This window comes from Lentibacillus kapialis (assembly GCF_014646635.1).
Lineage (GTDB): Bacteria > Bacillota > Bacilli > Bacillales > Amphibacillaceae > Lentibacillus > Lentibacillus kapialis.
In genome coordinates this window covers 1-57,671 of sequence record NZ_BMNQ01000003.1, presented here as the reverse complement: position 1 = coordinate 57,671, position 57,671 = coordinate 1, and the positions used below count along the sequence as shown (strand labels likewise).

Annotated in this window: 56 protein-coding genes (1 of these 56 running past the window's edge); 10 read left to right on the top strand and 46 right to left on the bottom strand. The window is 40.5% G+C overall.

Translation table 11 applies throughout. From position 1 onward, the window contains the following. From IEW67_RS02280 to IEW67_RS02225, 12 genes are all read right to left on the bottom strand, one after another. Nucleotides 1–3,283, bottom strand: partial view of a dynamin family protein gene (locus IEW67_RS02280; RefSeq protein WP_188631435.1) — the 5' portion only. 353 nt of this gene lie to the left of the window's left edge; only the first 3,283 of its 3,636 coding nucleotides appear in the window; its start codon is at nt 3,281–3,283; its stop codon lies beyond the left edge, outside the window. A gap of 218 nt (nt 3,284–3,501) precedes the next feature. Beyond that, the gene (locus tag IEW67_RS02275; protein ID WP_188631434.1) at nt 3,502–3,969 is read right to left on the bottom strand and encodes a CBS domain-containing protein; all 468 of its coding nucleotides are present in this window, start codon (nt 3,967–3,969) and stop codon (nt 3,502–3,504) included. 414 nt (nt 3,970–4,383) lie between these two features. Then, nucleotides 4,384–5,913 carry an acyl-CoA carboxylase subunit beta gene (locus tag IEW67_RS02270; protein WP_188631433.1) on the bottom strand — a complete coding sequence of 510 codons (1,530 nt, stop codon included), beginning with the start codon at nt 5,911–5,913 and terminating at the stop codon, nt 4,384–4,386. A 20-nt stretch (nt 5,914–5,933) separates the two neighbouring features. Beyond that, the gene (locus IEW67_RS02265) at nt 5,934–6,716 is read right to left on the bottom strand and encodes an enoyl-CoA hydratase (protein WP_188631432.1); all 783 of its coding nucleotides are present in this window, start codon (nt 6,714–6,716) and stop codon (nt 5,934–5,936) included. 94 nt (nt 6,717–6,810) lie between these two features. Further along, on the bottom strand, nt 6,811–7,023 hold the full coding sequence (locus tag IEW67_RS02260; RefSeq protein WP_188631431.1) for an acetyl-CoA carboxylase biotin carboxyl carrier protein subunit: 213 nt from the start codon (nt 7,021–7,023) through the stop codon (nt 6,811–6,813). 13 nt (nt 7,024–7,036) lie between these two features. Then, nucleotides 7,037–8,392 carry an acetyl-CoA carboxylase biotin carboxylase subunit gene (locus IEW67_RS02255; protein WP_188631430.1) on the bottom strand — a complete coding sequence of 452 codons (1,356 nt, stop codon included), beginning with the start codon at nt 8,390–8,392 and terminating at the stop codon, nt 7,037–7,039. A gap of 12 nt (nt 8,393–8,404) precedes the next feature. After that, nucleotides 8,405–9,547, bottom strand: coding sequence for an acyl-CoA dehydrogenase family protein (locus IEW67_RS02250; protein ID WP_188631429.1), 1,143 nt, complete (start codon nt 9,545–9,547; stop codon nt 8,405–8,407). A 59-nt stretch (nt 9,548–9,606) separates the two neighbouring features. Then, entirely contained in the window at nt 9,607–10,245 is a 639-nt protein-coding gene (locus IEW67_RS02245) for a TetR/AcrR family transcriptional regulator (RefSeq protein ID WP_188631524.1), read from the bottom strand. A gap of 114 nt (nt 10,246–10,359) precedes the next feature. Further along, on the bottom strand, nt 10,360–12,801 hold the full coding sequence (gene parC / locus IEW67_RS02240; protein ID WP_188631428.1) for a DNA topoisomerase IV subunit A: 2,442 nt from the start codon (nt 12,799–12,801) through the stop codon (nt 10,360–10,362). Nucleotides 12,802–12,831: 30 nt separating this feature from the next. Beyond that, nucleotides 12,832–14,793 carry a DNA topoisomerase IV subunit B gene (gene parE / locus IEW67_RS02235; protein ID WP_188631427.1) on the bottom strand — a complete coding sequence of 654 codons (1,962 nt, stop codon included), beginning with the start codon at nt 14,791–14,793 and terminating at the stop codon, nt 12,832–12,834. Nucleotides 14,794–15,146: 353 nt separating this feature from the next. Next, nucleotides 15,147–16,673 carry an ABC transporter permease/substrate-binding protein gene (locus IEW67_RS02230; protein ID WP_188631426.1) on the bottom strand — a complete coding sequence of 509 codons (1,527 nt, stop codon included), beginning with the start codon at nt 16,671–16,673 and terminating at the stop codon, nt 15,147–15,149. After that, the gene (locus IEW67_RS02225) at nt 16,673–17,740 is read right to left on the bottom strand and encodes an ABC transporter ATP-binding protein (protein WP_188631425.1); all 1,068 of its coding nucleotides are present in this window, start codon (nt 17,738–17,740) and stop codon (nt 16,673–16,675) included. The genes IEW67_RS02230 and IEW67_RS02225 overlap by 1 nt, the downstream gene beginning before the upstream one ends. 167 nt (nt 17,741–17,907) lie before the next feature. Here IEW67_RS02225 and plsY point away from each other — a divergent pair, with 167 nt between their 5' ends. The 3 genes from plsY (at nt 17,908) to yidD (ending at nt 19,758) form a co-directional block, all read left to right on the top strand. After that, nucleotides 17,908–18,489 (top strand): glycerol-3-phosphate 1-O-acyltransferase PlsY, encoded by a 582-nt coding sequence (gene plsY, locus IEW67_RS02220; RefSeq protein ID WP_188631424.1) that lies wholly within the window; start codon nt 17,908–17,910, stop codon nt 18,487–18,489. Nucleotides 18,490–18,583: 94 nt separating this feature from the next. After that, complete coding sequence (gene folE2 / locus IEW67_RS02215) at nt 18,584–19,525, top strand: GTP cyclohydrolase FolE2 (RefSeq protein WP_188631423.1); 942 nt, start codon at nt 18,584–18,586, stop codon at nt 19,523–19,525. An 8-nt stretch (nt 19,526–19,533) separates the two neighbouring features. Then, nucleotides 19,534–19,758 carry a membrane protein insertion efficiency factor YidD gene (gene yidD / locus IEW67_RS02210; protein ID WP_188631422.1) on the top strand — a complete coding sequence of 75 codons (225 nt, stop codon included), beginning with the start codon at nt 19,534–19,536 and terminating at the stop codon, nt 19,756–19,758. Nucleotides 19,759–20,210: 452 nt separating this feature from the next. Here the strand turns inward: yidD and IEW67_RS02205 are convergent, their stop codons facing one another. From IEW67_RS02205 to IEW67_RS02180, 6 genes are all read right to left on the bottom strand, one after another. Then, nucleotides 20,211–20,510: a hypothetical protein gene (locus tag IEW67_RS02205; protein WP_188631421.1), complete on the bottom strand. Its 300-nt coding sequence runs from the start codon at nt 20,508–20,510 to the stop codon at nt 20,211–20,213. Continuing rightward, nucleotides 20,510–20,935, bottom strand: coding sequence for an acyl-CoA thioesterase (locus IEW67_RS02200; protein ID WP_188631420.1), 426 nt, complete (start codon nt 20,933–20,935; stop codon nt 20,510–20,512). Before IEW67_RS02200 ends, IEW67_RS02205 begins: the two co-directional genes overlap by 1 nt. A 169-nt stretch (nt 20,936–21,104) precedes the next feature. Beyond that, nucleotides 21,105–21,323, bottom strand: coding sequence for a small acid-soluble spore protein Tlp (gene tlp / locus IEW67_RS02195; RefSeq protein ID WP_188631419.1), 219 nt, complete (start codon nt 21,321–21,323; stop codon nt 21,105–21,107). Between the two features lie 146 nt (nt 21,324–21,469). Then, nucleotides 21,470–21,622, bottom strand: a complete 153-nt coding sequence (locus IEW67_RS02190; RefSeq protein WP_188631418.1) for an FbpB family small basic protein — start codon at nt 21,620–21,622, stop codon at nt 21,470–21,472. Between the two features lie 391 nt (nt 21,623–22,013). Next, entirely contained in the window at nt 22,014–24,731 is a 2,718-nt protein-coding gene (gene acnA, locus IEW67_RS02185) for an aconitate hydratase AcnA (RefSeq protein ID WP_188631417.1), read from the bottom strand. Nucleotides 24,732–25,133: 402 nt separating this feature from the next. Further along, the gene (locus tag IEW67_RS02180; RefSeq protein WP_229671647.1) at nt 25,134–26,258 is read right to left on the bottom strand and encodes an ATP-binding protein; all 1,125 of its coding nucleotides are present in this window, start codon (nt 26,256–26,258) and stop codon (nt 25,134–25,136) included. 269 nt (nt 26,259–26,527) lie between these two features. On the opposite strand from IEW67_RS02180, the gene IEW67_RS02175 reads away from it, so the two are divergent. Then, complete coding sequence (locus IEW67_RS02175) at nt 26,528–27,034, top strand: DUF2621 family protein (RefSeq protein WP_188631416.1); 507 nt, start codon at nt 26,528–26,530, stop codon at nt 27,032–27,034. A gap of 94 nt (nt 27,035–27,128) precedes the next feature. On the opposite strand, the gene IEW67_RS02170 is transcribed toward IEW67_RS02175, so the two are convergent. The 8 genes from IEW67_RS02170 to IEW67_RS02135 form a co-directional block, all read right to left on the bottom strand. Then, nucleotides 27,129–27,593: a CcdC family protein gene (locus IEW67_RS02170; protein WP_188631415.1), complete on the bottom strand. Its 465-nt coding sequence runs from the start codon at nt 27,591–27,593 to the stop codon at nt 27,129–27,131. A 64-nt stretch (nt 27,594–27,657) separates the two neighbouring features. After that, nucleotides 27,658–28,083: a Na(+)/H(+) antiporter subunit B gene (locus IEW67_RS02165; protein WP_188631414.1), complete on the bottom strand. Its 426-nt coding sequence runs from the start codon at nt 28,081–28,083 to the stop codon at nt 27,658–27,660. 98 nt (nt 28,084–28,181) lie between these two features. After that, entirely contained in the window at nt 28,182–28,889 is a 708-nt protein-coding gene (locus IEW67_RS02160; protein WP_188631413.1) for a cytochrome c biogenesis CcdA family protein, read from the bottom strand. Nucleotides 28,890–29,140: 251 nt separating this feature from the next. Further along, a complete protein-coding gene (locus tag IEW67_RS02155; RefSeq protein WP_188631412.1) occupies nt 29,141–29,365 on the bottom strand; it encodes a YneF family protein in 225 nt (74 codons plus the stop codon). Nucleotides 29,366–29,409: 44 nt separating this feature from the next. Then, on the bottom strand, nt 29,410–29,871 hold the full coding sequence (sirA, locus tag IEW67_RS02150) for a sporulation inhibitor of replication protein SirA (protein ID WP_188631411.1): 462 nt from the start codon (nt 29,869–29,871) through the stop codon (nt 29,410–29,412). Nucleotides 29,872–30,092: 221 nt separating this feature from the next. Next, on the bottom strand, nt 30,093–32,096 hold the full coding sequence (gene tkt, locus IEW67_RS02145; RefSeq protein WP_188631410.1) for a transketolase: 2,004 nt from the start codon (nt 32,094–32,096) through the stop codon (nt 30,093–30,095). A gap of 87 nt (nt 32,097–32,183) precedes the next feature. Then, a complete protein-coding gene (locus tag IEW67_RS02140) occupies nt 32,184–32,417 on the bottom strand; it encodes a DUF896 domain-containing protein (protein ID WP_188631409.1) in 234 nt (77 codons plus the stop codon). An 84-nt stretch (nt 32,418–32,501) separates the two neighbouring features. Continuing rightward, nucleotides 32,502–33,140, bottom strand: a complete 639-nt coding sequence (locus IEW67_RS02135) for a YneB family resolvase-like protein (RefSeq protein ID WP_188631408.1) — start codon at nt 33,138–33,140, stop codon at nt 32,502–32,504. Nucleotides 33,141–33,421: 281 nt separating this feature from the next. Between IEW67_RS02135 and lexA the strand changes: the two genes are divergently transcribed. Then, nucleotides 33,422–34,045: a transcriptional repressor LexA gene (lexA, locus tag IEW67_RS02130; protein WP_188631407.1), complete on the top strand. Its 624-nt coding sequence runs from the start codon at nt 33,422–33,424 to the stop codon at nt 34,043–34,045. Between the two features lie 268 nt (nt 34,046–34,313). On the opposite strand, the gene glnA is transcribed toward lexA, so the two are convergent. The 14 genes from glnA to IEW67_RS02060 all read right to left on the bottom strand — a co-directional run bounded on the left by glnA (nt 34,314) and on the right by IEW67_RS02060 (nt 50,861). Next, on the bottom strand, nt 34,314–35,651 hold the full coding sequence (gene glnA, locus IEW67_RS02125) for a type I glutamate--ammonia ligase (protein ID WP_188631406.1): 1,338 nt from the start codon (nt 35,649–35,651) through the stop codon (nt 34,314–34,316). A 120-nt stretch (nt 35,652–35,771) separates the two neighbouring features. Then, nucleotides 35,772–37,019, bottom strand: coding sequence for a methionine gamma-lyase family protein (locus IEW67_RS02120; protein WP_188631405.1), 1,248 nt, complete (start codon nt 37,017–37,019; stop codon nt 35,772–35,774). Nucleotides 37,020–37,026: 7 nt separating this feature from the next. Further along, nucleotides 37,027–38,268 (bottom strand): GTPase HflX, encoded by a 1,242-nt coding sequence (gene hflX / locus IEW67_RS02115; protein ID WP_188631404.1) that lies wholly within the window; start codon nt 38,266–38,268, stop codon nt 37,027–37,029. A 178-nt stretch (nt 38,269–38,446) separates the two neighbouring features. Then, nucleotides 38,447–39,370 (bottom strand): stage V sporulation protein K, encoded by a 924-nt coding sequence (spoVK, locus tag IEW67_RS02110; protein ID WP_188631403.1) that lies wholly within the window; start codon nt 39,368–39,370, stop codon nt 38,447–38,449. Nucleotides 39,371–39,581: 211 nt separating this feature from the next. Further along, the gene (gene hfq, locus IEW67_RS02105; protein ID WP_188631402.1) at nt 39,582–39,806 is read right to left on the bottom strand and encodes an RNA chaperone Hfq; all 225 of its coding nucleotides are present in this window, start codon (nt 39,804–39,806) and stop codon (nt 39,582–39,584) included. 47 nt (nt 39,807–39,853) lie between these two features. Continuing rightward, nucleotides 39,854–40,780: a tRNA (adenosine(37)-N6)-dimethylallyltransferase MiaA gene (gene miaA, locus IEW67_RS02100; RefSeq protein WP_308430699.1), complete on the bottom strand. Its 927-nt coding sequence runs from the start codon at nt 40,778–40,780 to the stop codon at nt 39,854–39,856. A 20-nt stretch (nt 40,781–40,800) separates the two neighbouring features. Continuing rightward, nucleotides 40,801–41,250: a Dps family protein gene (locus IEW67_RS02095; RefSeq protein WP_188631401.1), complete on the bottom strand. Its 450-nt coding sequence runs from the start codon at nt 41,248–41,250 to the stop codon at nt 40,801–40,803. Nucleotides 41,251–42,153: 903 nt separating this feature from the next. Beyond that, on the bottom strand, nt 42,154–43,269 hold the full coding sequence (locus tag IEW67_RS02090; RefSeq protein WP_188631400.1) for a glycosyltransferase family 2 protein: 1,116 nt from the start codon (nt 43,267–43,269) through the stop codon (nt 42,154–42,156). 148 nt (nt 43,270–43,417) lie between these two features. Beyond that, complete coding sequence (locus IEW67_RS02085; RefSeq protein ID WP_188631399.1) at nt 43,418–44,944, bottom strand: phytoene desaturase family protein; 1,527 nt, start codon at nt 44,942–44,944, stop codon at nt 43,418–43,420. Between the two features lie 123 nt (nt 44,945–45,067). Next, nucleotides 45,068–45,541 (bottom strand): glycosyl-4,4'-diaponeurosporenoate acyltransferase CrtO family protein, encoded by a 474-nt coding sequence (locus IEW67_RS02080; protein ID WP_188631398.1) that lies wholly within the window; start codon nt 45,539–45,541, stop codon nt 45,068–45,070. 27 nt (nt 45,542–45,568) lie between these two features. Further along, nucleotides 45,569–46,966: an aldehyde dehydrogenase family protein gene (locus IEW67_RS02075; protein ID WP_188631397.1), complete on the bottom strand. Its 1,398-nt coding sequence runs from the start codon at nt 46,964–46,966 to the stop codon at nt 45,569–45,571. Beyond that, nucleotides 46,959–48,449, bottom strand: a complete 1,491-nt coding sequence (locus IEW67_RS02070; protein ID WP_188631396.1) for a phytoene desaturase family protein — start codon at nt 48,447–48,449, stop codon at nt 46,959–46,961. Before IEW67_RS02070 ends, IEW67_RS02075 begins: the two co-directional genes overlap by 8 nt. A 20-nt stretch (nt 48,450–48,469) precedes the next feature. Further along, a complete protein-coding gene (locus IEW67_RS02065) occupies nt 48,470–49,330 on the bottom strand; it encodes a phytoene/squalene synthase family protein (protein ID WP_188631395.1) in 861 nt (286 codons plus the stop codon). Between the two features lie 16 nt (nt 49,331–49,346). Continuing rightward, nucleotides 49,347–50,861 carry a phytoene desaturase family protein gene (locus IEW67_RS02060; RefSeq protein WP_188631394.1) on the bottom strand — a complete coding sequence of 505 codons (1,515 nt, stop codon included), beginning with the start codon at nt 50,859–50,861 and terminating at the stop codon, nt 49,347–49,349. A gap of 167 nt (nt 50,862–51,028) precedes the next feature. On the opposite strand from IEW67_RS02060, the gene IEW67_RS02055 reads away from it, so the two are divergent. Beyond that, nucleotides 51,029–51,916, top strand: coding sequence for a MerR family transcriptional regulator (locus tag IEW67_RS02055; RefSeq protein ID WP_188631393.1), 888 nt, complete (start codon nt 51,029–51,031; stop codon nt 51,914–51,916). Nucleotides 51,917–51,918: 2 nt separating this feature from the next. Here IEW67_RS02055 and IEW67_RS02050 read toward each other — a convergent pair whose 3' ends face one another. After that, the gene (locus IEW67_RS02050) at nt 51,919–52,431 is read right to left on the bottom strand and encodes a DUF1722 domain-containing protein (RefSeq protein ID WP_188631392.1); all 513 of its coding nucleotides are present in this window, start codon (nt 52,429–52,431) and stop codon (nt 51,919–51,921) included. Nucleotides 52,432–52,593: 162 nt separating this feature from the next. Here IEW67_RS02050 and IEW67_RS02045 point away from each other — a divergent pair, with 162 nt between their 5' ends. The 3 genes from IEW67_RS02045 (at nt 52,594) to IEW67_RS02035 (ending at nt 54,188) form a co-directional block, all read left to right on the top strand. Then, entirely contained in the window at nt 52,594–53,070 is a 477-nt protein-coding gene (locus tag IEW67_RS02045; RefSeq protein ID WP_188631391.1) for an SRPBCC family protein, read from the top strand. A gap of 1 nt (nt 53,071) precedes the next feature. Then, nucleotides 53,072–53,692, top strand: a complete 621-nt coding sequence (locus IEW67_RS02040; protein WP_188631390.1) for an NAD(P)-dependent oxidoreductase — start codon at nt 53,072–53,074, stop codon at nt 53,690–53,692. A gap of 121 nt (nt 53,693–53,813) precedes the next feature. Beyond that, entirely contained in the window at nt 53,814–54,188 is a 375-nt protein-coding gene (locus IEW67_RS02035) for a TIGR02328 family protein (RefSeq protein ID WP_188631389.1), read from the top strand. 50 nt (nt 54,189–54,238) lie between these two features. Here the strand turns inward: IEW67_RS02035 and IEW67_RS02030 are convergent, their stop codons facing one another. From IEW67_RS02030 to IEW67_RS02010, 5 genes are all read right to left on the bottom strand, one after another. Continuing rightward, complete coding sequence (locus IEW67_RS02030; RefSeq protein ID WP_308430698.1) at nt 54,239–54,670, bottom strand: pyridoxamine 5'-phosphate oxidase family protein; 432 nt, start codon at nt 54,668–54,670, stop codon at nt 54,239–54,241. Between the two features lie 12 nt (nt 54,671–54,682). Further along, entirely contained in the window at nt 54,683–55,036 is a 354-nt protein-coding gene (locus IEW67_RS02025; protein ID WP_188631387.1) for a YugN family protein, read from the bottom strand. Between the two features lie 219 nt (nt 55,037–55,255). Next, complete coding sequence (locus IEW67_RS02020) at nt 55,256–55,633, bottom strand: carboxymuconolactone decarboxylase family protein (RefSeq protein WP_188631386.1); 378 nt, start codon at nt 55,631–55,633, stop codon at nt 55,256–55,258. Between the two features lie 57 nt (nt 55,634–55,690). After that, the gene (gene splB / locus IEW67_RS02015) at nt 55,691–56,719 is read right to left on the bottom strand and encodes a spore photoproduct lyase (RefSeq protein ID WP_188631521.1); all 1,029 of its coding nucleotides are present in this window, start codon (nt 56,717–56,719) and stop codon (nt 55,691–55,693) included. Continuing rightward, nucleotides 56,712–56,969, bottom strand: coding sequence for a transcriptional regulator SplA domain-containing protein (locus IEW67_RS02010; protein WP_188631385.1), 258 nt, complete (start codon nt 56,967–56,969; stop codon nt 56,712–56,714). The genes splB and IEW67_RS02010 overlap by 8 nt, the downstream gene beginning before the upstream one ends. Before the next feature lie 179 nt (nt 56,970–57,148). Between IEW67_RS02010 and IEW67_RS02005 the strand changes: the two genes are divergently transcribed. Further along, nucleotides 57,149–57,409, top strand: a complete 261-nt coding sequence (locus IEW67_RS02005) for a DUF378 domain-containing protein (protein ID WP_188631384.1) — start codon at nt 57,149–57,151, stop codon at nt 57,407–57,409. Nucleotides 57,410–57,671 lie beyond the last annotated feature (262 nt).

Below are 57,671 nucleotides of genomic sequence, written 5' to 3'. Positions count from 1 at the left end.
CAAATGCCTGATCATAATCAGGTGTCGACAGCTCCGATTGTTCAAAATCAGGTAGTAAAAAGCCATTGTCGATTGCACCGCTTCTACTGGTATAATCAAGATGAACTTCCCGTTTCAAATCATAAATAAATGATTCGATACGCAGCGAAACCGCACGCAGTTCCTGTAACAATTCATAACCGGCGTAATCAAGGAGGTTCCATAAACTGTTTTCCAATTGCTGTTTAGCTTCTTTACCTGAGCCGGTAATGGTTGCCGGATTAAACGTTTCCTTGAATAAATCATGAAACCGGATCGACAGGCGCTCAAGCACATAATATAATTGTTTCTCAAGTTTTTGGCTGATTTTCTGCTCATATAAACCCGAATCGATGTCGTCAACAAGCTTGATCAACGATGTTTGTTTTTCCATTAAATCCGTTCGGGCCTGTTCCTTTTCCGAAGCGTTCATCTGCAAAGAATCCAGGTATTGCTCTACTGCCTGCTTTGCTCGTTGTATATCCCGGACAGCCGAATAAAGTGTAATAGCGGCCAATTCGTGATGGATAAACTGAGTGAATGCAGCTTCAAAATCTGCCATTTGATCATTTAATACTTTATCAGCTTGTTTCTCCATAATTGATTGCTTACTTGAAACGGCAAACAGTCTTGGAAAACGGATACCTAAAACAGTCAGTTGCTCTTTAATATATTGCTGTACCATTTGCAGTTCTGATTTGTCCTCTGCAAGGTCGGAAGCATTCATGATAAAAAACATTTTATCCAGATGGAAAGTATCCTTCACCCTTCCCAGCTGCATCAAAAAATCTTTATCAGCGCGTGAAAAAGCGTGATTATAATACGTAACATAAAGAATGGCATCCGCATATTTAATATAATCAAATGCGACATTGGTATGTCTGGCGTTGATAGAGTCAGCACCCGGCGTATCAACGAGCGTAATCCCATTCCGTGTCAATGAACAATCGTAATAAAGATCAACTGACTCGAGAAAACAAGCAATTGTTTCATCTGTCACATAGGCGGCAAAATCTGCTAATTGTATGGTCTGCTTTTGTCCGATGGCACTTTTATTGTCATAATACCCTTTTAACATGTTTTTTAGATATGCCTGATGTGTTTTTTTCAATTGATCACTTTGATGGATATGGTGCTTGGTTATCCATTCCAGTAATTCATCAAGGTGACTTGCTTTGGGCGAAAATTGATCGATCAGGGCTGTCAGTTCTTTAACAAGCGTCTTCTCATTCTTCATTTTAACAATTACTGTTCCGTGCGGATGTGGTTTCGTAACCGGATGGATACGATTAATGACAGCAGTCGTCGGATTAGGCGCTGATGGCAAAATATATTCCCCAATTAAAGCATTAGCCAAAGATGATTTCCCGGCACTGAATGCTCCAAATAAAGCGATGGTGTACGTCCGTTTATTCAGCCTGTTGTATTTTCGCTTTAAGTCATCTATAATCGATTCGAATCCCGGCATGTCCGAAATTGTATCCATTGTTTTTTCCAAATCGGCCAAGATATCCTGATCCGGGTACACTGATTTATCTGTAGACTGCTTAGTCCTCTCCGCGATAGTGTGTTTATTTGTTTCCGGAATAGGAATTGCTTCTGCCTCGGTGACCGCTATTTGGTTTGCTGTCAGATAGTCTTCCATCAGTTCAAACACGTAAGCGTCCGGATTGGGATCTGTCAGAGCAGCATCAATTTTATGAACTTTTTCCTGCCATTTATGTTTTAATCTCTCTTGCATTTCCTGTTGCGTCTTAATTTGCTCGAGTTCACTATACTCGGTCTCCATTGCTTCCAATTCATTGGCTGTATTTTGTGATATTTCATCGCGAATGGAACCTATAAATTGCATGGCCTTCTGCTTATATGATTGTTTTATATCATGGCTGATATCATCGGTATAATGCAGAACATAGTTGCTGTTCACAGTTGCACCAGGTTTAATCAACGCTTTTAGTGAGTCTGAATCATAGGTGATTGAAATATTTTGAATGTGCTGCGTCAGTGCCTGATTATAGATGCCGTATTGATGCAGCAGATTCAGCAATTTGTCACGAAGTCTCCATTGAACAGATGTCTCAATATTCTGCTGTAACCCTTTCAAAAACGCCTTTTCTCGTTCTTTCCGCTCTTCCACCGTCTTTTTCTTTGACCCCAATAACCCGACTTTAAAATCACTCTGCTGAGATTCTAAAAATAATTGGGCTGTTTCGCGCAGCTTTGCCGGCATCAGGTAAGCATTTTTCAAAGTTATATTTAATTCATCGCGATAATCTTTCTCTATCTGATCCGGTAATCCGTTCAAATGGTCTATTTCGGTTTGCAATTCGTCCAAACGCCCTGAGATGTCTGTCAGATTATCCCCGTCTGTCAGTTCCCGTTCTGCCGTTTGGTTTTCAAAAAACTCACGTAAATAATCTTTATGCTCTTGAATTACCTGATCAACAGACCGTTTGATATGAATTAAATCTTCTCTCTGTGTACCAAGCATATACCACAGTTTCATTTTAATACTATCTAACTGGTTATGGGGTATACTGGCCTTGGACAAAGACGTGTAATAGATTGCTTCCGGATGAATGCTCCATTGATCAAACGTTTGTTTAATTTTTTCGACGAAATCCTCAAATGCTAGCTCTTGTTCATTATGTTTGTCGATCTGGTTCACAATCATGTACACAGGTATCCTATAATTCTGCACTTTTTTCAGGAAACGTAAATTGACCTCCGATTGGACATGGTTGTAATCCATGACATAAAACAGAACATCAACGAGATGTAAAGAAGATTCTGTGATCAAGCGGTCAGCATCGTCTGCAGCATCTATGCCGGGAGTATCGATAATCATACAACCATCAGGCAAAATAGCTTCTTTTGTACTTATTTCAATCTCCTTGATATCGCCCTTGTTTTTTGCATATTCTTTTATGAGATCGATATCATATGGTTCTTCATATTCTATTGTCGTCCCCCGGTCCGTATAAACGCGTGCCAAGCCCTTACCGGATGTTATTTTAACGATGTTCGCACTTGTCGGTATTGGACTTTTGGGCAGGATTGATTTTCCAAGGAGACTATTAATCATAGAGGATTTGCCAGCAGAAAAATGACCAGTAAAACTGATCATAGTCTCTTGATTATTCCATTTTTCGTAGATTTGGAGCAGTTTATCGGCACTTTTCATATCACCATTTTCAGACATCGCCTGGTAAAGCGCCGCTAAATGTTGCTGGGTGATTTGAGTTTGATTATCTGTTGTTATCATTAGGCTATCCGTTTCCCTTCCATCGAAACACTGCTTAAGGTATTATAGCAAAGTAACATCTGTCGCGTCGATAAGTTTTCATAAAGTGTGTGAGTCGATTTCTTGCAGGAAGCTATCTCAACTCTAAGTTTTTATGCTGTGGAAATAGTCGTGCCTATGTCCACTGCTGGTAGCCATTTTTCACCGTCACATACGATGGCAGTACATGCAATCCTCGATCAATCATCTGTATTTGAAATCACTTTATTATACACCGACCGGATAATATCCCCGCGGCTTATAACACCGATAACCTTGTTCGATTCATCAACAACCGGAACTTTTTTGAAGTGGTAGCGGGATAATATTGACAGTGCCCTTTCAATTTCATCATCCGGAAGTACCGTATAGACACTTTTTTTCATAATTTCCGAGGAAAGATGTTCGATGCTGGTTTCTATTTTATGTGCCAACCCTTCTTTTTGGCTTATAAATACCATGGAAAACGCATCGTAAATTGTCCGTCCATCAGGCTCCAGGTAACGGATGATATCCCCGTCACTGATCATCCCAATCAAACGGGAATTTTCATCAACGACCGGGACCCCGCCAATTTTATGATCGACAAATGTTTTCAAAAGATCTTTAATTTTCACATCTTCCCGCACAGAAATTACATCGGTAATCATGAAGTCCTTAATCTTCATTGTTTTGTCACCTCTTTGATTATTATAATACCCCTCATTTACACAACAGGTTGGTTAAACCATTGCCACTAAATTAATGGTATCATATTTCAGCTTTTCAAGCGTGAAATTCATATTCATTGACATAACCATATTTGGGATAGGCATAGGTAAGATCCCGCAGTGCGGAGTACAAGGAGGCTCACCGAGGTCTTTCCTCCCGCAGGAGCTAAGTATATTTCCTCCGCTAAGCGGAGAAACAAGCCAACGAAGAAATTCGAAGTGTCATTTTTACCGGACTTTTTGAACACGCACCTTTAGTATTGTATATTTTAATTCTGTCCAAGGCTCCTAGTGTTATAACACAAACCAAAGCACTTACAAAAATAAAGCCAACCCTCCCGGCATGATAATGATTACCAGGAGAGTTAGGTATTACACAGGATATACACCATGTTTACGTTCAGTGAATGTTATGTTTTTTGCTTCATATATCTTATATCGTTTAATAAGATCCTCCCGTAAGTCCTGTGGATCAACAATGGCATCTACAACCATTTCCGAAGCTAAACGATAAATATCGATGTTGTCTTTATATTCTTCTTGCTTTTCTTTTATAAAAGCTGATCGCTCTTCTTCAGGGAGTTCTGCAATTTTATTGGCATATACAGCGTTGACAGCTGCTTCCGGTCCCATGACAGCAATTTGAGCGGTTGGAAGTGCCAGAGAGGCATCCGGTTCAAATGCAGGTCCAGCCATGGCATAAAGACCTGCGCCGTAAGCCTTGCGCACAACAACTGAGATTTTCGGTACCGTCGCCTCACTCATCATTGCCAGCATTTTAGCCCCATGACGAATAATGCCTGCTTGCTCAACTTTTGTTCCAATCATGAAACCCGGAACATCCATTAAAAAGAGTAATGGAATATTAAACGAATCACACAATTGAATGAACTTCGCCCCCTTATCGGCAGAATCCGGAAACAACACACCGCCCTTCATTCGTGGTTGATTAGCAATAATTCCGACAGACTTACCGTTTATTCGGGCGAGACCGGTAATTAGTTCCGGAGCGAATGTCTTCTTGACCTCACAAAAGCTGTCCTCATCAATAATCCGTTTGATAAAATCATACATATTAAATGGTGCATTCTGATTTTCCGGAATAAGGTCCGATATGGATTTTTCAAATTCCTTAACATGTTTCAGCTCAGAAGCTTCAGGCTTATTTCTGAAATTCGCAGGAAAATAGCCAAGGTAACTGCGTGTGTATGAGATGGCTTCTTCTTCAGATTTCACCAGCACATCACCAACACCGGATACAGAGCAATGCATATTAGCACCGCCCATTTCCTCAAGGCTGACTCTCTCTCCGATAACTTTTTCAGCCATTCTTGGAGACCCAAGGTACATGGACGCATTGCCATCAACCATGACCACTATATCACAGAATGCCGGTATGTATGCGCCTCCTGCCGCCGATGGGCCGAAAAGCAGGCATACTTGCGGTACCCGGCCTGACAGTTTAATCTGATTATGAAAAATACGACCTGCTCCGCGGCGTCCAGGGAACATTTCGACTTGATCTGTAATACGCGCACCCGCTGAATCCACCAGGTAGAGCATGGGAATTTCCAGTTTTGCTGCTGTTTCTTGTATACGGATAATTTTTTCCACTGTCCGTTTGCCCCAGGAGCCTGCTTTTACCGTGGAATCATTAGCCATGATACAGACATCCTGACCATTCACCTTGCCTATTCCCGTCACAACGCCATCTGAAGGTAAACCTTCATCCATACAATTTGCAAAAAAAGCATCTTCTATGTCCATGTCTTCATCGAATAATAATTCAAGCCTTTTCCGGACAAACAACTTTCCTTTTTCTTCATTTTTTTGATGGTATTTGCTATGGCCGCCTTTTTTGATTGTTCCAACGCGTTTTTGTAAATCTTCAATATAATTCATTTTCATCCTCCTTGCTTCGATTATTTGCCCTGGTACACCGGATTGCGTTTTTCTTTAAAGGCGTGCAATCCTTCGAGCTGATCATCCGTCGTTATTGTTTCTTTATAGCATAGATGTTCAATCGAGAGGCCTGTTGTAATATTAGTCTGAAGGCCCTGATTAATAGCTGTTTTTGCCTGACGGAGTGCAATAGGACCATTTTTAATAATCGACTGCGCCATATTAACGGCTTCCTGCAGCAAATTTTCTGTTGATACAACTTGTTCGGCAATACCCAATTGAAATGCTTCTTCAGCGGTGATGGGCTGTGCTGTGAAAATAAGGCGTTTAGCCTGGCCTGAACCGATTAACCGTGGCAGACGCTGGGTCCCACCTGCTCCAGGAATAATGGCCAAGGATGTTTCAGTGAGTCCCAATTTGGCATAATTGGTGGCAATTCTGATGTCACAGGACAATGCCAGTTCCAGCCCACCTCCGAAAGCCGCTCCATTAATAGCTGCTATAACGGGCATTCTCATACTTTCAATGTTTACCGCGGTGCTTCCGATATATTGAACCGCCTCAATTACTTGTTCGTCGTTCATTCCTTTTCGTTCCTTAAGATCTGCACCAGCGCAAAAGGCTTTTTCACCCGAAGCAGTAATGATTGTGCACCGGATGGAATCGTCAGCATTAATTTTTTGAATTCGATCATTTAATTCCTTAAGCAGCCCTTTTGACAGTGCATTCATCGCTTCCGGCCGATTAAGTGTTAAAATGGCGATATGATTATCTTTTATCTCATAATCTATAAAAGATGCCATAATAGATTTATACTCCTTTCAAATCGAATCTAAAGATCTGACTAAACAACTGTTCCAGACCCTTAGAAGGGACTGGAACAACAATAGTCCTGAATCATTCAATGATCGCTATGACGTCCCCTTCATTGACAAAATCACCTTCTGCAACTTTCAATTCCTTGACAGTGCCATCCGTTTCAGCTGCAATCGGTATCTCCATCTTCATAGACTCCAGGATAACAACGTCCTGATCAGATTCTACTTTATCACCTCCCGCTACTGTAATCTTCCATACACTGCCTGCCATTGAGGCTTTGATTTCTGTCATGTATACAACCTCCCTAGTTTGGTTTAGTCATGGGTAAATAATATGTTTCTATAAATGCTGTTGTCGTATTGCCGCTTTTGAATTGATCGTGCTCAACCACTGCCTTCAACATGGCAATATTGGTTTTAATACCTTCGATTTTATAGGTTGATAATGCCTCTTTTAAAAAGGTAATAGCTTCACTTCGGTCAGTTCCTTTTGCAATCAGCTTGCCAATCATTGGATCGTAATATGGGGTAACATCATAATCATCTGTTACAGCATATTCATTACGGATATGCTCGCCCTCCGGCAATTCAAATGCTGAAATGTGCCCCGGAGATGGAAAAAAAGTTACCGGGTCTTCTGCATAGATGCGCACTTCAATGGCATGACCATCCATTTTCACATCTGATTGACTGATCGAGAGCTCCCTTCCCTCTGCAATGCGGATTTGCGCCTCGACAATATCCAGCCCGGTTATTTCTTCTGTCACCGGGTGTTCCACTTGAATGCGTGTGTTCATCTCCAGAAAATAGAAATTTTCCTCTTTGTCCACGAGAAATTCAATTGTTCCGGCATTGACATATTCGAGTGCTTTAGCCGCTTTGACAGCTGTCTCCCCCATTTTCTGCCTGATTTCATTCGATATAAATGACGACGGCGCTTCCTCCACTACTTTTTGATTGCGACGTTGGATCGAACATTCCCGTTCGAACAAATGAATGGCATTCCCATGACTGTCTGCCAGAAGCTGTATTTCGATATGGCGGGCATGATCTAATTTTTTCTCCATAAACATGGCACCATCACCAAAAAATGTCCGAGCCCGTTTGGAATTGCTTTCAAATGCTTTTGTCAATTCTTGTTCAGTATTGACGACTTGCATGCCAATTCCACCACCGCCTGCAGACGCTTTGAGCATAATCGGATACCCGATGTCACGGGCAATTTCAATAGCCTCATCTGACGATGCAACAGCACCATCTGTCCCTGGAACGACAGGAACTCCTGCATTTTCCATAGCTTCTCGTGCAGCAATTTTACTTCCCATTTCCTCTATAACTTCAGCAGAAGGGCCGATAAACCGGATACCCGCCTGCTCGCATTTTTCAGCAAACACACCGTTTTCACTCAAAAAGCCGTAGCCTGGATGAATCGCATCCACCTTGGCTTCTTTCGCAATTGAAATGATCTTCTCCACATTCAGGTAGCTATCCTGTACACGCGGAGGCCCCAGTAAGAAGCTTTCATCAGCCATTGATACAAAAGGCGCTTTCTGATCAGCTTCTGAATAAACAGCAACAGTATCAATATTCAGCTCTTTACATGTACGGATGACCCGCGCTGCAATTTCACCGCGATTGGCAATCAATATTTTGTTTATCATCGAATCCCCCTATCAGCATCCCAACTGTCTTGCTATAACCATCCGCTGTACTTCGGATGTGCCCTCTCCAATCTCAAGCAGTTTTGCATCACGTAAATACCGCTCCACTTCATATTCACGCATATAACCATAGCCCCCATGAACCTGAATAGCCTGGTTGGCTGCGCGGAAGGCGGTTTCCGTTGCATAAAGCTTGGCATATGCGGCCTCTTTAGCAAATGGCTTATCCTGATCTTTCAGCCACGCTGCTTTATACACCATATTCCGCGCAAGTTCAACCTCCATAGACATATCGGCAAGTTTGAATTGAACCGCCTGAAAGTCAGATATCGATTTGCCGAATTGTTTACGTTCTTTCGCATAAGCAAGTGCTTTATCAAGTGATGCCTGAGCAATTCCGAGACCAAGCGATGCAATCGATATTCTGCCTCCATCCAACGTATAAAGGAACTGGTTAAAACCTTTTTGTGGATCCCCAAGCAGGTTCTCTTTCGGTACTCTGACATTATCCAGCACAATCTCAGCTGTATCTGAACCGCGAACCCCCATTTTATCGTAGTTGCTGGTAATAGTTAGTCCCTTGGTGTCTGTTGGTATAATGATAGCGGAGATGATATTCCTGCCCTGATCGTTTTTACCAGTAACGGCAGTGACAATAATCGTTTTTGCGTAGCTCGCATTAGTGATAAAACATTTCTCGCCATTGATGATATAATCGTCACCATCTTCCACTGCTGTTGTTTTGGTCCCCCCCGCGTCTGACCCGGCATTTGGCTCGGTCAGCCCGAATGAACCGAGCGCTCTTCCTTCTGCCATTGGCATCAGATATTTTTCTTTCTGGTCGTCGGTGCCAAAATAGTAGATAGGACTGGCGCCGAGTGAGACAGTTGCTGCAAAACTGAGACCGGTACTGCCGCACACTCTGCCAACTTCTTCAACCGCTATAGCATAGGAAAGCGTGTCACCGCCGGAACCGCCATACCTTTCTGGAAAAGGAATACCCAAAATGCCAAGTTCACCCATTTGTTTAAATATATCCAGCGGGAATTTTTCCTCTCTATCAATTTCAATGGCTCTTGGCTTAATAACTTTCTCAGCAAAATCATGTACCATTTTCTGAATCATCGTCTGTTCTTTTGTCAGCTCGAAATTCATGTCTAACCCCCTTCAAATAAAGACCGACTGGTTGGTCTGTGGTAGTCATAAAAAAATCGCTACATGTGAAAATCTTCTCTAACGCTGTTAATCAATAAATTCTCATATGTACTTCCTGAAGTTGAATCCGCTTTCAATACTGCGCGTAAAATTAAATCCACATAAATCGAACCAATTTCGTCAATCGTCTTCGCGCCGGAATACGTATACCACTTGTATGTCCAGTTGACCATTCCCAATATTGCCATAGTTGTTATGTCAACTGAAAGATCCGCGCGGAATGCTCCGGCTTCTTTTCCTTCTCTCAAAGTGTGTAGTACAATGTCTTTAAATTGATCGCGTTTTTTCTTGATGCGATTTTCATATTCGGGTTTTAAGTAAATGTTTTCTTGATAAAAAACCGAAATGTGAGGTTTGTATAGGTCAAATGTTTTCACAAAATCTTTGATGATAGCCTGCAACTTTTCAGTCGGATCAGAAAACATTTCAGTCGCCATTGTTGCCTTTTCCAATACATACGTAATGAACGCATCATGGATGACAAACAACAATTCATCCTTGCTCGTAAAATGATGATAGAAACCTCCCTTGGAAGTTCCTGTTCTATCAACAATCTGGTTAACAGTCACCCCGTGAAAACCGTATTTTTCAAATAAAATCAATGCTTCATCGACTATTTTGTTTCTTAAGTCCGTTATGACCCCTCCCTTCTTATTGTAGTCGTATTATATCATATTTTTCTGAAAACCAAAAGAAATTTTCGGAAATAAGCAGCAGGCGATCTTAAAGTCATATCGCCTGCTATGGGGCTGTTAGTCTTCAAATGGTTTTTGATAAATTGGTTCTTTCCATACTTCAGCAACTTCACCCCGGTGGTCACTGTCTATGACGAATGAGCCGTTACTGTACCTGTCACTGACTGACAGTTCCAATGGGAATATACTGTGTGTAACACCCTGGTTTGTCCGGAAGCAGATTATGTCATGCTCATCTATCATAAATAATCCCCTCAGGCGGTGAGCTTTTGTTTTTAATTCACGCAGCATGGTGACCCCTCTGTTGGCACGGCTGGATTTTTCAAATTGATTCAGTTTCATCCGTTTAGCTGCACCACGGTGTGTTACCACGGCAATGGAGGGTTCAGCTAATTCATCAAACACCTGACCATTAACAACATGTTCATCGTTCTTGAGTTTAATGGCTTTGACACCTGCTGCACGCTGACCGACTATGGATATTTCGGACTCGTGATACCACAAGCCAAACCCTTTATTGGAGGCAATAAATACATCACAGTGACCATTTGTATGAAACACATCAATCACTTCATCATCATCCTTGAGATTTAGGGCAATCAGTGCTTTTGAATAACGTTGAGCCTTATATAAAGACAATTCACTGCGTTTAACCACGCCGTTTCTTGTAAAGAAGATAAGATACTGTTCTTCTTCAAAATTGCGGACAGGCACACTCTGGATAATCCGTTCATCTCTGCCGATCGAGACAATATTGGAAATATGCTGTCCGATATCTTTCCACTTGATATCCGGTAATACGTGGACAGGAAGATAAATGTATTTGCCTTTATTAGTAAACAACAAAACATGATCAGTGGTATTCAGCTCAAATAACCCGACTAAATGATCACCTTCTTTTATGCCGGGATCCCCACCGTTCGATGCACTATATGAACGCGTACTTGTCCGTTTGACATACCCATCTTTTGTAGACGATACAACAACATCTTCACTCGCCACAGTCACTTCGATGTTAAACGTTAGCTCTTCAATATCTTTTTCAAGTATTGTTCGCCGTTCATCTGCATAGGATTTCTTGATTTGCCTTAATCCCTTTTTGATATGCTGCAGAAGTTTTTTCTCACTCGACAGCAATGATTCATACTCATTGATCCGCTTTTTTAAATCTTCGGCTTCCTGTTCCAGCGATGTGACATCGGTATTTGTCAGCCTGTACAACTGCAGCATGACAATTGCTTCCGCTTGTGCTTCCGTAAAATTATACGTGGCAATGATACGTTTTTTGGCATCCTGTTTATCGTCTGACGATCGAATCGTCGCGATAAGCTCATCTAAAATGGAAACTGCTTTTATCAGGCCATCCACAATATGGGCACGATCTTTTGCTTTATTTAAGTCATAGACGGTCTGCCTTGTTAGAACGTCCTTTTGATGTGCAACATATGAATCAAGAATTTCCGGCAATGATAACAGCTTCGGTGTTTTACCCTGGATTGCAACCATATTGAAGTTGTATGTCACTTGCAAATCCGTATTTTTATACAGATAATTTAAAATACCCTCGCTGTTCGCCTCTTTTTTCAATTCAATCACAATCCGCAGTCCTGTCCGATCCGTTTCATCTCTGACTTCGGCAATCCCTTCCACCTTCCGGTCAATATACAGCTCATCCATTTTCTTGACCAAGCCTGCTTTGTTGACGTCGTACGGGATTTCATCAATGACAATTTGCTGCCGCCCGCCGCGAACATCTTCAATCGAAGCTTTACCACGGACAACGACCTTTCCCTTTCCGGTTTCATACGCTTTTCGGATACCATCAACACCTTGGATGGTTCCACCGGTTGGAAAGTCAGGACCCTTCAGAAACTCCATTAATTTATCCACCGTCACGGAAGGTTTATCAATTTTCGCAATGACGGCATCTACAACTTCTGCCAAATTATGCGGCGGTATATCTGTTGCATAACCTGCTGAAATACCTGTTGAACCATTGACAAGCAAGTTTGGGAATTTAGCAGGAAGAACTACTGGTTCAGTTATGGTATCATCAAAATTCGGTATGAAATCAACCGTTTCCTTCTCGATATCACGGAGCATTATCGAAGCGATGCTAGATAGCCTGGCTTCGGTATAACGCATTGCCGCAGGCGGATCCCCGTCAATGCTTCCATTATTACCATGCATTTCCACGAGGCTGCTGCGGACTTTCCAATCCTGACTGAGCCGGACCATTGCGTCATATACCGAACTATCGCCGTGCGGATGATAATTTCCGATAACGGTACCAACCGTTTTGGCCGATTTACGAAAATTTTTGTCGTGTGTATTTTTTTCTTCGTTCATCGCATATAAAATTCTTCGCTGAACAGGCTTCAATCCATCCCTGGCGTCCGGCAAAGCGCGTTCCTGAATGATATATTTACTGTATCTACCAAAACGGTCCCCCAGCACTTCTTCAAGCGGAAGATCCAAATAATTTTCAGCTTGTGCCAATCCAATCCCCCCTAAAATCTGTATATCCTATTATTGTAAGTGGATTTTATCGTTCTCCAGTATGTTTGCATCTTCGGTCATACCGAATTCAACGTGACCTTCAATCCATTTCCTTCGCGGTTCAACTTTGTCGCCCATTAAGGTGGTCACACGTCTTTCGGCGCGAGCAAGATCATCAATTGTCACTCTGATTAGCGTTCTTGTTTCCGGATCCATTGTCGTTTCCCATAGCTGATCGGCATTCATTTCACCAAGACCCTTATAGCGTTGGATGACATAGCCATTTTTGAATTCTTCAATCGTTTGTTTCATTTCATCATCATTCCAGGCGTACACAGTCTTTTCTTTTTTGCCTTTTCCTTTAGTAATTTTATAAAGTGGCGGCAAGGCGATGTAAACCATTCCTGCTTCAACGAGCGGGCGCATGTACCGGTAAAAGAAGGTCAGAAGCAAAACCTGGATATGCGCACCGTCTGTGTCAGCATCGGTCATAATGATAACCTTATCATATTGTACATCCTTTAAATCAAAATCACCGCCGACACCCGCCCCAATGGTATGAATGATCGTCGAAATTTCTTCATTCTTTAAAATGTCCTGAATCTTGGCTTTTTCAGTATTGATGACTTTTCCTCTCAGTGGCAGAATGGCCTGGAATTTACGATCGCGCCCTTGTTTAGCTGAACCGCCGGCGGAATCTCCCTCTACCAGATACAATTCATTTTTCTTCGGGTTTTTAGATTGTGCCGGTGTCAACTTTCCACTCAACAACGTGTCTTTCCGTTTTTTCTTTTTTCCTGATCTTGATTCTTCTCTTGCCTTACGAGCGGCCTCACGAGCCTCTTTAGCCTTGATTGCTTTACGGATCAGCATACCCGCAGCATCGGGATTTTCTTCAAGGAAGTAAGACAGCTTTTCAGAAACGACAGAATCGATAACAGAACGCGCTTCCGGTGTCCCCAGCTTATCCTTTGTCTGCCCCTCAAACTGCAGCATTTCCTCCGGTATGCGAACCGAAATAATGGCCGTAAAACCTTCCCGGATATCTGAACCTTCCAGATTTTTATCCTTTTCTTTCAGGTATGTGTTTTTTCTGGCGTAATCATTAAAAATTCGAGTGACAGCGGTTCGCCCGCCAGATTCATGCGTGCCTCCATCCTTGGTCCGAACATGATTTACAAATGAGAGAATGCTTTCAGCAAACCCATCATTAAACTGAAAAGCGAAGTCAACTTCAATACCTTGCTGCTCGCCTTCAAATGAAACGACCGGATGCAACGTATCTTTTTCTTCATTAAGATACGACACAAACGACTCCAAACCATCCGGAAATTGGTACGCCTCTTTTAGCGCATGCCGTTCATCCGTTAGTTCGATTTTTAATCCCTTTAACAAAAATGCTGCTTCTCTTAGCCGTTCGGATAATGTTTCAAAGTTATAGTCGTTTACCGAAAAAATGGCGGGATCCGGTTTAAAATGAATAACGGTTCCTTTTTTACTGGTTTTGCCCATTTTTTCCAAAGAGCTGACAGGTTTGCCGCCTTCAAAAAGCTGATAATATTTATGACCATCACGGAAAATAGTTACTTCCAGCCACTCGGAAAGTCCATTGACAACGGATGCACCTACACCATGCAACCCGCCACTTGTTTTATAGCCGCTCTGTCCAAACTTTCCCCCGGCATGCAAAACAGTAAAGATGACTTCTGTTGTTGGTTTGCCGCTGGAATGAACACCTGTAGGGATCCCGCGTCCGGCGTCTTCCACAGAAATACTATTATCCTGATGGATGGTTACTTTAATCACTGATCCATGCCCGGCTAATGCCTCATCGACAGCATTATCAACAATCTCAAAAACCAAGTGATGTAATCCGCGCTGATCAGTGCTGCCTATGTACATTCCGGGTCTTTTTCTTACTGCTTCAAGCCCTTCCAGTACTTGAATCGAATCATCCGTATATTGTAAAGACTCCTTAGCTTCTTTAGCCATGCAGCCCGTCTCCTCTCTTTCTTTTCAAGGGTACAAGTTCTACAACGGTTATTACAATGATAGAACAAGCGTTTGTAAATGTAAACTGCTTTTTTTATTGAATTATTCTTATACTACCTTAAAACACGTATATTAGTATACTATAATTTTACTTTAGTACAAAAAAAGAATGACCCCAAGAGGCCATTCAGTCAATTTTCATATTCATCAAACAAGGAGTGAGTGCGCTACTTTAATACATGTGCCTGTTAGGACAGTTAGCTCACGATCCTTTAATTCATCATATGTTCCCCGGTTGATAATACCCTGCCGGCTCTAAATCGACGCCCGTTTGTACTGATATCGACATCTTCTTACTCTTCAAGCAAACCTTCTTCCATCAGAAATTCACGGGCAACCTCAACTGGATCTTTGTTTTTATAATCAACTTGATAATTCATGTGACGCATCTGGTCATCCGTTATTTTGCCACCGAGTTGATTCAATATCTTGTCCAGTTCAGGATATTTCTCCAATGTACTCGCACGCATCAGTGGCGCACCTTGATAAGGCGGGAATAAATTTTTAGGATCATCCAATGTTACCAGATTCATTTCAACCATATAGCTATCTGTCGCGTAAGCGTCAATAACATCAACTTCACCGTTTGCCAGTGCGTCCTGACGAATTCCCGGCTCCATTGTCTGTACGTTGGAGATATCCAGGTTATAAACCTCCTGCATACCGACATAACCGTCATAACGGTCCTTAAATTCCAGTGTGAAACCTGCAGTGATATCATTTTCAATCCGCCTTAAATCGCCGATTGATTCAAGATCATGAGTTTCAGCCAGATCCTGTTTCGTCACAACAGCATAGGTATTGTTAAATGCCATCGGTTCCAACATGGCCATCCCATATTTTTCCCGCATTCCCTGTCTTGCCTGCTCATAGACCTCACTTTTTTTATTACTTTCCGCTTCTTGATCCAAATGAGTAACAATCGCTGTACCAGTGAATTCGGGGTAAATATCGATATTGCCGTTTTTTAACGCGCTAAATACAAAAGCGGTCTTTCCCAAACCTGGCTTAAGTTCAACTGTCAGATCGGTTTCTTCCTCAATCAGCAGTTTGTACATATTAATCAGAACAGCGGGTTCAGAACCGAGTTTTCCACCAATTGTCAAGTCAGACTGCTTAGCAGTGGAAAAGAAAAATGGCGATACAACGATTAAAACAGCAATGATGAGCATTGCGGTGAACGATTTGAACCCTGCACGTCTGGAAAACTTTTCAAGTCCGCGTAATACAAAATCTAGAAAAATCGCAAGTAATGCAGCTGGAATAGCCCCAAGCAAAATAAGATTTAAATCTGCTCCGCGGTCAATCCCCAGAAGAATAAGCTCACCTAAACCGCCGGCGCCGATCAATGCGGCAATTGTCGTTGTTCCTACAATCAGAACCATAGAAGTTCTTATGCCTGCCATAATGACTGGCATAGCAATCGGAAGTTCAACTTTGGTCAATCGTTTTACGGAATTCATACCCATTCCTGTAGCTGCCTCTTTTAGTGCTGGTTCGACTTCATTAATCCCGGTGTATGTGTTCCTCAAAATAGGCAACAACCCATATACTGTCAGAGCGATAATGGCGGGAGTCGTGCCAATCCCAAAAAATGGTATCAAAAAAGCCAGGACAGCCAAGCTTGGGATCGTCTGCATAATGGCAGATAAACCAATAATAGGTTCAGCAATCCTTTGATATCTGGTCAATATAAGACCAATCGGCACAGCGATTATGATTGCAATAATCAGTGACAGCAGCGATACCTGCAAATGCTCCCAAATGGTTTCAAGCAGCATATCCTGTCTGTTCTGAAAAGTATCGATGAATTCTGCCATTATTGTATCACCCCATCTTTTGCGGCAGTTTCACGCCTCAAATATGAGATGACATCTTTATAAGTCAACGTTCCAACAAGCTTTTCTTCTTTTAAGACGGGATAAATTTGCTGATTGTTTTGTTGCAATTCATCCACAGCCTTATAAAGAGGCATATCGTTTTTGAGTACTATGACGTTGTCCACTAGCTTTCCATTATCCAACGCTGAAACAAACATGTCATCTTTGTCCTTAACGATAAACGTACCCTGTTTTGAGTAATTGCCTGCATCATACGCTGATTTTGTAATAACAAAAGACTCTGTCTCGCCGGCTATGACGTCGATAGCGGTTTGCCACGGTGATTTGCGCTCCCCGATAAACTCCTTTACAAATGTCGTTTCAGGATTCAAAACCAGTTGCTGTGGTGTATCAACCTGATTAATGTGCCCTTCTTTCATAAGACAGACTTTATCACCAAGCGCCAGCGCTTCGTCAATATCGTGTGTCACAAAAACAATCGTCTTCCTTATTTCCTGATGCAGCTTTTTGATATCATGTTGTAATTGTTCACGGCTGATCGGGTCCAGCGCGCTGAATGGCTCATCCATTAATATGATATCCGGGTCAGCTGCCAGTGCCCGGATAACCCCAACCCGCTGCTGTTCCCCTCCTGATAATTCACTTGGTCTCCGATGTAAGTAAGTCGACGGATCAAGACCTACCATATCCAGCAATTCTTCACTTCTTTTACGGATTTCTCTCCGCTTCCACTTTTTCATCTCGGGGACAACTGCAATATTTTCTCCAATGTTCATATGGGGAAACAATGCGATTTGCTGAAGAACATATCCGATATTCCAGCGCAATTCATGAATATTATAATCATTGATATTCGTGCCATTTATGTAGATCGTTCCTTCTGTCGGTTCAATCAGCCGGTTGACCATTTTCATTGTCGTTGTTTTTCCGCAGCCGCTTGGACCAATTAACGTGACTAACTCACCCTCATTGATTCTTAAGGAAAAATCCTTGAGTGCTTCTGTGCCATCCGGATATGTTTTTTTAACATCACTGAATTCAATCATCTGGTTCACCCTCGATTTAACATTATTTATTTTCGACAATACTTTACAATACCCTTAACAATCATTATAAAAACTATTGTCATCACAATCAATAAAGGTTCTTTAAACCGTCACTTCATGGTAAAATGGGACAAAGTCAAAAAAAGTAGCGGAAAGTGGGAAATGTTATGGAGTTTTTAGTATTTGCAATTATCGCATATTTATTGGGGTCGGTTCCGTCTGGCGTAATTGTTGGAAAGATTGGGTATAACATTGATATTCGTGAACATGGAAGCGGCAATCTCGGCGCTACAAATACATTCCGGATTTTAGGTATCAAAGCCGGTACTATTGTTATATTGGCTGATATCCTTAAAGGTACGCTGGCAACGGTTCTCCCTCTATTGTTTGATGTGGACGTTCCCCGGCTTATAATCGGCTTATTTGCTGTTCTTGGTCATACATACCCGCTATTTGCAAAATTCAATGGAGGCAAAGCTGTCGCCACATCAGGCGGAATCATTTTAGGCATTAATCCGTGGCTTTTTGTCGTCATGATTATATCATTTATGGTCACCTTGTTTTTTTCCAAGTATGTTTCCCTTTCATCCATGGTTACAGGCATTGTTGCGATAATCACCTCCGTTATCTTCCGGGAGTGGGGCCTGGTCATCGTTACATCAGCATTAACTATTTTTGTATTGTACCGTCATCGTGAAAACATCAAACGCATTAAAAATAAAACCGAACCTAAGATTAAATGGATGTAGCATGGTCAACGAATTCAATAAATTGAATCTTTATTTGGACTTTTAGTATACTATGATAGTAACAGCTACAAATTGGAAGGGGTCACAGATCGTTATGGATAAAGCTAAGACAATTACAAAAAAACAGTTACCGGATAAAGCCAATCGTCATAAATTATTTGGTTCTGTCGAGCCTGGTCCCAAAACAAAACCAAGCGAAAAAAGCCAGATGGCTGATTTACAAAATACACAAGAAGACTTTTTATTTGACCTCGATGCGGTGGGAATTTCAAATGTGAAACATCCGATTACCGTTACAAGCAACATGGAGCCCAAATCACAAACAACCATCGCAACATTTGAGTTCACATCCAGTGTTGAAAAATCGAGTAAAGGGACCAATATGAGCCGTTTTACCGAACAGCTCCAAGAATTCCACCGGAAAGGGTTCGTTATTAACTTACAAGCACTTAAATCATTTACAAAAGATCTTGCGGAACGTCTGAATCAAAAGGACGCCGAAATCAAAGTGAGTTTCCCATGGTTTTACGAAAGGCGCGGACCTCAGTCAGGTCTTTCCGGGATGAATCATGCAGATGTCTCAATCACAGTCAACTATGACATAGTAGCGGGATTCACCGTTACCACCTCATTATCATCACTGATTACGACGCTTTGTCCTTGCTCAAAGGAAATCAGTGAATATAGCGCTCATAATCAGCGTGGTGAAGTCACGATGACCGTATCATTGGCTGAGGATTTTGATGATGAAGCAACAGACTGGAAAGAATGGCTGCTTGAAGCAGCTGAAAGTAATGCCAGTGCCAGACTGCACCCGGTCTTAAAACGGCCCGATGAAAAAATGGTAACAGAGGAAGCGTATGAAAATCCGCGTTTTGTAGAAGATCTGACACGTCTGGTTGCGGCGGATTTATATGAAATGCCGTTTATCACCAAGTTCCATGTGCATTGCCGAAACGAAGAATCTATTCATATGCATGATGCTGTTGCTTCAATAACGTATGATAAGATAACGGATGATAAGCTGGAAGGATAGTTACCACTATGAAATATATCTTTATTGCGCTGATAAAGTTTTATCGGAAAACGATCAGTCCACTTAAACCTCCAACCTGTCGATTTTTTCCGACTTGTTCGGAGTATGGACTGGTGGCATTTCGACGCTTCGGTTTCTTTAAAGGAGGTTATTTGACCATCAAGCGGATCGGCAAATGCCATCCCTTTCATTCGGGCGGCGTTGATTTGGTTCCAGAAAAACGGGTGAAATAATGTAAAACATCAATTGGAAAACAATCGATTAAAGTCAGTCTGATATAATTCAGTTGAATAAACAAAAAGAGGCGTCAGTGCCTCTTTTTAACTATAGAAAAACTCCACAACTGAATGTCAAGTTTTTCTAAAAAATCAGTATTAGAGGTTGTTCAAAAAGTCCGGTAAAAATGACACTTTGAATTTCTTCGTTGGCTTGTTTCTCCGCTCCTTGGAAAAGAAAAACACTTTTCCTGCGTGCGAAGCGGATTCATGGAAGCATTACTTGTGCTCATGTATCTAAAGGCATACATTCCGCTGCTCGAAACTGCGCCGCCTCGAACTTCTTGGTCCTTTTTATCCTCCTTTTTGAACACGCACTATTAAATTTGGACTCTGCGATGCTTTATCAGAAAGTACCACGTTCGGATCTTGCGCCTTTGTGCTATCAATTTTATAGTGCACGCGTTAACTTATAAACTGAACCTGGTTATTTGATCCCACTGCGCTTCCTTTCTTAATATTGCTGCCTGTTTTTCCCCGAACAGATCAAAATGCGGATGCACTCTGTCCAAATGGATCCAAGCCGAATTCAAATTGTATTGTTTTCCCCAGCCAGCCAGTTTTTCCAAATCATTGCACCCTACTTTTGTTACGGTATCACATCCAGGGAAGCGATCATCAATCCAATAGTGAGTTAAAAAACTGATACGGCCGCATTCAACTTCTGATTTCCACTCAATTAATTCTTTCCGATCAATTCCAAAAGCCATTATGATTCTCCATCCACTTGTTCCATGTAGGTCTGATGCCACTCAGGAAAGGTTTTCCGCAATGATAACGGTCTGAATGACTCCTTATGAACAATCACATGCTCTGTTGTGCCGCTTACAGCTAAAGTTCCGTTTTCCTTCAGGATTTGATAAGCATAAACCGTACGGAGGCCATCATATTGATCAAGCCACGTTTCAACAGTTGCTTTTTCACCGTAGCGGACAGGATTTTTAAACGTTATTTGAGCATCAATAACAGGTGAGACAATATTATTTTTTTCCATATCTGTATACATAAGACCGAGACTTTCGATGTATTTCGTTCGACCAATTTCGAACCAGATAAGGTAATTAGCATGGTAAACAACCCCCATCTGATCTGTCTCTTGGTATCTCACTTCAATTGGTGTATATGTTTTGTGCAATTTTTTTCCTCCTGTATAACGCTATGTCCATATATTATTTTACCATACTTTCGTGCATTAAGTACGTATTGAAAAAGCACAACACCAATCAGTTTGTGTTCTATTTAGAATTATGTTTTTGAACTGGAAAACCTCAAACCACACAACATGTGGTTTGAGGTTTTGGTTACTATTTATTCGCTTCGTCTTTAATTTCTTGGCGCATACCTTCAATAGCTTCTTCACGGCGCTTATTTTTATCCTTGAGTTTTTCTTTTTCTTCACCGGTAGAATGTTGCATGGTGTCATGTGCGTCCTCTATATTTTGAATGGTGTCTTGGACCATATTTTGCAGCTTATCAACATTGTCACTACGGTCATCCGGTTTAGGTTTGTATTTGTCAGTCATATTTGGAGCTCCTTTGCAAAATTAATAACACCTCAAAAGATGTCTATAACTAAATTTTTTGCAAAAATCGCGATAATATACAATGGTTATATAAGGTTTGTTTACTTTTAAGACCAAAAAACCTGTCTGAACGATAAACAGACAGGTTATCTTACGCGATTTTGGTGTAATGAATGCTGCATTTTCTTTTCCATTTTTTGCTCGAATCTTTCCAAAAACGACTCATCCTGCAAAATTTGCCTTCGATTTTCCTGGACAAGCTCATCAAATGAAAGTCTCTTTTTCAAAGAAATGACCATCAACTCCTCTTTTACGAACAGTATTACCATTTCTTTGAAAATTTATCACATATTTTACAATTATAAATGAATGCGGAATCAACGCTTTGCTCATTTTCATTAGAAAAACTCGGCATTCGCCTCGTCTTATAGCGAATGCCGAAGCTTTTCTTATAAGGTCAACCATTTTATACTTTCTGACGTTATTAGAAAAACTCGGCATTCGCCTCGCCTTATAGCGAATGCTGAAGCTTATAAAGTCACCCATCTTTTATACTTTCTGACGTTAATATAAAGTTTATATTGCATTCATCTGAGTGCAGGCGGTCGCAGAAATTGTATTAATATTTTCTGTAGTTAAAAAAGAAAAGCCAATACATCCGCTAATGCGGTGCATTGGCTTTCTTTTCTTTTAATGTGTCACACTGCTTTTAGAATCCAATTTATTCCGCAGTACCATTTGCAGAATACCACCGTGGCGATAGTAGTCAACCTCAACATCGCTGTCGAAGCGGGCAATGACATTAAATTCAGTTGACTTGCCATCCTCGTCTACAGCTGTCACCTTAACGCGATCATGCGGTTTAACATTTTCATCAATCTCCACATCGAATGATTCCTTGCCAGTCAGTCCAAGCTTATCGGCGCTGTCGCCTCTTTCAAATTGCAATGGAAGAACGCCCATCATGACCAGATTCGAGCGGTGAATGCGTTCGAAACTTTCTGCAATAACTGTCTTAATACCTAAGAGGTTCGTCCCTTTAGCAGCCCAGTCACGGGAAGATCCCATTCCGTAATCTTTACCACCGACAACAAGCAACCCGGTGCCATTTTCTTGATACTTCATAGCAGCATCATAAAATGGCATAACCTCGCCTGTCGGCCAGTATGTGGTATAACCGCCTTCTTTACCTTGCGCCAAAAGATTGCGGATACGGATATTGGCAAATGTACCGCGCATCATTACTTCATGGTTGCCGCGACGCGAACCGTATGAGTTAAAGTTTCTCGGCGATACACCTTTATCCTGCAGATACTGTCCTGCCGGCATATCTTTTGCGATTGCTCCTGCCGGCGAAATGTGGTCGGTTGTTACCGAATCGCCAAATTTACCGATCATTCGGAGCTTATTCAGAGGTTTCACGGAACCTGCCTGTTTTGATAAGCCTTCGAAAAATGGCGGATTTTGGATATATGTTGATTCGTTATCCCATCCGAATAGAGGTTCATCTGTTGTTTGGATTTCATTCCACTTTTCATTGGAATCAAACACGCGCTCATACTCTTTACGGAAAATTTCCGGTTTTACAACAGACTGAACAGTATTCTTAATGTCGTCCATTGATGGCCAAATATCTTCTAAATAGATTGGTTGACCGTCTGCATCTGTACCAAGTTGATCCTTGGTCAAGTCAACATCGACCGTCCCTGCCAAAGCATATGCAACAACCAATGGAGGTGAAGCAAGATAATTAGCTTTGACCAGTGGATGGATGCGCCCTTCAAAATTCCGATTACCCGACAATACAGAAGAAACCGTTAGGTCACTTTCTTCGATGGCTTTTTCAATTTCCGGACGCAGCGGACCGGAGTTTCCGATACATGTTGTACATCCATAGCCAACAAGGTTAAACCCAAGAGTATTCAGGTATTCCTGCAATCCTGAATCATCCAGGTAACGTGTAACGACTTTAGATCCCGGGGCCAACGATGTTTTAACATATTCAGGCACCTTCAAGCCTTTTTCAACAGCATTTTTTGCCAGCAATCCCGCGCCAAGCATGACATATGGATTCGATGTGTTTGTACAGGAAGTAATTGCGGCAATGGCGAGAGCACCCGTTTTCATAACTGAGGTTTCATCATTTGGATGCTGTACTATCGCTGTTTTGTCAAATTCCGATTTATCCATGCCAAAGCCCTGATTGCCAGATGGTGCCGTAATGGCCTTGTTGAATTCACTTTTCATTTCAGAAAGTGCAATTAAATCTTGTGGACGTTTTGGTCCGGAAAGATTTGGTTCAAGTTCTGACAAATTGATCTCCACAACTTCGGTATATTCAGGATCTTCCTGATCAGCTGAATACCAGAGATTATTTTCCTTACAATATGTTTCAACGAGTTCAATCTGTTCTTCACTGCGCCCGGTTAAACGAAGATAGCTTAACGCCTCATCATCAACCGGGAAAAAACCGCATGTTGCTCCATATTCCGGAGCCATATTGGAGATAGTTGCACGATCGGCGAGCGGCATATCCTTTAATCCAGGACCAAAATACTCGACAAATTTTCCAACAACGTTTTTCTCACGAAGAACCTGAGTCACCTTTAATGCCAAGTCAGTTGCTGTTGTTCCTTGCGGGAAGCTTTCGGTAAATTTGACGCCGATCACTTCCGGTGCAGGAAAATATGATGGCTGGCCAAGCATACCTGCTTCAGCTTCGATACCGCCAACACCCCAACCAAGGACGCCCAGACCATTGATCATTGTCGTATGGGAATCGGTACCGACCAGTGTATCCGGAAATGCATCATAAGTGCCATCCTCATTTTCAAGGCCATGAACAACATTTGCGATATATTCCAGGTTTACCTGATGAACAATGCCCGTTGCAGGCGGTACTGCACGATAATTATCAAATGCTTTCTGCGCCCAATGCAAAAACTCATAGCGCTCCATGTTGCGTTCAAATTCAAGTTCCATATTTGCTTTCAAGGCGTTAGGCGTGCCATATTGGTCAACTTGTACCGAATGGTCAATCACGAGATCCACTGGTACTTCCGGATTAATTTTGTTCGGTTCGCCACCCATGTCAACCATTGCTTTTCTCAGCGATGCAAGATCAACAACAGCCGGAACACCGGTGAAATCCTGTAAAATAACACGTGACGGTTTAAAAGGCACATCGATCCCTTTTCCTTCATCTGTTCCCCAGTTGGACAACCCTTTAATATGTTCGTCTTTGATGACGTGTCCATCCTGTTGGCGGACAAGCGATTCCAAAAGGACCCGGATCGAAAATGGCAGCCGGGATATGTTTCCTGAATTGGCATCTTCAAGCGCTTTTAACTGATAATAGTTGTATGTCCTGCCATTCAGATCAAATTGCTTTTTTGCATCAATACCCATAAAACAGTACTCCCCTCTCATCTTTCTGTGAAACGGCATACTAAATATTACTTACACCTTGGTTTTGGCTTGCTCACACTCAAAGTCTAAGCTTTTGAACTTACCCAGGTAATCTAATTTTACAATGTCTTACCTGCAAAACCTATCTGTATATATCTTATACGAAATGATAGTACAACACAATCGTTTCATAACGTCAGCCATATATTAATAAGTTATTGAATATGATAAGAAAAAGTTATACAGTTGTAACATTATACAAACGATTATTTATCTCATCTCAACACGCTGTAAGTCACAAAATTCAATATGGCATGAAAGCCGGGAAAAGTAGGTTAAAAACTGCAATTCCTTGAATTTTTCAGCACCAATCAGCAGGAAAATCGATCACTGGACGACAATTCACTCTATATCACCCGCCGGTAAAATCAACCTAAACGTGGTTCCGCTTGCTTCATTTTGCAGAATTTCAAGCTTTCCTTCATGCCGTTCAAGAATTTGTCGTGTAATCATCAAGCCGAGACCGGTTCCATTTTCCTTTGTTGTAAAAAAAGGCTCACCCAGTTTATGTATAATTTCCTCGGGTATTCCCGGCCCTTCGTCTGAAATGTCAATCCGCAATTCCCGCCATTTCAAGTGACTGCTGATCTTGATGCTACCGGGCTCTTTCATCGCTTCAATAGCGTTTTTAAAAATATTGATTAAGACTTGTTTAATTTGAGAACGGTCGCATTTAATATTTTGATTGATCACATTCATTTCAATGTCAATTTTCTTTAATCGTGCTTGAGGCTGCAGAAGAGTGACAACATCATCAACCATTTCCGGTATGGATTCCATTTCCTGAGAATCAGTCATCGGTTTTGATATAAACAGCAGTTCTGAGGTAATATTTTCGATCTTTTCTATTTCATCAACCATAATATGATGATAGGCTTCTTCTCTGTTGACACCGGCTTGCAAAAGCTGCAGAAAACCTTTCAGCGATGTCAGCGGATTACGAATTTCGTGAGCAATTCCTGCTGCCAGTTGTCCGGCCACCGACATTTTTTCGGATCGGATCATCAGCTCTTCAGCTTCTTTTTTATCCGTGATATCTTTAGTAAAGGAAATATAATACTCATTACCATGGTCATCCTGTATCGATGTTACTAAGTTTTCTGTCCAAATATTTTTGCTGTGGATATCCTGAACATTAATATTAAAAACCTGCTTTTCATCTTTAACGGCATCAAGATAATCTTTTACATATGAAATATCATTTGCAAGAACCATTTCATGCCACTTTGTACCCAGAAGTTCGGAAGCCGTATAGCCAAGTAATTGTTCAACTGCCTTCGAAACATAAATAATTCTCCCGTGTCTATCCCATAAAGTAACGAATCCACTCATATTCCATTCTATCCATTTTAGGATCGAGGAGGGCAGTGAAGCCATATTACAGAAGTTCCGGGGGACACGGCGGGGTGTGGAATGTTGTTCATTTTTATTGATTTTTGTGGATTTTTCGTCATAGCTACCGATCATCCTTTTCCCTCCTTACTCTGTTAATGTTCTAATCAGTAATTCATATGACAAATTTAATGAAAATATGCTACTATATTTGTAATATGGTGACTTGCCAAAGACTGTAAGTAGGTTAAATTATAATACAAATTTTGGAATGCGTAAAAGCAGCAAATAATGAGTACCAATTTATATCGTGTCACATGATACTATCATAGACTATCAAATTGAAAAATTAAAGGAAAAAATTACAAAGTTTTTTACTATTAAGAACAAAAACAGGTGGTAATATGTCAATGATTGGCGATATTTTCATCGTCTTTTGGGGATTTTTAATGATAAGCTTCATGGGAATCGGCGGTTTTTTTATGTTTCGCAAATTCCTAAAACAATTACCGAAAGAAGACGGTAAGTCGAACATGGACTGGGAAGCGTATTATGTCGAGCAAACAAGACATATGTGGCCCGAAAAAGAGAAACACTTGCTGGAAGAGCTGGTCGCACCAGTACCCGAATTATTCAGAGATGTTGCCAGGCATAAAATAGTCGGCAAAATAGGAGAGGTTGCTTTAGCAAACAGCAACACGCTGATAACGCAAGAAGTACTTATCGAAGGGTATATTTTAGCAACACCAAAGCGGGATCATAAATTTTTAAAGAAAAAATTAAAGGAAAAAAATATTGATGTGACACCTTATAAGCACCTGTTTGAACTTTCCCGCAGCGACTATGCTGAAAACTGGCGATCACGCTATCGGAAAAAGAGTCATGAGGAAAAAGGGGTGGAGGATAATTGAAAATTAATTATTCTACTTTTCTTTATGCCATATAAAATGGCAGCTGACCATCGACTTTCGGCCAGCTGCCATTTTATATACACACATCATTCAATTAGCCAAGTTCTCTCTCCAGTCGTTTAAACTTATAAAGCATTGCCAGTCTCCAGGAGAGAATCATCCCGAATGCCAGAAGGAAAAACATGCCGCTCGTTTCACCAAGGGAAATGGTTGATCCGATGACCAGTTTAATAATAATCCTCAGCAATAATAATCCAAACAAAATAAAAACAAACGATTTTGATGGGATCAAATATATACTTCTGCCCTTTATTTCAAAATTGGACGTTTTAATCAAAAAAATAGAAAAAATAATACCGACAGAAATTGCCTCGCATATTTGCAGTAAATCAACCCTAAAAACAGGGAATACGAACATTAATGCGCCTGTGCTCATAAATAATGGCGGCAAAATGATTTTTTTGACGCTTGCCGGTTTTTTAGATGCCTTTAATCGGACGAATATCATGATGATAGCCATAAAAGCTGCGACCATGGTACTCGCTATCAGCCAAAACATGTCAAATCACTCTTCTTTACGCCTTTTTTATGGGTTGAACACTTCTAGGAGCCTAACCTGGCTACTATCGATCCTCTGCAATGGTTAAAATGATGGTGACTGTAACACCAAGAACTGTCAAGTAAACACCAAAATCAAATATCATGGCTGTTGCCAGTTCAAGTTCTCCAAATATCGGGAATTCTGCATAACCGTATGTATGTGATAGAAACGGCTGTTGGAACAAAAAGGAACCAATTCCGGTACCTGCCGCAAGAAGCAGTCCGGCGGGAACAAGCATACGATAGTTAATGGGCAAAATTTTTCTAAGTACGCCAGCGCCATATGCCATATACATCAAAATAATGGCTGAGGATGTCACTAAACCGCCAATAAACCCTCCACCGGGTGAATTATGACCGGCAAGCAGCAAATAAATTGAGAAGCCCAGCAAAATAAATGCAATTAGCGATGTTGTTGTCCGAAAAATGAGATCATTTGCTTGATACATATCAGCTGACGCTCCTTTTTTATATCAAATTTCCAGTAAGAAATCCGCTGTTTTCAGTTTATTACAAACCACCCGGAAAATCCAGCTCACGCAAACTATTATAAACCGGAAAATCCAAATAAGCTCGCAAGAAATGCTGTCAAGTCAGTCATCCAATCAAAGTACAAGGCAATCCCCATAAAAATCATAATATAACCGCCAACTTTGACGATTATTGAGCTGTTGCGTTTGATCCACGTCAGTTTCCCAATAAAAAAAGATAATGCTAAGAACGGAATCGAAAATCCCAGTATATAACTGATCATCATGACCATTCCAAGATCGGGATTAGTTGCCGCCAATGAAATAACGATAACAAGAATCGGCCCCATACATGGGGTCCAGCCCAGCGAAAATGCCAAACCTATAATTAAGGATCCAAAAAACCCTGCGGGACGGTTTTTAAAGGTGATTGACCGATCTTTCATTAGAAATTCAAAATTGAAGATACCAACAATTACAAGTCCGAAAAACACAATCAAGATGGCTCCAATTTGTCTAATGATATCCCGGTTTGACTCCAGAAATTCGGATATGAATGAGGAACTGAAACCAAGCATGATAAAAACGAGCGAGAAACCAATAAGAAAGAAAACTGTATGTAACAAACTTTGCCTTGTCAGCATTTTATTCTCATTTTTCAAGTCATTGACACTCATCCCTGTGATATACGAAAGAAAAGCCGGATAAAGCGGCAATACGCAAGGTGAGATAAATGACAGGAAGCCCGCTCCAAATGCTATAAAAACATTGATTTCTCCAGACATATCCATCCTCCTACACTAACTTCCTTATTTTATTCTAACAAAAAAAGACACCTGATACGTGATACGTATTTGACAATAATCCAACAGATGCAACAAACAAATAACATAAAAAGAATACTTTTAAAAATATTGGAATGTGCGGTTTCCACATAAATTGCAATGACACGTCACACCAAAAATACCCCTATTATTTGTCATAATTCAGGGGTACCTTGCAAACATTTAAAAGTTTCTATAGAGAATAATGTCAATTATTTTCCTTGCTGCTGATTATTCATCGCACGCATCATCTGATTGATTTTTTTCTGTGATGGTTTCTGCCCCATTTGCATCATCAACGTACGAAGCATTTGTTCATTAATTGGCGGGTTTTTCTTTAAATAGTTCATCATATACTTTCGGGCGATAAAAAATCCAAGTGCAACCCCCGCAATTAATGCCAAAATTGCTATTAGCACTACCCAAATCACGTCCATTAAAGCTTTCCTCCTTCATGTTGTCTCTCATATAGTATAGTAAATCAAAGATAAGAATACAATACTTGTCCAGCTTTATCATTTCCCTTTAACTGAAGGACCGGTGAAATCCAGCCAAAATCATATTCGGCTTGACCTACAACAAAAAAATATGGCTGGTATGTTCGTAAAGCGGGAAAAAGCAAGCCTTCTGCATCATGAATTATGTCACCCAGAAATTTTATACGTTTTTGTTCGATATGTAAAGAAATATTGCATGTTCCCTTCTCAATGACCAAAAACTGTTCATTATTTTCGATCCTGGCGTTAGAAGGCTGGTTGTTCAATATGTGTGAAATCAGTGCGTCCTCAGGCATATCGATGGTGATATACTGGAACTGCCTTTTTAAATCCTCTCTGTTTTGCAGACGATGATAACTCTTGATAAACCGGCATAATATGTCACTGCGATAATAAAAAAAACGTGCAAATTCTTCCTTTATCCAATAAATAGAGTAATGATTCAACAGAAATCCTCCTCCTTTGTATCATCTATTATACCGTCTCATATTTAGAAGTTTGTCATACTACGTAACAAAGGAACACTAATTTTGTCGACTTTCCATTATACCCTGTATTACCTGTTAAAAATACGCGGCAACCGCTCGTCTTATAGCGAGTATCGAAGCTTTCCGTTACAAAAAGTGACTCCCCCCAACCGGAAGAGTCACCCCTTTAGTCAAAATATTTATTTTAGCAACTGTTCAACACGATTCACGACATTTTCTACATTAAAGCCGTATTCATCAACCACTTTATCCCCTTTAGCAGAGGCACCGAATCGATCAATGCTCAGAACATCACCCTGATCACCTGTATATCGTTCCCATCCAAACGGGGATCCCATTTCAATGGCTAGTCTTTTCGTAACATTAGGCGGAAGCACCTTGTTCTTGTAAGCATCATCCTGCTCTTTGAATCTATCCCAGGATGGCATGCTGACAACGTTAACGTCGATGCCTTTTTCATGCAGGGCTTCTTTCGCTTTTACCGCAAGCTGAACTTCTGAACCTGTTGCCAGTAATAGTGCATCCGGTGTTTCTTTATCTGTTTCACTAATAACATATGCACCTTTTTGCACACCCTCATATGCATGTTCTTTTGTGCCTTCCAATACAGGCAGACCTTGTCTTGTCAGGACCAGTGCAGTCGGCTTATTTGTTGACTCCAATGCCAGTCTCCAGGCTTCACGCACTTCATTGCCATCGGCAGGCCGGATGAGTGAAAGGCCCGGCATAGCTCTCAAGGATGCCAATTGTTCAATAGGTTCGTGTGTGGGCCCGTCTTCACCAACTGCTATCGAATCGTGGGTAAACACATATGTGACCGGATTATTCATAATGGCGGACAATCTTAATGCCGGACGTAAATAGTCGCTGAATACAAAGAATGTTCCGGCATAAGGTTTAATGCCGCCATGCAACGCCATTCCATTGACAGCGGCTGCCATCGCAAATTCACGCACACCGAACCAGATATTTTTTCCGGCATAGTTGTTCCGTGAAAAATCGTCCTGGTTTTTAATCGTTGTTTTATTTGAACCTGCCAAGTCAGCACTGCCTCCAAATAGATATGGCACAGCTTTTGAGACTTCATTCAGGACATCACCGGATGAGGCGCGAGTAGCTTTCGCATCATCCTCGGCATCATAAACGGGTAGATTTGCCTCCCAGTTTTCCGGCAATTCACCTTTTATGGCATGCTCCAATTCATTGCCTGCTTCCGGATATTTTTCTTGATAAGTTTTAAATAAATCGTTCCAGTTTTGCTCGGCTTTTGCGCCATCATCAGCTATTTTTTTCTTGAAATCGTCATACACATCATCAGGTACATGAAAGTCATCATGACGCCAGCCGTAGTACTCTTTGGTCAGCTTCACTTCGTCTTCGCCCAACGGAGCACCATGTGAAGCTGCAGACGCCGATTTGTTCGGTGCGCCATAACCGATAACCGTTTTCACTTCAATCAGTGTTGGCTGATCGGTATTGGCTTTAGCTTCCTTAATGGCGTTGCGGATTTCATTCAAATCGTTACCGTCTTCCACGCGGATAACCTGCCAGCCGTATGCTTTGAAGCGTTCCTCAGTATTATCCGAAAACGCGCGATTCAGCTCGCCATCAAGTGAAATGTCATTTGAATCATACAAGGCAATCAGCTTGCCTAATTTTAAATGACCCGCAAGTGAAGCGGACTCATGAGAGATGCCTTCCATAAGGTCACCATCGCTCACAAGTGCATACGTATAATGGTCAATAATCGATATATCGTCTTTATTATAGGTTGCTGCAAGATGGGCCTCAGCCATCGCCATACCGACTGACATGGCAATACCTTGTCCAAGCGGTCCTGTCGTTGCTTCAACCCCGTCGGTATGATGAACTTCCGGATGTCCCGGTGTTCTGGAATCCCACTGACGGAATGACTTCAGATCGTCAATCGTCACATCATAACCTGATAAGTGCAACAGTCCATATAAAAGCATTGATCCATGGCCTGCTGATAAAACAAAGCGGTCCCGGTTAAACCATTTGGAATGACCAGGATTATGGGTCATAAAATCCGTCCATAACGTATACGCCATTGGTGCAGCGCCCATTGGGAGACCGGGATGACCAGAACTTGCGTTTTCTACCGCGTCAATTGCCAACGTTCTGATTGTGTTAATGGATAGTTGTTCGATCGTTTCTGACAAAGCAATACCCCTTTCCCTTCTTAACATTGTTTCGTATCCTTCTTAATTCTATAATGTAACGCTTGCCTTAACAAGTCTAAACAGTAGTTAATGGTTTTTGTCCTTGTTTTGTAAATCACGCACTTTTTTCGGTGTGACATCCTTACCTTCCGGATCCTTTACAGTCATTGATTTAAACTGATTTTTGAAAGACTTCCGGACATTCTGCAAATATTCTTCACGCAGTTCTTTTTGCTCAGTCTGTTCTTTTACAGTTAAGCCTTCCTCTTTTGACTTTTTAGCCAATTGATTTATCCGATTAAGCTTTTCTTTTGAAATCATAGATGAACCTCCTGAAAAATCAATAAAGGCAGGAACAGTCAGACTGTTCCTGCCTTCTAATACTACACGTCAATTTATACATATTCAAGTGTCGAGATGTTCCTGATACCTGCGATGTACCGTCGCTTTTGAAACAGAATGCCCGAACCCATTCAGCATATCAGCAATTTCCCGAAATGTGAGACCATGTTGTCTCAAGCGTATAACTTCTTCAATCGGAAACTCTTTTCGTTCTTTCCCCGGAGCCTTGTTGCGGTTTGTCAGGTTTTTGCTCGGATCAAATCCATTTTCAACAGCTTTCTTCATGCCCCGTTTGATTTTTGCATTATGGATCTTCCGTTGATATTCCTCGACAATGCTGACAATCTGCAACACCATTGAATCTGCTTCAGACAGTTCCAGTTCACCTTCATATAAAGACGTGTAAATTCTGACATCCAATTTTTGTAACTGATGATACAAAGCAATCTTCGTGTTGCCGCGCCCCAGCCTCGTTTCATCCTGTATGAGTAAACAGTCCGCCCGTTTGTCAGAAAAGTAATCCAGCATTTTAAAAATACCGTCCCGATTTATTTCATAACCGCTTGCCTGTTCTTCAATATAGTCCACAACCGTAAAACCATAGACCCCGGCAAGCTTCATCAGTTCTTCTTTTTGCCTTCGCAATGATGTTTCCTGAATTTTTTTATCTGTACTCACCCGGCAATAAATAATGACTTTCAATGCCATATCCCCTTACATGTTATCCACTTGTAACCATCGAAAAATATAAAAATATCAATGCAGATGCAAAAGCTATTAAATAGAATATATCAGTTTTTGTTATTCTTTCAAACATACAGATCATCCTTTCCCATATTCGAAGAAGAACTATTGTTCGTATCTGTCCACTATTATACACGAACTGGTGATCCTGTCAACATTTTTTCGAACGAATGTTTGCTTAACCGGGATAAACATGCTATACTTACATCAATAAATATTATGTGCGAGGTGCTTAATTGATGACGAAACTTTCAAAGCGGCAGGAAGCTATTCTCGACTATATAAAAGAGCAAGTGGACGAAAAGGGTTACCCGCCGTCAGTTCGGGAAATCGCTTTGGCGGTGGGACTTGCTTCTAGTTCAACTGTGCATGGTCATTTGGCACGTCTGGAAAGCAAAGGATTTATCAGACGCGACCCCACAAAACCAAGGGCAATTGAAGTCTTAGACCAGACGGAAGAAAGCAATATACCTAGAGAAGAACCTCGGTATGCACCTGTTATCGGTAAGGTAACAGCCGGCATTCCCATAACCGCTGTGGAAAATATTGAAGAATTCGTACCTTTGCCAAGTTCAGTTACTGGTACTGATGAAAATTTATTTGTACTGGTGATTGAAGGAGACAGCATGATTGAAGCAGGTATACTGAATGGGGATATGGTTATCGTTAAACAACAGAATACAGCACAAAATGGTGATATCGTCGTCGGCATGACCGACGAAGATGAAGCCACTGTGAAGCGATTCTTTAAAGAAAGCGATCATATTCGCCTCCAACCTGAGAATGCCACGATGGAGCCGCTTATTTACCAAAGTGTAACCATTCTAGGCAAAGTGGTTGGCTTATACCGTAATGTCGAATAGAATAACTAGGAGGGCACAATCCCGTCTTATAGTATCCGAAAACTTTTAAATGCATAATCAAACGAGGCTTTATCATCTTAGACAGGATGATAAAGCCTCGTCTTATAGCAGGTCATGAAATTCTTCTTATGAGGTCATCCATCATTTATACTTTCTGACGTTATAAAAAATACCGCCCAAATTTGAACTTTGAGCGGCATTCTAAATACAAAATATCGCTGTTGACCCACGAAACATCCCCATAATTATAAATTCTCTAATAGTCTTTTTAATACGTAGTCAAATACTGCTCTCTTTCCCATGGATGAACAGTCGTTCTGAACATATCCCATTCAATCGTTTTTGCTTCCACAAAATGCTCATATAGATGTTCACCCAGTGCTTCAACCACCGTTTCATCTTTCTGCATTTCCAGCAAGGCGTTCATCAATGTTGAAGGTAAATCCATCACACCGTTATTTTTACGTTCCTTTTTATCCATATCGTATATGTTCTGATCAACCGATTCAGGCGGGGTCAACTTATTTTCAACACCATCCAGTCCGCTGGCAAGCAACACTGACATCGCCATATATGGGTTGGCAGCAGGGTCGACACTTCGAACTTCAATCCGGGTGCTTAATCCGCGGGAATATGGAATACGGACAAGCGGACTGCGGTTTGTACCGGACCACGCTACATAGCATGGTGCTTCATAACCTGGAACCAGCCGCTTATATGAATTAACCGTCGGATTCGTAACGGCTGTGAAACTCGTAGCATGTTTAATTATCCCAGCAGTGAATTGATACGCCACATCACTTAACTGCATATCGCCATCTTTATCAAAAAACGCATTTTCGCCATTCCTGAATAGAGACATATTGACGTGCATGCCGGAACCATTAACCCCAAAGAGTGGTTTTGGCATAAAGGTTGCATGCAAATTATGTTTTCTGGCAATCGTCCTGACCACCAATTTGAATGTTTGAATATCGTCGGCATGCTTGACTGCATCTGAATATTTGAAATCTATCTCATGCTGCCCTGGTGCCCCCTCATGATGTGAAGCTTCTATTTCAAATCCCATTTCTTCCAATTCCAGAACAATATCCCGGCGGCAGTTCTCACCTAAGTCTGTCGGTGCCAGATCAAAATAACCCCCGCGATCATTCAGCTCCATTGACGGCTGACCCTTCTCATCCAGTTTAAACAAAAAGAATTCCGGCTCTGTCCCTATATTGAACGCGTCAAAACCGAGTTCTTCCATTTGCTGAAGCTTTCGTTTTAAATTGTAACGCGGGCATCCTGCAAAAGGGGTTCCATCCGGATTATAAATATCACAAATAAACCGGGCTACTTTTCCTTTTTCAGAGGTCCATGGAAATACTACAAATGAATCCAGATCAGGATGCAGATACATGTCAGACTCTTCTATACGGACAAATCCTTCAATGGATGAACCATCGAACATCATTTTGTTGTCCAATGCTTTATCCAACTGACTGAGCGGAATTTCAACATTTTTAATGTTTCCGAGCATGTCGGTAAATTGAAGACGGATGAACCGGACATTTTCCTCGTCAATTCGTTTCATAATATGTTCTCTCGTTAACCCTGATACCATCTAATTTCCTCCTAAATCATTTTAGCTGCACGTCAAAAGATCAACATAAACCTTACGTTTCTATATTAGAGATATCGGCAGTCTATGTAAAGTTATAATATTACCCCAATTTAACAAAACTCAGCTTGTAAAAGATACCAACTCTTTTGCAATCAGATCATCAATTGCTTTTTCAAGTGCAATTTTTACATGGGCGTATGTTAAACCTCCCTGTATAAACGCCGTATAAGGTTCCTTGATCGGCCCATCAGCAGTCAATTCAAGACTAGCTCCTTGTATAAACGTGCCGGCGGCCATAATCACGTCATCCTGGTAGCCGGGCATTTCACCCGGATACGGCGTAACAAAAGCATTAATCGGTGAATTATGTTGAATTGCCTGGCAAAAAGCAATCATTTTTTCCGGATCATTAAAGGTCACCGTCTGAATTAGATCTGTCCGAAACGCTTGATAATCCGGGCTTGTCCGAAATCCTGTCAAATCCAAAAATCTAGCGGTTAAAACAGCACCCTTCAGCGCTTCTCCAACAATATGCGGTGCCATAAAGAGCCCCTGAAACATCTCTTGTAATGTATTAAATGTCGCCCCGGTTTCTTTTCCAAGTCCTGGTGCTGTCAGACGATTGGCACATTGTTTAACATACGGTTCTTTCCCCACAATATATCCACCTGCACGGACAATCCCGCCACCCGGGTTTTTTATAAGTGATCCCGCAATAATATCTGCACCCACATGCAACGGTTCGCGTTCCTCAGCGAATTCACCGTAGCAATTATCAACGAAAATAATAGCGTGCGTATTGATCGACTTTACACAACGAACCATTTCCTCTATTTCACTGATTGAAATAGAGGGTCTGTCATCATAACCTTTTGAACGCTGGATGCCTACCACTTTTGTTTTTGTTGACAACTTTTGTCTGATTCCCGGATAATCAACCGTCCCATCATCTCTTAAATCGACCTGATTATATGTAATATGAAAATTGGCTAATGAACCGCTATGGTCACCGTTTATACCAATAACGGATTCTAAGGTATCATAGGGTTTGCCGGTTATATACAATAATTCGTCACCGGGCCGCAACAGACCGAATAGCGTGGTTGATATAGCATGTGTTCCGGATACAATCTGCGGCCTGACAAGTGCATCTTCTCCTCCAAAAACTTCAGCATAAACCTTTTCCAATTTTTCTCTTCCTAAATCATCATACCCATAACCGGTGGTCGAATTAAAATGCGTATCACTGACACGACAGGATTTAAAGGCATCAAGCACCCGCTTCTGATTTCTTTCGGTTACCGATGAAATGCTTGTGAATTGCTGCTTACAGTCTTGTTCTGCTTGTGTTATGAACTTGTTTAACATCAGTATCTTAGTGTCCCTTCAATAAACTTTTCAAAGGATGATTTTGTCGCATATACCCGCTGACCGAATATATATTTTCATTTTCCTGAAAAAAACGTTCGGTAACAATTGTCTCCTGCTCCAGCCGGTGCAACAATTTCCCCTGGTCCGGATTCAGAAATACGGTATACCAGTCCCATTCATCCTTCAACGTTTGTTCCAACTTTCTCAGCAGCCGGTGGATGTCTGATGGCTCAAGTGCGCTGATGAAAATATTGGGATGATACATCGGTATAAAATCATCATCAATAAGGTCTTTTTTATTATACACCATGAGCTGCGGGATTGTATCTGCGTCCAAATCATGAAGCAAACTATTCACAGTTTCCTGCTGCTGCTCTAAATCAAAATCAGGGTTTGATGCATCAACCACATGCAGGATGTAATCTGCTTCGGTCACTTCTTCAAGCGTTGATCTGAATGCTGCTATCAATGAAGTCGGCAGATCTTGAATAAATCCTACTGTGTCTGTTGCCAACGTCCGAAAACCCGATGGCAGCTGAATTTTGCGCGTGAGTGGATCCAATGTGGCAAATAACTGATCCTCGACAAGCGCATCGCTTTGTGTCAGATGATTAAACAATGTTGATTTGCCAGCATTCGTGTAACCCACAATGGCAACTTGAAAAACATCATTTGTTTTACGGCGCTTGCGGTACTGCTCCCGCTGTCGTACGACTTGTTTCAATTGTTTTTTAATATCATCAATCCGACTTCTTATGTGGCGCTGATCCGTTTCGAGCTTTGTCTCCCCGGGACCGCGGGTTCCTATACCTGCGCCGAGACGTGACATTTCTTCACCGCGCCCCCGGAGCCTTGGCAACGTGTATTCCAGCTGGGCAAGCTCAACCTGTAATTTCCCCTCTTTTGTCTGAGCACGTTTAGCGAAGATGTCCAAAATCAACTGGCTTCGATCAATGACCTGAATACCAATGTGATTAGTTAGATTACGCAATTGCCCGGGTGACAATTCATCGTTTGAGATAATCATATCAGCTTCCAGTTCTTCTGCTGTTTCACGAATTTCTTCCACTTTCCCTTCACCGATATAGAAGGCAGGGTGAATCCGCTGCCGATTTTGGGTGATCACTTTTTCAACAGAACCCCCTGCCGTGCTGGAAAGGGACTTCAGTTCATCAAGGGATGATGCAAAACGTCTATCATCGCTTCCACGCTTTTTTACAGCTATTGCTATTATCCTTTCCGGCATGTCAAAACCTCTTCCTGTAACCATTCTGAGAAAAACTCGGCATGCGCCTTATCTTATAGCAGGTGCCGGAGATTTTCTTATAAGGTCATCCATCATTTATATTTTCTAACGTTATTAACTAACAAATTGTATAGTTGTATATATCATAGCAAAGAACAATTCTCACTACAATTCCATCTCATTCAATATCAAGACACAAATCCTCAGCAGTTAAGTAGATCAAATCGTTAACTGAAAAAGTTTCCTTGCTTAATAACCTCATGGCATGAAGTCGGATGGATTGCTCAACAACATTGCGAATATAACGGGCATTTGAAAAATTGTACTGCATTTGGCGCTTTTCTTTATATAAATGTGTCCGCAGCTTCCATTCAGCTTCTTTTGTCAATTCATATTCTCTGCTCTGAACCATTTGTTGGGCAATCTTTATAAGTTGGGCTGTATCATAATCCTGAAAGTCCAGTATAAATGGAAATCTGGATTTCAAGCCGGGGTTCAGTGTCAAAAAGCGCTCCATTTCATATGGATATCCGGCCAATATCAGTACAAAATCATTATGACTGTCTTCCATGTGCTTTACCAATGTATCAATTGCCTCTTTCCCGAAATCCTTTTCGCCGCCACGGGCCAGGGAGTATGCTTCATCAATAAATAAAATGCCTCCTTTCGCTTTTTGAATGACACCCCGTGTTTTTTGTGCGGTTTGCCCAATATATTCACCGACCAGATCGGCTCGTTCCGCTTCAATAAAATGTCCTTTCGAGAGAAGATTCATATCAAAATACATCTTGGCAAGTTGGCGGGCCACCGTCGTTTTACCGGTTCCGGGATTGCCTTTAAACAACATATGCAGTACTTGCTTTGTACCGGATAAACCGAACTCTCTCCGCTTTTCGTTAATAACAATTGTGGCATAGATTTCCTTAATGGTTCGCTTTAATCGTTTCATCCCTATAAATGAAGAAAATTCGGCATCAATGTGCGAAAACGTATTATTCTCAGTAAATTTCTGTTTGTCTTCATTACGTGTTGCATTATGCTGTTTATCCTGCAGTACAATATTAATTTGCCCGGTTTTGTTTCGATGTTTTTGCGTTTCCACATGATCACTCCTTCGTCACGATAGTATACGCGCTAAAAAAGAAGGTGTGATAAACGCCCACATAGTAGGATCTCTAACAGAATAAAACGGGCGCCCGAAGGCGTCCGTTTTATGACAACGTCAGAAAGTATAAATGATGGATGATCTTATAAAAAACGTCAGCACTCACTATAAGGCAAGACTAGCCCTGAGTTTTTCTAAAACCTTTATGTTATTCCTTATCCAATGACAAATTTTTCACTGGGGCAAATGTGGAGATAGCATGCTTAAATATCAGTTGTTGTTTCCCATCTGTTTCAATCAATACCGTGAAATTATCAAATGCCTTAACGATTCCCCGCAGTTGAAAACCATTCGTTAAAAATATGGTTACCGAAACATGATCCTTTCTAAGTTTATTTAAGTATTGGTCCTGAATGTTTACCGACTGTGCCATTCTACTTCCTCCTCTTTTCTATCTGTATGTATATACTTCTATATTTTTCACAACATTCCTGCTAAGTCAGTTAAAATATTTTTAAATACTGCCTCGCTAGTCTCAGGTGTAACCGAATACCACGTGACATTCATTTTATTTTTAAACCACGTATATTGCCGCTTTGCAAAGCGTCTGGAATTTCGTTTCAGAATATTGACTGTGTCTTCGAATGACTGCTCACCTTTAAAATAAGGAATAAATTCTTTGTACCCGATACCGCGCATCGCCTGATTATCTTCATAGCCTTGTTTATAAAGTAATTTGACCTCTTCCAGGAGTCCCTCTTCCAACATATGATCAACTCGGTTATTGATTCGTTCGTATAAAAGATCTCGATCCATCTCCAAACCGATAAAAATGGGGTGATATGATGAATTTCCTAATTGGTTTTTTTGATATTCGGACATCGTTACCCCGGTTGTTTCATAGATTTCCAACGCGCGGATGAGCCGCCGGTGATTGTTCGGATGGATTTTTGCAGCTTGATCAGGATCCATCTCTTTTAAACGTTTATGCATGAGAGCGGCACCCTTCTCATTAAGTTCGCGCTCCATTTGCTTGGTTACATGCACATCCCTCCGCTGTTTGGAGAATTGATAATCATATAATGCTGCCTGGATATACAAACCACTTCCGCCTGCTATAATCGGCCACTTCCCGCGTGAATCTATTTCATTTATATAATGCTGGACATTTTTTTGATAGTCAGCTACCGAAAAAGGTTCATCGGGATATTTAATATCAATCATATGATGCGGGACCCCTTGTTTCTCTTCATGGGTAATCTTTGCCGTTCCAATATCAAGTCCTTTGTATACTTGCATGGAATCCCCGCTGATGATCTCTCCTCCGAAACGGCTGGCAATCTTGATGCTTAGCCGGGTTTTACCTACAGCAGTTGGTCCTACAATTGATATGACTTTTTGTTTCATCAGCATTCCCCTATTTAACGTTATTCATACGCTCGATATGCAGACAGCATCCAAATGTATTTTTCGAGTTTTCCTTGTAAGGTTACAAGCAAATCGACTGTCGGCTCATCATGATTGTCGGCTGCAAGAGGAATTCCATCCCCTTTTATTTCCGTTACTATTTGTTGATAATCTTTGGTTAGTTGGGCAGTTATTTCATCTTCTTTATCATCAGCCGTTGCTTCCACAAGCGTTGTTACTTTCATATACTTCGCCATTGTTGCCAGCGGCTTGCCGTCAATCATTAATACCCTTTCCGCAATTTCATCCAAATCATCGGCAACAGTGTTATACATATCTTCAAATACATCATGTAATTGAAAGAAATGCCTGCCTTGTATAAACCAGTGATAACGATGCAATTTTACATACATGACAAAATAATTGGATAACAGCTGATTTAAGAAATTGATAAGTTTTTGATTATCCACGGTCAACACCTCACACCCGCTAGTTTTTACGAAGTGTACTTAAATTATACATTTACATGACCCGTTTGATTGTTACCATTTTTGTCTATTTTTGATATGTTGTTCTGCATGCAATTATATAACAAATTATGATATGTCACAATTGATGCATTGCAAACGTTTGTTCTTAATTGTTTAATGTGTGGTCATTTGCGTGGTCACTACATTTGTTGTGGTCATTAGTTAATACTTTAGAAAAGCAAGCATGGTGACTATAATATTAAAGACTCTAAAATCACACATCGTTAGATAACTTGAGAGAAAGCAGTGGCATATGAAGGTAGTTACCCCCCTGAATCACACATCTTGAATGAATTTTGTTTACATCATGCTGCCCGTACTTGACTTATTTTCAGGGCGTTTTATCTGCATATTTTTCTAGTGTTTGGAAAAGAATTAACCCATTACTAAGGGAATGTATATTCGTTTTATTTCGTGTATTTATTTTTTCTAGTTACTTTTATGTGACATTTAAAAGTGTCACATACATAAGCGTAATGTGTTTTTTCCCAAATACCAGAAGCCTAATGAGTTTAATGTTTAGTCCTTATGTTTATATCTTGCAAATATTATTCGTGCCAATAATAATCATTAATGCCATATGGAACTGCTAAACTAAAGTAGACCATTTCCGCTAAATAAAAATGAACACTTTCTGGCAGAGGGGTAGCAGCGAATGGAGGGCTGCCCCTCGGGGCAGCCCTCCATTCGCTTTCGAAATTTTCACCCCCCTATCTTCAAAATTTACAATAATCGCAGTGAACATAAGTAACCTCACTTTTTTACATTGTCTCCTCAACAGTCATATAATACGAACAAAACAATACATGTATAATGATATTATAGTTAGGAATACCACTTCCTTTAAACGTCTATTTTCCGATCTTTCCATTTTACAGAATGCAAAACATATACCCTGAACAAGGAATATATATATATTCCTGTGAAAAATGAGAACAAAATAGGGTGGAAGAAGAAAATAAACCATCTGAAATTGCCACATCTTTTGGCAAACAACAATGTTTGAACCGTATAGAGAAGATATAACAGTCCAGTAAGCATGATGGGAAATGTCTCCATTACTGTAATGGCTGATATTAGTGCTCCTGTGCTTATAAAACTACCTGATATCCAAGCGATAATCATTAGCATAATTACAGGTTGTGTAGATTTTGAACCGACGGCAAAACTTTTACACCAGCCCTCTACAAGACTTTTAAAGCCTTCCGGGTACATGCGAAAAGATATAACTCCCTTACCGCCCATACAATAAACTGGCAATTTTTTATCAAGAAAAGCTTGTCCCAGTGCCAAGTCATCCATAAGGGCTCCTCTGATTTTTTTATGTCCGCCTGACAAAAAGTAATCGTCTCTGTTACATAAAATACAAGGACCAAACGATCCAGCGGTCTTAAACTGGCGTCCCCAAATGGTAAATATATTCATTCCCACTATGACAATAATGTTGAAAATTGCTGAGAGATTTTCATACATGTGTTGCATCGAATGGAAGGGTTGCAAAGATACTATTCCCCTGGCTCCTTTTCGATGATAGAAAGTCAGTATATCTTCAAGGCTGTCAGGATTGTGGAATTGTGTATCGGCGTCTAAAAATAACAGCCACTCTCCTTTTGCATGCCTTACACCTTGCCAACAGGCCATTGATTTTCCTTCTCCATACCTTTTTGTTTCATTCTGTAAAATTTTTATATCAAAAGCTTTTGCAACAGATACTGTATGATCAATAGAATGGTCATCAACAACCAATACTTCGAATGATTGAAAATTTTGTTCCTGTAATGAATACAGTAACGAAGAGATTCTCTCAGCTTCGTTTCTTGCGGGTATAATAATAGTTAAAAAGGGGAAGTTAGCATTTTTATTTTGGTTTGCAGGGACTGGTAAAGACCAGAACATGATAACCCCGAAAATGATTGCGAAAAATCCCAAAATAATATTAATCGTTATAGAAACTGACATGCGATTTCTCCTTTTTCATTGTATTTAGCACAGAAAACTGGCTTTACGAAAGATTGCCTCTCGAAGATTTGTACATTTTGTGCTTTTATTGCCCCTCATTAACATTAATTTTTCGTACTGATACAAATCAAACAACACCACTCCTGCGTCAATCACCTGAATAATCAAATAAAATCTCTTTGTCGTCATGCATAAGTTCCTGTGCAGCAATCCTGGCTGATAGAAGCACAATCGGTATACCTGCACCTGGATGTGTACTGCTTCCTGTAAAATACAGATTAGAACAATCTGATGACTTGCTCTGCGGACGCAGGTGCATGCTTTGAGAAAGGGTGGGCTGCAAACCGAAACTGGAACCATGATACGCATTGAACCTGGACTCAAAATCCAGCGGTGTGATGTAAGTTTCAGTGACAATTTCACGATCAACATTTTCAAACCCGCGTATTTTTTTTAGTGTATCTAAAATGTAGCTGCGATAATAATTAATTGTTTCCTGATCCCACTCATAATCGCTTGCAGCAATATTAGATACTGGCATCAGTATATACAGACCATCTTTTCCCTCGGGTGCTAGTGAAGGGTCCATTTTCGATGCAATATATACATAAAAGGATGCATGCTCCAACTTCTTTCCTTCAAAAATATCATGCATGTTTTTTTCAAGCTTTTCATTGAAAACAAAATTATGAACATGTTGAATTTCCTCGTACTTCCTGTTCATGCCCAGGTATAGGAGAAAACAAGAACAGGAGTATTTCATATGTTTAATCTTTTTATCGGTAAATTTGCCTTTGGCAGCAGGCTCTTTTATCAGGTTTTTCATGGCATATGGAAAATCGGCGTTGCAAACTACAAAATCCGCAGAAACTTTCTTACCATCGACAATAATTCCAGTCGCTTTCCGATTTTGGATAGATATTTCCTCCACTTGCTTGTTATAAAAAATTTCACCACCAAGTTCTTTAAAAAGCTTCTCCATAGACAATGCCATTGTATACATGCCCCCTTTAATGAACCATACACCATACAAAAATTGAATCATTGGTATCATCGTATAAAAAGATGGACCATTAAACGGAGAAATACCAATGTACAAAGTTTGGAACCCGATAATCTGCTTTAATCTTTCGCTTTTGATGTACCTCCCGATAAAATGATCAGCTGTATCCATTATTTTCAGTTTTGATGCCTTCTTAAGTATAGATAAATTATAAAAATCTTCTTTCTTGCGGAATGGCCGTTGAAGAATATTGTGTTTAGCAAAAATAAAGTGTTTATAAATTTCATGGAGATAGTGAAAAAACCCTGCTGTATCTTCTTCACTAATAGATTCAATCGTTTTGGTCAATTCAGTCAAGTCTGAGGAGATGTCGATAGGTTCATCCGGAATATCGCGGAAGTATACCCGGTACATAGGATCCAATTTTTCCATTGGAATATAATCATCAGGGTTACGGTCACAAAGCTCAAATATTTCTCGATATAACTCCGGCATCATAACAATGCTTGGTCCCAGGTCAAATTTATAACCATCTATTTCAATTCGATTCATTTTTCCGCCAGGTGTGGATTCCTTTTCATAAATTTCCACCTGATATCCAGCATACTGTAGTCTTATGGCACTGGCGAGCCCTGCTACACCTGCGCCAATGACAATCACTTTCTTGTTCATGCATACCCCTCATTTCCTTAAGCTATGTTTGGTCATTATTTTTAGATTACTTCTGCATAACCATTGTTTTTACCAGCATGAGCTAATATAAGAGAATCCCCAGTTACATACAAGTTTATTTATTCAAGATAAAATTTCAGTAATACGTCCACGATTATATCGTTGAACAATTATAATGGGCAGGTTGAACACAAGTGCATATACAATCATTACCCAGCCAACCCAAAATGGGTTCCATAAAAAAAATAAAGGAGCGGGAAGGATCGACAGCCAATGTGTTAACTCAGCCCGTTTGGTCTCGTCGGCGAAAGTCCTCAAGTCTTTTACACTGGCGCCATGCAATGCTTTTTTCTCGTAACCTTTTTTAAGAAAAATAGTCCCGTCGATTAGTTTGCTTTTCCATGCTTTTACCCTAAATAGGCGTTGCCATAAATCACCTGATTTTTCCCAGGAGTAGATTTGAAACCAAAAGTTGTTTCCCTGAAAAATTGTCAAAGGCAGTTTCAAACAAATGACTGAAATCAACAGGTGAAAAAAAGTCCAAGCACAAATGTCTATAACGATAATCCAAATGACAGGTAATGAGATAAGCGGCATGGGGGTCCTCCTAAAAAAATTCATTTTTTACATCAGCCATTTACGGAGCCTTTTCAAGATTCGCATATCCTTATCCGAATAAGGCGGGAATTTATCGGGCACATGCATGTAGTGATATGCCTTGTAATCCGTCCTGTCATAGCTGCAAGCATGAAAACCTGCTTTGCCATGATATGCGCCGTATCCGCTGCGCCCAGTTCCACCAAAAGCAACATGTGGATTGGCAGCGTGATGGATGACTTGATTGATACTGATACTTGTTGAATGCATGTACCGTTTCATCATTCGGATATGCTGCTTATGTTTGCTAAAAACATAAGCTGTCAGGGCATCACGCTGAATTAATTGCTGTGAAAACAGTGTTTCTAAATATGTGTAAGGAACAACAGGAAGTACCGGACCGAAGATTTCTTCTTTCAAAACGGCGCTCCCTGGTTTAATATCTGTCAATACTGTCGGGGCAATGAATAAGTTTTTTTGATCATAATTACCACCATGCCTCACCTTCCCTTGACCAATATAATCAGTCACTTTTTGAAAGTGTGCCGTATGACATATCCTTCCATAATCTTTACTATTTTCGGGATGCTTGCCATAAAAATCAATCAGAGCTGCGGAAATTTCCGGCAACACTCTCTTATAGACAGATGTATGTACAAAGAGTGTATCTGGCGCAATACAGGTTTGACCAGCATTGAGGAATTTGCCCCAAACAATTTCCCTGATTGCAGCTTCAGAAAAACCTGTTTCATCCAAAATACAAGGGTTTTTCCCTCCGAGTTCCAGCACAGCAGGTATAAGTTTACTTGCTGCTTGTTGTGCCACTTTTTTTCCTGTCTGCTGACCTCCTGTAAAAAAAATCAGATTAAAAGGCAATGTGGTCAAAAATTCAGCCGTTTGTGCATCTCCTGTGACAATTGCCAATTGTTCTGGAGGAAATAACCGTCGGATAACTTTTTCCAATAGCTTACTTGTTGCAGAAGCATATTCAGAAGGTTTGATGACACAACGATTCCCAGCAGCAATTGCATTGATTGCAGGCATAAGCGCAAGTTGAAGGGGATAATTCCAAGGACTAATAATTAATACACTGCCATACGGATGTTGTGTTTTTTTAATTGCCTCCACATATCCTAATTTAAGATGCCAAGAGCGGTCAGGTTTCATCCACCTATGTAGATTCCTGCATTGGTAGTCAATTTCATTTAATAAGACTGCTATTTCAAAAGCATAGCCTTCAAATGACGCCCTTTCGGTATCGGTTACAAGTGCTTTTATCCAATCCTCCTCATGGTCTGTGAGCATTTTCTTTAGTTTTAAAAGTGTTTTTTTCCGTTTTACTGCGCAAGGATAGGGATTGTTGAAATAATCCGTACGCTGTCTTTTAATTAATTCTTCTAAAACAAGACTATTATTCTCACCCATGTTTCAAATCCCTTTGGACAATTTTATCAGATACCTGCTGTCCGCTTAATGTAACCATTGGCATCCCCCCTCCGGGATTAACCGTACCTCCGACAAAATAAAGATTGTCATAGCGTTCACTTTGTTTTGAATGTTTAAACCCTTTATTTTTTTTGCGATTCGATAAAGTTCCATAAATAGCACCGCGGTCAGATCCATACACTCGCTGAATATCCTCCGGTGTCCATACGTCTTTTGTTACAATACTTTCCCGTAAATCTTCTAAACCCATTTTTTCTAGTTTGACAAGTACCTGCTCTGCAAATCGATCATAGTCTTCTGGTGTAAAAGGTTTATCCTGAATATATGGAATATGGGGAAGCACTTTTAAATTCTCGTATCCTGGTGGAGCCTGTCCTGAGTCTGTTTTGTTTACACTCACAAGATAGATAACCGGGTCATCAGGCAACTCATGACGATGAAAGATTTTATTCATTTGCCGTTTCATATTTTTTGCAAAGAAGAAATTGTGGTGGGCAAGTTGAGGATAATTTTTCTTCACCCCCAAATGCATGATAAGTCCAGAACTAGCCGGCTCGAATTTCTTTTTTAATTTTTTTACATAATGTTTTTTTTCCTGAAGCAGTTGTTCATAAGCTGGAATAACTTCCATATTGGAAATGTAATAATCTGCGGTGAGTTTAGTACCATCCTCCAAAATGGCTCCGGTAATTTTACCTTTCTTTTTTTGGAGTTGGGCAATACCCTTCCCTGTGTGGATTGTCACGCCAATTTCTTCAGCTAGTCGTTCAAGACCATTGGCAAGAATATCCATTCCACCGGGTACATACCATATGCCTTGGTCATGCTGCATGTATATCATCATATTCAACACGGCGGGTGCATCGTACGGGGACGAACCGACATATTTGACGAAATAAGCGAGCATATCCTGTAATTGCTTATTGCTGATCCGCTTTTCAATGGATTGGTGCACCGTTGAGAATAAATCAAAGTCTTTCAAAGCACTGAACATTCCATGATGCTTCAGAATGTCTTTCGTGTTATCAGCACCCTTAAAGTAACTCTTTTCAGTCATATCATAAAGTTTTTTCGAATATCTAAGTAGTTTTTGATATTGTTTAAAATCTCGTTTTTTTAGTGATGGATTTTTTTCCTGCATTTCTTTTAAATCTTCATACAGATCAATAACATTGCCCTCAGGAAAAAAGGAACGCCATTGATGGTTTAACTTCGTAGTTGGAACATAATCCTTCATGTTTTTTCCACTTGCAGCAAAAAGTGTTTCAAATACTTTCGGCATCGTCAAAATAGATGGGCCAAGGTCAAAACCAAAACCATCCTGCTCCAGACGGTTTAATTTTCCACCTAAGTGATTATTTTTCTCATATAAAGATACATTATATCCGTTTTGCGCGAGGGAAATGGCAGCAGACAGTCCACCGAGTCCTCCGCCGATGATTAGTATGCTTTTTCTCGGCACTTCACACAACTCCTTTAAAGTTAAGAGTAACTGCTGATAGTAGTACTGATTTCCTTCATTCTATCTTTGGAAACATAATTTCGTTTGGATAAACAATCATATCCGTTATTTCTAACTGCGTCTAGTATTCCTCTATAAACTTGAACAGATAGCGAAACAGGTATACGGCTGTCAGGGTCAAATTGGCTGATGTTATGCAAAAAGCTGTCATATAAGTGTTCTGCACGAACGGCCAATTTTTCCCACAAGCTAATAAATTGTTTAGTAACAGCACCGCTTTGCAATTCCTGCTGAGCATAATGAAAATAGTCTAATTCATCTTGTGGCAAATAGATACGCTGTTTTTGGTGAAAATCTTCCCCTACATCACGAAGAATATTTGTTAACTGCATCGCAGTACCGAGATCAATTGCTGCCGCACGTAAATCGGCTGCATTTTTAGAAGCAATCACAGGAAGTAACATCAAACCGACAGACCCGGCAACGTAATAACTGTATTGTTCCAGTTCATGCATAGTTTGCGGCATGGTGAAATCTGCATCCATTGCTTGTCCAGTCAGCTGATCAAAAAATGGCTGAATTTCCATATCATAGTCATCAAATACTTGCCGGAGTGCGCGCCATAAGGGTTTATCGATCTCATTCTGCTTTTCAAATAGATCCAGTTCTCTTTTTAATTGTTTCAGAAGCTGTTGCTTTCTTAATTGTGAATGATTGCCATCAGCGCAGTCATCAGCAATTCGGCAAAAAGCATATATAGCATAGACAGCATTTGCTTTTTCGAAAGGAAGTTTTGAAAAAGCATAGTAAAAGCTTTTGGACCGACTTCGTATTATCTGTTTACAAAAATAAAAGTCTGCTTCCGTTTGCCTGGAGTGCATAAAAATACCTCCCTAATTATTGGTAGTTGATTCCCTGATCATCATGAATTAATTCTTGTGCAGCAATTTTGGCAGACAGCAGTACGATGGGAACCCCTGCACCTGGATGTGTACTACTTCCAGTGAAATACAAATTTTTACAATGAGTTGCTTTACTTTGAGGTCGCAAATGGTTACTTTGTGAAAGCGTTGGCTGTAGCCCGAAACAGGCACCATTATAGGCGTTAAATTTGCTTTCAAAATCTTTTGGAGTCATATAGGTTTCTGTAACAATCTCCTGGTCAACTTTTTCGAATCCTTTAATTCTTTTCATAGAATCCAGAATATAGTTTCGATAATAGTGAATTGTTTCTTCGTTCCATTCATACTTTGCTGTAGATAAGTCGGATACAGGCAGCAATATGTATATGCCATCTTTTCCATTTGGCGCCATGGAAGGATCCATTTTTGATGCAATGTATATATAAAAAGAACCGGTCTTCAGCCTGTTGCCTTCAAATATATCATTCAAATTCTTGTCCAATTCTTCATTAAAAACAAAATTATGAACATGCTCGATTTCTTCATATTTACGATTCATTCCCAAGTACAATAAAAAACAGGAACAAGAGTATTTCATGTTGTCTATCTTTTTATCTGTGTATTTTCCTTTTGCTTCCGTTTTCTTAACAAGGTGCTTCATGGCGAATGGAAAATCAGCATTACACATAATAAAATCCGATGCCTCTTTTTTGCCATTGGCATGAACACCAGTAGCTTGGCCATTTTCTATACATATTTCCTCTACATTGGTGTTGTAATGGATATCACCGCCCAACTCCAAAAACAATTTTTCCATTGCTTTTGCCATAGTGTGCATCCCGCCCTTTATAAACCAAACACCATATAAAAATTCGATCATCGGAATCATCGTATATAACGAAGGACCGCTGTACGGTGAAACCCCTATATACAAGGTTTGAAAACTGATCATTTGTTTCAGCCGTTCATGTTTTATATATTTACTGATAAAATGATCAGCGTTGTCCAAAGTTTTCAACTTCATTGCCTGTTTTAACATAAAAGGGGTATAAAAGTCTGTCTGACTGCGAAACGGACGTTGGATAAAATAATTTTTTGCAACAGAAAACCGTTTGTATATTTCCTGCAGGTAGTCAAGAAAACCTTCCGCATCTTCCTCGCTGATTTGCTCTATAGTTTTTATTAAGGTTGTCAAATCAGAAGAGATATCATATGGGCGCTCCGTGTCATCATGAAAATAAACCCTGTACATGGGATCCAATTTTTTCATTGGAATATAATCATCTGGATCACGTCCGCATAACTCAAAGACCTCTTTGTATAAATCCGGCATCATAACAAGTGTAGGACCTAAATCGAACTGATAGCCATCTTGCTCAATTCGATGCATTTTACCCCCGGGGAGGGGCTCTTTTTCAATTATTCTCACTTTATAGCCTGCATGCTGCAAACGAATTGCGCTTGCCAAACCAGCTACGCCGGCGCCAACCACAATCACTTTTTTATTCATATATGTCTCCTTAATAAATAATTATTGATTTATTAACATTATACATTAATTTAAAGTTTTGTACAGTGTATTGATTTTCAATATATATAGACTTTTTTTAGGGAAATCAATTTATTTTGTACAATCTTATGTTACAATTTAGGTACTTTTGTAAAAGGATGAACGCTATGGTCAACTTAGCTGAAAAACATTACTATATTAAAGAAGTTGCTAAATTAACGGGGCTTTCAGAACAGCTAATACGCAAATGGGAGAACAGATATCATATTATTAAGCCGAAAAGATTAAACAATGGTTATCGTGTCTATACACATGAAGATATAATAACGCTGACAGATTTAAAAGAAATACGAGATCAGGGTAAACCGATGAAGGCGGCAATACAAACTGTATTGGCCAATAAAGATAAAGCACGGTGGTATGAAAAACTGGACTTGGTCGAACCAAGTCATTATGTTTCAAAGCTGATTGAGAGAGGGACAATTTATGATGAGAATGGCTTGATTTTCCTGCTAAAACAAGCGAACCATCAGTACGGGCTTGATTTGTTTTTGCAAAACACAGTACGACCATTTATGGAAAAAATTGGGCTTTTGTGGGAGAAAGAAGAATGGGATGAGAGTCAGGAAATAGTATCGAGTCTGGTAGTTCGTGATTTTTTAACGCAGATTAGCCGAAATTTCAGTAACTATGCACAAGCACCTCACGCACTTGGTTTCTGTCTGCCTGATGAATTGCACGAGATACCCCTGCAAATTGTATTACTGCAAATGCGGATGCAAGGTTGGAGAACGACCAGAATCGGGGCATCTCCGAAGTTTACCGCTATCGAACGGCTTATTGATCGAATTCAACCACACAAAGTATTATTTTCTGCAAGCACTTTAATCCCTTTTCAACAAAATGAAAACCTGCTTGAGGAACTGGATGCCATCGCTGCCCGTTATTCTTATATTTCCTTTTATATTGGCGGAAAAGGAGTTTGGGAATACACTGAATTGGTTAAACCAAAACACATGGATATTTCCTTTACCGTTGACGATGTCCTTCGATAAAATTATACCTGGCAAACGACATGATCGCCCATCCAGTACAGGGAAGATTGCGGAAATTTCTTTCCCTGGTGTTTCAGCCTGTATGGTACCTCGTGGAATGGCCGTCCCCTCAGACGTTCCCACAGGCGTGAATACAGCAGATAATCGACATGGTGAATCACTGCCAGCTGTTCAAGTTCACGTATAGCTTGACCGGGGCTTTGCCGGATCAACACATTCAAGTTCTGTTTCGCACCAGCTGGCAGCTGCTTTTTAAAGTAACCGGCTATATGCTGAAGTGCATTAATGATTTGCGGTAACTGCGCACTCGGCACATTTCGGAAGCGGGAATCGGTCTCCTCCATCAGTTGATAAGCAACATTAAATTCTTTAACATCTGGGCGTAAGTACTGCCTTATGTTTTGATAGTTTTGTTGACTGCACGCTAAAATAAAATACTTATTTGCCGCCCAAACAGCCTGGGCAGTCTTCAAAACCAGTTTTTCTTCATCCATTCGATTCGTATTGACGCACATAGTTGTCACCTGCTTTCTTACGAAGTTTTACCTTTTTGGACGAATGACTATGCAGAGCAGAAAGTTTGTATTTTATACTCTGCCAAAATTAATCTAGGTCCATTATAGTACTAAATAGAATATGCGGCAAAAACAAGCGCTATTTTGATGGGAGAGGATGTATTGAAAGTTTATCAATTACGGACGAAACAGCAATTGCCTATTTCACTGCAAGAAGCGTGGGACTTTTTTTCAGACCCGGGGAAACTGCCGGAGTTGACACCGCCATGGATGCAATTCCAAGTGGAAAGTGAGCCCGATGGGAAGATGTATCCCGGTATGATTGCCACCTATCAGGTACGACCAATTCTGGGCATCCGGCTTTCATGGGTTACAGAAATCACCCATACGCAAGAGCAGGTCTACTTCGTCGATGAGCAGCGCTTTGGACCGTACCGATTCTGGCATCATGAACACCACTTCACAGCAACAGATAATGGTGTGGAAATGGCGGATATCGTACATTATGCACTGCCGCTTGGCATCCTCGGTCAACTGATGCACAAAATAAATATAGAGAAAAAACTGCAGAATATCTTTCAATTTCGGTATCACACACTGAAAGAACGATTTGGAGCTGTCGGGAAAAGGAGCATATGAAATGAACATTTACTTACTGGGAGCAACCGGCAGAGTAGGCCGGGAAATCTTAAAAAAAGCCATCGCTGACCGGAATCACATAACAGCGCTTGTCCGGACACCGGAAAAATTACGGGTTAAGTCTGATTTTCTGTCTGTCATTCAAGGGAATGTGTTGGACGAGGAAGCCGTGCGACGCTCCATGTCGGGTACATCCGTGGTGATAAGCGCTTTAAGCACTAATAAAAACCAAACGTTATCCAAAAGCATGCCTTACATTGTACAATCTATGAAGGAGCACGAACTCAACCGTATCGTAACAATTGGGACTGCCGGTATTTTAAATAGTAGAAAACGGCCCGGCATGTACCGTTTTCAAACAAATGAATCGAAACGTAAATCAACAGTCGCCGCGGAAGATCACTTAGCTGCTTTTCAACTGCTGAAAAACTCGAACCTGACATGGACAGTTGTCTGTCCCACTTACCTGCCTGCGGGAGAAAAAACAGGTAAATACCGCACTGCCGACAATGAATTGCCCGAAAATGGAACGAAAATTTCCGTTGGAGATACCGCTGCATTTGCTTATAAGGAACTAACAGAGAGTACCTTTCTCCATAAACGAGTGGGAATTGCGTATTAATGTCTTTTATTACTGCTCTAAAATTATTTGTGAACAAAGCAACTTACAATGTCATAGGAAACTTCATCTAAAGGTTCATGATTCATAAACATATCTACATTTAAAAACGGAGGAGAATACAATGCGTTTATGGCATGAAAATCTATTGCCCAAATTACCCCGGCAACAGTTGCTTGGACAACACAGAGAATGTTGTGCACTTCGTGGAAATGGCTGGGGGAAAAAACATGCTACGGTTAATTATGTATTCCAACATTCACCGTATAAACTCTACTTGTATCACATGAAGGTCATAAACGAAATGAAACGAAGAGGGTACCAAAATGATGTATTGTGGGAGGATCCACATTACCGCGGAAAAACTTGTCCGCCATTCAGTGATGCAAGTTTAAAGAATAAGCATAAATCACCCAGCAATCCAATCTACCCTGAACATGACCAACAGTATCTGCAGGCGTGCATTAAAAACCTTGCGGAGAAAAGAATCAGCCTGTAAATTATCTTATACTGAACCAAGGTACCGGGCATATAAGTGCCCGGTTCCTGTTAAAGTTCAAATGTTTTTGGTTCAGCACCTGTTTTATTCATAATTCGTATTCTAACTGGTGTAATTTCCAGCACAACATAATCCGGATCATCAGGACCATTAAACCAATTCTCCAGATAGGAATTCCATAATTCATTTTTCAACTCAGCGGTGCTGTTTATAGCAGCTTTACCTTCATATTCCACATATTTATCACCAAATCCTTCTCCCTCATAACCTAACAAAATATGAGTGTATGGGTTTGCTTTAATTTCTTCAGCCTTATGCGTTTCCAAACTGGTTGCAGTAAAAAGCTTTAAATCTTTTCGTATAAATGTCATGTATCTTGAGTGTGGCTTATTCTGTTTCACTGTCGCCATTGTACCAACAGCACTATCATCTATAATTTTTTCAAAAATATCTTGCATTTCCTGATTACTCAATCGGGACATTCCTTTCATTGGTTATGCAAAACGGACATATTCCATTATATTATTGACTGCTTGTTCGCCCAGTTCCTCCCATTCGTTTTTATCCCTTATCAAGCCATCTTGATCAAGTGGCTCTTGAAACTGGCTGAAACCTGTGGCAGCGCCTAGTGCATTTGCATTTTTGTCCAGCCCTGTATTAACGACATGCTTGATTACACACGGTGTTTCAAATTGAATATAGGCATTTGGACGGTCTAGTTCCCCATCCAGGCATCCCTTGTGATAATCCCAACATTCTCCGAGACAATAACCAAGCTTTTTTGAGTGCTTTGCCATATCGCGGTAATAGGTTCTTTTCCCTTCAAGTTCTGTTTGCAATTCAATCATTTATGGCGCTCTCCTTTATAACATGTTTATCCGTATTATTTACCTATGGAAGTAAATAATACCAAGAGCGCTTAATTTTTCTAAACCCATAGATTACCGGATCATTTGGGTATATATACCTCAGCGGTGAAAACAAAATTACCAGGCCCAATAGTGTCGATAAAATTTACGGATTAAAAAACACAGGTTTCCAGTCATAAACCACAGGTCCCTACAAATCTAATGACCTTTATGATGCAGTTCCTGAATTGCACCCTGTACGAGTGTAACGGTCTGGCTCATGGCGGCTCCTCCGCCAAACGCACCGGAGACACCAACAGCTTCAAGAATTTCATCTTCAGAACAGCCCTGATCAATGCACCCTTTTGCATGATAAATAATACAGTACTCATCCTGGGAAATTACACTTATTCCCAACGCAATGAGTTGCTTTTGTCTTCGAGAGAGTGATCCTTCCTGAAAACAAACTTCTGTAAATGCTTTATATGCTTCCGCAATATCAGGCATCTTTTCAGAAAAATGTCCAAGCCCTTCTTTATAATCATGCAGCGCATCCTTTGCTGAAATTGTATGCTGAATATTTTGCTCTTGTTCCATTTTTTCATACCTCCTGGCTTAGCCAAAAATTTATAAGGTTTGTTGGTATTTATGCTATCAAGTAAAGTACTCGATTTTTGATTCAGGGAAATATTGATGGATGTAGTTCCCCAGAGTATCCTTGATGTCTTCCTGTTCCTCACTGGTATATACGTACTTACCGATTCCATATCTGCCCCATTTCCATTTCCGTTTCGACTCATCAAGTTCTAACTTAGTCATCGGATAATTTTCTTGTATAACACGTTTGGCAGGCTTGGTAAATCGGTGCTGAATCATTTCGAATGTTAGATCTCTCTTGGCAAATCTGGGTAATGCATCCTTTAGTTTTTCAAACATTTCGTGATAACCATTTTTCCAATCATCATGCAAATAAATAGGGGCAACGATAAAACCTAATGGATAGCCTGCTTCTGCAACTTTAACCGCCGCATTAATCCGTTCATTCAATCTTGACGTGCCTGGTTCAAAATATTTTATGACATAATCATCATTGATACTGAAACGAAAACGGGTTCTCCCATTGTGTTCTGCATCCAACAGATGATCAACATGCTCGAATTTTGTTACGAACCGCAATCTGCCATAAACAGACCTTCCGAAAAATTCAATTGCCTTTTTAAGTGTATGGGTCAGATGATCAACCCCAACAATATCTGAAGTGCATGATGCCTCAAAGCGTGTTATTTCCGGAGCTCGTTCCTCCATATATGCTGCTGCGGCATCAAAAATTTCATCGGTATTAACGTATGTCCGAATATATGGTTTACTACCCATTGTTGTCTGTAAATAGCAATAATGGCAATGACCCATACATCCGGTAGCAAAAGGAATCGCATATTCGGCTGATGGTTTTGATGTGTCAAACTTTAGTGTCTTGCGTACCCCCACAACAAGTGTTGATTTCGCGTTCCGATATTTTTGGAAATGATTATCGCCGGGAAGGTTGCGAATATGATTATGTGAGGTTGTCTCCCTGATTTCAATTCCCATACCCCAGAATTTATCTACCAGTTTTTGTCCCAACGGATACTCAAGTGCCCGGGGTTCAACATAAATTAATTGCGGAACAAATGGCTTAACCATAATAATCACCGTCTTCTGGTGATCCAAACGCTTCATAAAAAGTTTGTTCCGCTTCCTCTTCTGTTTCAAAAACGGCGAATTCCTCCGATAAAGGAAAGTAAGTTTCATGTAAAAACAAAGCCAGTTCTTCGGGAGTATCTGGATTTTGTACAACTGCTGCCTGCTGTACATTCGCTACATCCTGAGCATGCGGATTACGAATGATAATATAGACAACCTGACCGGGAGTAAATGACTGATTGACTTCCATATTTTCACCTGATTTCTTTTGTAATTCCTTCTTATTATGACAATCTTTTATGTAATTATGACACACATGTTTCACAGTATAGCGAAAATTTCTGAGGGAAAGAGAAATATGTCAGAAAAACAAGCAAAATGGAGGTGATTCAAGCGTGGAAACTTTAAGACGAATCAACACTTGGGTTGATGATTATAGGCACAATTAACTGGGGACTGATTGGATTTTTTCAATTTGATTTAGTCATCGCTCTTTTCGGCGGGCAAGATGCTGGAACGGAAAAAATTGTCTATGCACTTGTCGGCTTAAGCGGATTATTTTGCTTAACCATATTGTTTAGTCCTATGGATGAAGAAAACGTTAGAAATTCAAGAAATCTAAATTACAGTACTGAACTTGGAGAAGAAACTGACCTTTCTGATACTGAGAAACAAAAGTACAATAGTTAGTGTACTTATTAAAATCTTATTAAATAATTTAAAACATTTCAGAAACAAGATAGGAAGCTCTTCTCTTATTCCGGGTCATTTCTGATACTAGCTGGTACCGTTGATTTTTTCTTACTAAATCCAATTCTTTTTGTAATGTAAGCGTCAAATAATCCCCACCTATGTATAGATGGGGATTTCATGTATGCTTTATTTAGATTTATTTGGAACGTGGCATTCCTGTGGTAGCGTTGATGACCATGGCATGAATTGAGCCAATTGT

Coding starts and splice junctions, on each gene's coding strand:
- IEW67_RS02230 (WP_188631426.1), bottom strand. CDS start 16,673: ATGGCAGAATTCATCGATACTTTTCAGAACAGACAGGATATGCTGCTT.
- IEW67_RS02035 (WP_188631389.1), top strand. CDS start 53,814: ATGCGTTTATGGCATGAAAATCTATTGCCCAAATTACCCCGGCAACAG.
- IEW67_RS02260 (WP_188631431.1), bottom strand. CDS start 7,023: ATGACAGAAATCAAAGCCTCAATGGCAGGCAGTGTATGGAAGATTACA.
- IEW67_RS02190 (WP_188631418.1), bottom strand. CDS start 21,622: ATGGTCATTTCTTTGAAAAAGAGACTTTCATTTGATGAGCTTGTCCAG.
- IEW67_RS02020 (WP_188631386.1), bottom strand. CDS start 55,633: ATGGAACAAGAGCAAAATATTCAGCATACAATTTCAGCAAAGGATGCG.
- IEW67_RS02005 (WP_188631384.1), top strand. CDS start 57,149: ATGATTATAGGCACAATTAACTGGGGACTGATTGGATTTTTTCAATTT.
- IEW67_RS02025 (WP_188631387.1), bottom strand. CDS start 55,036: ATGATTGAATTGCAAACAGAACTTGAAGGGAAAAGAACCTATTACCGC.
- IEW67_RS02225 (WP_188631425.1), bottom strand. CDS start 17,740: ATGATTGAATTCAGTGATGTTAAAAAAACATATCCGGATGGCACAGAA.
- IEW67_RS02060 (WP_188631394.1), bottom strand. CDS start 50,861: ATGAATAAAAAAGTGATTGTGGTTGGCGCCGGCGTAGCTGGTTTGGCA.
- plsY (WP_188631424.1), top strand. CDS start 17,908: ATGGAGTTTTTAGTATTTGCAATTATCGCATATTTATTGGGGTCGGTT.
- hfq (WP_188631402.1), bottom strand. CDS start 39,806: ATGGCACAGTCGGTAAACATTCAGGACCAATACTTAAATAAACTTAGA.
- IEW67_RS02010 (WP_188631385.1), bottom strand. CDS start 56,969: ATGGAAGTCAATCAGTCATTTACTCCCGGTCAGGTTGTCTATATTATC.
- IEW67_RS02270 (WP_188631433.1), bottom strand. CDS start 5,913: ATGAATTATATTGAAGATTTACAAAAACGCGTTGGAACAATCAAAAAA.
- IEW67_RS02065 (WP_188631395.1), bottom strand. CDS start 49,330: ATGCACTCCAGGCAAACGGAAGCAGACTTTTATTTTTGTAAACAGATA.
- IEW67_RS02030 (WP_308430698.1), bottom strand. CDS start 54,670: ATGTCCCGATTGAGTAATCAGGAAATGCAAGATATTTTTGAAAAAATT.
- IEW67_RS02255 (WP_188631430.1), bottom strand. CDS start 8,392: ATGATAAACAAAATATTGATTGCCAATCGCGGTGAAATTGCAGCGCGG.
- IEW67_RS02180 (WP_229671647.1), bottom strand. CDS start 26,258: ATGATCGGTAGCTATGACGAAAAATCCACAAAAATCAATAAAAATGAA.
- IEW67_RS02155 (WP_188631412.1), bottom strand. CDS start 29,365: ATGGACGTGATTTGGGTAGTGCTAATAGCAATTTTGGCATTAATTGCG.
- lexA (WP_188631407.1), top strand. CDS start 33,422: ATGACGAAACTTTCAAAGCGGCAGGAAGCTATTCTCGACTATATAAAA.
- IEW67_RS02250 (WP_188631429.1), bottom strand. CDS start 9,547: ATGAATTTCGAGCTGACAAAAGAACAGACGATGATTCAGAAAATGGTA.
- IEW67_RS02085 (WP_188631399.1), bottom strand. CDS start 44,944: ATGAACAAGAAAGTGATTGTCATTGGCGCAGGTGTAGCAGGGCTCGCC.
- IEW67_RS02055 (WP_188631393.1), top strand. CDS start 51,029: ATGGTCAACTTAGCTGAAAAACATTACTATATTAAAGAAGTTGCTAAA.
- IEW67_RS02140 (WP_188631409.1), bottom strand. CDS start 32,417: ATGATTTCAAAAGAAAAGCTTAATCGGATAAATCAATTGGCTAAAAAG.
- glnA (WP_188631406.1), bottom strand. CDS start 35,651: ATGGTATCAGGGTTAACGAGAGAACATATTATGAAACGAATTGACGAG.
- miaA (WP_308430699.1), bottom strand. CDS start 40,780: ATGAAACAAAAAGTCATATCAATTGTAGGACCAACTGCTGTAGGTAAA.
- IEW67_RS02165 (WP_188631414.1), bottom strand. CDS start 28,083: ATGTATCAAGCAAATGATCTCATTTTTCGGACAACAACATCGCTAATT.
- folE2 (WP_188631423.1), top strand. CDS start 18,584: ATGGATAAAGCTAAGACAATTACAAAAAAACAGTTACCGGATAAAGCC.
- acnA (WP_188631417.1), bottom strand. CDS start 24,731: ATGGGTATTGATGCAAAAAAGCAATTTGATCTGAATGGCAGGACATAC.
- yidD (WP_188631422.1), top strand. CDS start 19,534: ATGAAATATATCTTTATTGCGCTGATAAAGTTTTATCGGAAAACGATC.
- IEW67_RS02275 (WP_188631434.1), bottom strand. CDS start 3,969: ATGAAGATTAAGGACTTCATGATTACCGATGTAATTTCTGTGCGGGAA.
- IEW67_RS02090 (WP_188631400.1), bottom strand. CDS start 43,269: ATGTCAGTTTCTATAACGATTAATATTATTTTGGGATTTTTCGCAATC.
- hflX (WP_188631404.1), bottom strand. CDS start 38,268: ATGCCGGAAAGGATAATAGCAATAGCTGTAAAAAAGCGTGGAAGCGAT.
- IEW67_RS02170 (WP_188631415.1), bottom strand. CDS start 27,593: ATGTTTTGGCTGATAGCGAGTACCATGGTCGCAGCTTTTATGGCTATC.
- IEW67_RS02050 (WP_188631392.1), bottom strand. CDS start 52,431: ATGTGCGTCAATACGAATCGAATGGATGAAGAAAAACTGGTTTTGAAG.
- tlp (WP_188631419.1), bottom strand. CDS start 21,323: ATGACTGACAAATACAAACCTAAACCGGATGACCGTAGTGACAATGTT.
- splB (WP_188631521.1), bottom strand. CDS start 56,719: ATGGTTAAGCCATTTGTTCCGCAATTAATTTATGTTGAACCCCGGGCA.
- IEW67_RS02160 (WP_188631413.1), bottom strand. CDS start 28,889: ATGTCTGGAGAAATCAATGTTTTTATAGCATTTGGAGCGGGCTTCCTG.
- parE (WP_188631427.1), bottom strand. CDS start 14,793: ATGGCTAAAGAAGCTAAGGAGTCTTTACAATATACGGATGATTCGATT.
- IEW67_RS02205 (WP_188631421.1), bottom strand. CDS start 20,510: ATGGCTTTTGGAATTGATCGGAAAGAATTAATTGAGTGGAAATCAGAA.
- IEW67_RS02075 (WP_188631397.1), bottom strand. CDS start 46,966: ATGGGTGAGAATAATAGTCTTGTTTTAGAAGAATTAATTAAAAGACAG.
- IEW67_RS02080 (WP_188631398.1), bottom strand. CDS start 45,541: ATGCCGCTTATCTCATTACCTGTCATTTGGATTATCGTTATAGACATT.
- IEW67_RS02175 (WP_188631416.1), top strand. CDS start 26,528: ATGTCAATGATTGGCGATATTTTCATCGTCTTTTGGGGATTTTTAATG.
- IEW67_RS02265 (WP_188631432.1), bottom strand. CDS start 6,716: ATGGCATCTTTTATAGATTATGAGATAAAAGATAATCATATCGCCATT.
- IEW67_RS02120 (WP_188631405.1), bottom strand. CDS start 37,019: ATGTTAAACAAGTTCATAACACAAGCAGAACAAGACTGTAAGCAGCAA.
- IEW67_RS02040 (WP_188631390.1), top strand. CDS start 53,072: ATGAACATTTACTTACTGGGAGCAACCGGCAGAGTAGGCCGGGAAATC.